This is a genomic window from Ornithinimicrobium ciconiae (genome assembly GCF_007197575.1).
Lineage (GTDB): Bacteria > Actinomycetota > Actinomycetes > Actinomycetales > Dermatophilaceae > Ornithinicoccus > Ornithinicoccus ciconiae.
The window spans coordinates 3767612-3825282 of sequence record NZ_CP041616.1 but is presented as its reverse complement, the minus strand read 5'-3'; the positions used below and the strand labels follow the sequence as shown (position 1 = coordinate 3825282).

Here is a 57671-nt window from a genome sequence, read left to right as displayed (position 1 = left end):
GGGCCACCCGTCCAAGTGAGCTGGGAACAGCAGTCCCTGGCCTGGCCATCACCGCGATGGACTGCCCGAGCACCTGGGCGGTGTCGATCGCCAGGTCTCAGACAGGGGCCGTCATCACCTGCTGGATTCATAGCTCGGGGAGGGCGAGTTCGAACGCCAGCTCGCTCACTGGCGCCCGGTTTCGAACCATGCCTCGCTTGTTGGGACGATGTCAGGTGTAGTCGACCTCGCGCGGGTCCATGAGGGTGGTCATGAACTCGAATGTTTCGACCTCTTCACGGACACCGGAAGTCCCTTCCCAGCGGTAGACCTCGATCTGGACTCGCCACCGCCACTCTGCCGGGTACACCTCATCAGGTGGGATTGGCTCAAGCTCACAGATTTCGCAGTCTGCCTCGTCGTGTTCGTTGCAGGTGTAGAGGATTGGCTCGATCGCGTGTCCTGGCGTCCATAGGTAGGCCGTCGGCGGCCATTCAATCTCGTGGCTTTGGCCGTCCTCGAGGTAGCGAGCCCACTTTCGGTTGTAGGCGTCGAGGATCAGGATGCGGTGTGCCTCGGTCCACTCCAAAGGTGGCGCTACCGCGCGGTCCTCGATCGGCCCGTCGCCGGTCCAACCCTCGGGGTCAACATGACGGACGTCGAGCCCATGCGGTTGTTCGCCCAACACTGGGGCAGGGAACCCCTCTGGCAGGCCGCGGCCCAACACATGACGCATTGGAAGCACCTCTCCAGATGGGACCTCGACTCCTTCAGCCATCGACGTCGTCCTACTCTTCGCGTACCAGGTGGTGGATCAGTTCGCCGAGCATCTCGACCAGGACCTTTTCGGGTTGGCCGCCTTGGTGGATGATCTGGCTCATCTTCTCGTGCGCGGCTTGGTTCTTGAAGACGGCGAGGAGGACCTTGGTGCGCAGGGTGGGGCTTGCCAGGAACTGGCCCTTGCTGTTGTGCTCAGCCTGTTCGCGGACCTGCTCGTCACTCATGAGAGACCGGATGAGTCCTTCCAGCCAGGTCTCCTGCTGGTCGGTGCTGAAGTCCTCGCCGCCGAAGATCTCGTTGAGCCGCTCGATGACCTCCGCCAACGGGCCCTTCTTGATCTCCCGGACGGTGCCCGAACCAGCCGCAGTAACGGGGCGGACTGGTTTGGTCTCCTCGATGACCAGGTCAGAGGTGCTCTTGTGCTTCTGGGTGATGGCGACCAGATCCACGCCAGACAGGTCGGTGATCTCGCTGTGGTTGCGGACGTGGATGAGCGGCTCGAGCAGTCGGTAGGCGATCGAGCGGCGGAACGGCTCGGTGTCGCCGAACTCGACGATCTGGGACAGGAAGTCGTACAGGTTGATGAAGCTGCGCAGGTCCTTGCGGAACAGGTCCAGCTCGTCCAGGCGGGCCTTGTCCTCGCGTTGCATGGCGGTCTGATAGTCGGACCGGAAGCGGTGCACGATCGGGCCCAGCGCACCGGTGATCGCGTTGTTGCCCTTCTGGCGCACCCAGGCGTCGACGACCGCGTCCACCTCCTCGGTCGTGTACATGCCAGAGGCGTCGAGTTTGCCCTGCAAGTCGTGGATCAGGTCTGGATCGGTGACCGCGGCCAGTTCGGCGCCGGCGTAGTAGGGCTTGAACGCCTCCAGGATCTCTTCCTCGCTGTTGACGAAGTCCAGCACGTAGGTGTCGGACTTGCCTGGAAAGGTCCGGTTGAGCCGGGACAGGGTTTGCACCGCGGTCACCCCAGAGAGCTGCCGGTCCACGTACATGGCGCACAACAGGGGCTGGTCGAACCCGGTCTGGTACTTGTTCGCGACGATCATCACCTGGAAGCCGTCGGTGGCGAACGCGGCGGCCAGGTTGCCTGTGACCCCAGGGTTCATGTTGGCTTCGGTGAACGGGTTCGGTCCGGTCTCCGGGTCGTCGACGTCACCCGAGAAGGCGACGAGCGTGGACAGGCCTTTGTAGCCCATCTTGGTGATGTAGGCGTCCATCGCGGTCTTGTAGCGGACGGCGGCCTTGCGGGAGTCGGTCACCACCATGGCCTTGGCCTTGCCATCGAGCAGGTGGGCGATGTTGGCCCTGTAGTGCTCGACGATGATCTGGACCTTCTGAGCGATGTTCGTCGGGTGCAGCTTCACCCACCGGATGAGGCCCTTTGTGGCGGCGTGCTGATCGACCAACACGGTGTCGTCGTCCGGGTCGTGACCGGTCAGGACCATGTCGCCTTGTTCGACCTTGATGGCCAGTTGAAACGCGGTGTCGTAGTTCGTGAAGTTCCGCAACACGTCGAGGATGAAGTCCTCTTCGATGGCCTGCTGCATCGGGTACAGGTGGAACGAGACGGGGATCGGGTTGCCTCGCTCGTCGACGTCCTCACCGGGCCGGCCGAACAGCTGCAGCGTCTTGCCTTTCGGGGTCGCGGTGAACGCCAGGAAACTGATGTGCTCCGGTCGTGCCCGTCCCTCCATCTCGGCGGCCAGCAGGGTTTCGGTGTCTACCTCGCCGCCGTCATCCAGGTCGGCTTGCTCGCTGGGTGTCAGAACCTTCTTCAGCTTCGTTGCCGCGGAACCTGTTTGGGAGGAGTGGGCTTCGTCGGCGATGACTGCGTACCGGCGCCCGGCCAACGTGCTGTCGTCGTTCAGGAGCTCTAGGACGGCCGGGAAAGTCTGCAGCGTGACGACGATGATCTTGCGGCCACCCAGCAGGCCATGCTGCAGCAACTGGGACTTGGACGTGGCACCGTGTGCGCCCAAGGCCTTGCGGTCGATCGCCAGGACCGTGCCGGTGGTCCGCTCGATCTGCTTAACCGCGGCCTGCAACTGGTCATCCAGCACGGTCCGGTCGGTCACCACGATCACCGAGTCAAAGATCTTCTGATCGGCTTCGTCGTGCAGAGACAGCAACCGGTGCGCGGTCCAGGCGATCGTGCGCGTCTTGCCGGACCCGGCCGAGTGCTCGATCAGGTACGACTGGCCGGCACCGTTGGTCCGGGCATCGGCCAGGACCTCGGTGACTGCCTCCCACTGGTGGAATCGCGGGAAGATCAACGTCGAGGACTTCACCGGTCGGGCGTTGGCGTCCAGGTGGGTCGACGTCTCAACGTGTGCGAATCGCAGGATGATGTCCAGCCAGGTGTCCTTGTCCCACACTCGCTCCCACAGGTAGGCCGTGTCTGAACCGCCCGGGTGGCGCGGGTTCCCGGCATGGCCGTCATCACCACGGTTGAACGGCAGGAACCGGGTGTCAGGGCCTGCGAGCTTGGTGGTCATCCACACCTCGGCGTTCGACACCGCGAAGTGCACCACCGCACGAGTACCCCATCCGAACAGAGGAGAGGACCGCGGGTCTCGTCGCCGGTACTGGGCCATCGCCTCGTCGACGCTCTGGGTGAAGTCAGTCTTCAGCTCCACCGTCGCCACCGGGAGCCCATTGATGAACAGCACCATGTCGACCGTGTGGTTCCCGGCCGTGGCGAAGTGAACCTGCCGCATCACCCGAACCCGGGTCCTGCCGTACAGCTCGGCAGCCTTCGGGTTCAACGATGTCGCCGGCCGGGGATACGACATGTCCAACCGCTTCGACGTGCCGACCTTGAACCCGCCCCGCAACAGGTTCAACGTCCCACCGTCTGAGGTCAACGGGGTGTCCAGCACCTTCACGACCCGGTCCAGGATCTTGTCCTGCGCGCCGCGGGCCTCCTTCTCCGACATCGACGGCTTCACAATGCCCGCGTACGTCACAGGCTGGGTGTCCTCCAACCAGCCCAACAGATCCTCCGGGAACAGCGCCCGCCCCCGGTCATACCCGTCATCGTTCGGCGAGTACAACCACCCACGCGCGGCCAGATAGGCGCACAGTTCGTCCTCGAACGGCTTCTCGTTGTGCTGTGCCATCACGCCGCCCCTCTGCCCGTCACGTCGACTTGCCCGGTCACTGCTGCTGTGATCAACGCCGACCGACGCTCCTTCGTCAGCTCGATGAAGCGCGCCGTCTTGGCGATCACCTCGTCGTTCGTGGCAGTCTCGTGGTCCAGGTGGTTCACGATGCGTTGTTGCTCCTCAAGAGGTGGCAGCGGCACGCGCATGGCCGAGAACCTGCTTGCGCTGAAGTTTTCGATGGTCGAGCGCGTCGCTCCCACCGCAATCTGGTCTAAGTGGTCATCGCTCTGCGACCACCATCCCAGGAACCTGGGCAAGCACCGACCGGTGTCTGGCCGCAGGCGCACGAGATAGCCCGCGTACGCCATCACTTCATCGGACTGGTGCAGGTAGGACGTGCCCAGCGACCCTGACCTTGTGAATAGGAGATCGTCGCGCCGCACCAGAGACGTCCCCGCCATTTCGTAAGTGATGCCCACAGCCTTATCGGCGCTTGTGAGTGATGCCAGGGTGGCGATGTCAGTAGTACGGACGTAGCGGATGTGACCTTCGGACAACATGGCGGCCGAGAAGTCCACTCCTGCGGTGACAGGCGAGGTCGCCAGCCTTGACAACCGAACACGACCCCATCCGGACGGGAGCGCGCTGAGCTGCTGGTCTAGGGCCACTGGCCGTTCTTGACTGCCGCCCACGGTCGACGACCCCCCGACAACCATTGACGAGATCATGGCCCTCCGCCGCTCCCGCAACCGGTCGATCAGCGCGGTCTGCTTCTCGATGAGCAGGTCGATCTCCGCGGTCTCGCGGTCCAGATAGTCGGCTATTGCCCGCTGGTCGACGAGAGGAGGGCGGGGGATGGGGAAGGCAGCCACCTTCTCGGCGGTGAAGTGGGGAATCGTAGCAGTGCTGGCGACGAGTGCGATGCGACCTTCCGCCAATGCTGACTGGAGGGCGTAGTCCACGAAGGGTCCGTGGCTGAGATCCGGGAACGGTCGAACTCGGACGATCGAGTTCTGGAAACCCCACCCGGAGTGTCCGTCGCGGATCAACCCGCTTCGTCCGTATCCGGCGCCACCCTCCACGATGACCACGTCGTTGGGCTGCAGGTCGAGGGCCCGTAGCTCGCCTGGGCGGAACCACATGACCTGGTCGTCGTCGAGATGCACGACCAGTCCGTCCGGCTGAACGTGTGCAGCACGCAAGTAGGGACGCTCGACGTCTAGCTCGGACCCCGGCTGCGGTTGGAGCATCTTCCCCAGCGTCACCCGTGCCATACGTCGCACTTGAACTGCGGGGAATGTCACGCCTCAACCTTCCGCAGGAGCTGGACGATCTCGGTGGCCAGTTCGTCGAGTTCGGCGTCGATCTGCTCGAGCGGGCGGGGCGGTACGTACTTGTAGAAGATCCGGGTGAAGGGGATCTCGTAGCCGACCTTGGTCTTGGCGTGGTCGATCCAGGCGAGGGGGACGTGCGGCTTGACCTCGGTGTCGAAGTAGTCGGTGATGTCGCGGTCGAAGGGGACGATTTCGGTGTCGCGCAGGTCGGTGTCCGGTTCGGGGTCGCCGTGCTTGTCGCGGCAGATGACGGCGTCGTCGTCGTGCACACCGATCTTGGACCAGAGCACCTTGACCAGCGGCGTCGGCAGGGTGAACCCGGCGTCCTTGCTGGCCTTGCGCAGCGCGGTGACGAAGCTCGATCGGTCCATCCAGGTCTGACCACGCAGGGTCTCCAGCCCGGCCAAGAGCGCGGCACGGTTCTCTTCGGACAGCTTGTCGACCTGTTTGGTGGCGGTCACCGCGGCCAGGGCGTCGTCGGTGACCTCGAACCGCAGCTGGAGAGGCTGCTCGACGGTGATCTCGTGGTACCCAAAGTCGGCCGGTTCGAGCACCTTCGAGTACCGCTGATCGTCCTCGGTCTGCTCGTCGAAGTTGCTGTAGATCCGCAAGATGCGGGCCCGGTCAGAGTCCCCGATCTCCTTGTTCTTGGAACCGAGGTTGCGGCGCAGCTTGGTGAAGAACTCACGGGCGTCGATCAGCTGGACCTTGCCCTTACGCTCGTCGGCCTTGGCGCTGTCCAGCACCCACATGTAGGTGGCGATGCCGGTGTTGTAGAACATGTCGGTCGGTAGGGCCACGATTGCGTCGACCAGGTCGGACTCGAGTAACCAGCGGCGGATGTTTGACGGTCCGGACTCGGCGCCGCCGGTGAACAGCGGGGAGCCGTTCAGGACAATCCCGGCACGCCCTCCACCCTCAGAGGCCGGGCGCAGTTTGGTGGCGACCAGCTGCAAGAACAACATCTGGCCGTCACTGATCGCCGGAGTGCCACCCGGGAAGCGAGAGTTGTCACCGAGCTTGTCGACCTCGGCGAGCACCTGCGCCTGGGAGGCTTTCCAGTCGCCGCCGTAGGGAGGATTGGACAGGACGTAGTCGAACCGCTGGTCGTAGTGCTGAGGGTTGGCCAGCGTGTCTCCAAGAGCGATGTTGTCCGCGTCCTGGCCTTTACCGATCAGCTCGGACTTGCAGATGGCATAGGACTGGGCGTTCAGCTCCTGGCCGTACATCACCACCTGGGCCCTGTCGTTCATCTCCGTGAGCCGCTCGTCCAGGACCGAGAGCATCCCACCAGTGCCGGCCGTCGGGTCATACACGGTGCGGACCACAGACCCGGTCAGCACGTCCCCGTCCGGTTCGACAAGAAGGTCGACCAGCAGTCGGACCGCGTCACGAGGCGTGAAGTGCTCACCAGCAGTCTCGTTCGACGCGGCAGCAAACCGGCGGATCAGGTCCTCAAACATGGTGCCCATCTGGGCGTTCGTCAGAGCATCCGGGCCAAGGTCCACACGGGAGAACTTGTCCAGAACCAGGTACAGCCGGTCGCTGTTGTCCAGAGTCTCGATCTCACGGTCGAACTTGTAGGCCGCGAAGAGGTCGGCAACGTTGCCTGAGAACCCGTCCAGGTAGGCGTTCAGGTTGCCGGCCAGGTTCTCGGGCTCTTCCAGGATCGTGGCCAGCGAATAGGGGGAGGTGTTGTAGAACGTCAAACCGGTCTGGTCACGAACCAGGAGCTCGAGGGTGTCCGGACGCCCGACCTTCGCCAACTGGGTGATGGTTGCGCGGTGCGGTTCCATCACGCACTCCATCCGCCGCAAGATCGTCATCGGCAGGATCACGTCGCCGTACGAATTCGGCTTGTACACCCCACGCAACTGGTCAGCGATGCCCCAGACAAAATTGGCCAACTGAGACACGTGTGAGTCCTCCGAGCATCCTCGAGTCAGCCCCGTGCTGACCCGTTGGTGGCTACTAGATCAGAACGTGACGGTTCCCGCGACGGTGGGGTTGCGTGTCCGCCCCCTCGTTACGCTGCTGTAATGAACGACGTCGAGTTCGCTGTGTGGTTCGCTGCCGCAGCAGAAGCTGGGTGGGAGCCGTCGAGGCGTTGACCGGACTCGCTACTCTCAGCTGCATGGATGGCATCACGGCCTCGGACCGCCACGAACGCCAACTGCTCGAGCGCGTCAGTGCTGCAGCGGCCGAGCTGGAGCGGACGGAAGCGGAGGCCAACGCGGCCCGGGAGCGGCGCGATCAGGCGGTCCGTGCAGCTGTCCGGGCGGGAGTTCCCGGTGGGCTGATCGCTCAGGGCGCGGGTGTCAGTCAAGGGTTGGTGAGTCGGCTGACGAACGCGCCCCGGGGGTAGTGCTCATGCCGGGTACGTCTGCCGCGGTCTGCTGCCGAGCACGGACCAATGCGGACTGCCTTCAGGCCAGTTGGTTTGGAGCGACAGATGGTGTGCCCGATCGCGGATTGTCTGCTCGTCGACCCCGGTCACGACGAAGTAGATGGCCTGGTACAGGCTTCCTCCGCCGCACGCCAAGATCCAGTCCCTGTCGTGCCCGTCCTTCTCAGCCTTCCTCCATGCGTCAGGTGCTGCCGTATTCAGCACGTCGTGCATGGCCATTGCATCACTGGGGCTGTCCAACTCGATCAGTAGTTCGTCCATGACCTGAGTCTGACACTCCGGCTTGTGATCAGTGGCTGTGGTCAACTGATGAGGCCATGCGTCGTCGCCGGCACCCTGGTCGGTGACCCGTTCGCTGTTGGCGCGGCGCTTCTGGGCGGTTCACGGATTCGCTCGGCGTCCTGGCCTCACGAGGTCATTCCGGTTCCCGTGGGCGTGGGCCAGGTCGGCATCGCAGGATCGTGCGGATGCGGTGGCTGAAGTGGCAGGGTGTCATTCATGGCGTATCCTGGGCGGCCCTATCCGAAGGTCTTGCCGGAGTTCGAGGGGACGGCTGGTGCTCGATCGCAGACCCCAGAGATGCGTGCGCGGCTCATCGAGCACTGCGCTCGGCGGTATAGCGAGGACAGGGCGAGTTTGAGAGTGATCGCGGCGGAGACCGGGAGGTCGCAGACCGCGGTCAGGCGGGCGCTGGCTCAGGCTAGGGTGCCGTTGCGAGGGCCCGGTGCCCCGCAGATCGAAGAGAGCGAGCCCGGGTAAGTGGCCGCGGGCGGCTGGCATGGGGCTGGCTGCCGTGGTGATGCCGTCTATGGGACGCTCGGGTGGCTTGGGAGCGCCTCAGATCGGCGCGCCCGACGGCGGTCGTGGCTCGCGACTGGCCGTGAGAACTCTTGCCAGGCTTTGGCAGCGAGGGCCGGGGATTGAGTCAGCCGTCGGTCCCGTCAGCGAATGCCTGAGCGGCGGCAAAGGCGGTGTTAAGGTCGCCAGCGCGGAGTCCTTCAAGCGGGCTCCGGTGATCAAGCCGTGGTTTCGTCCCGGTCAGCCACCGCCTCGCCACGTCCGGGTTGTGCTCGGCTGTCAGCACCTCCCAGACCTGGTACGCCATATCCAGCCGGAGCTGTGACAGCTCTGGAATTGGCTCGGTGCCAGACAACCACAGGGCAGGTGTGGCGCGGCGGTTAGCCCCGGCGAGGAAGGCGACGGCTGTCTCACCAAGGGCCTCGACGAGAACAGCGAGGCGGGTCATCAGGCCAGTGTCCCAGGGTGCCCGCCGCACTGTCACGGATGTGAGCCATGGGCTGTCCCGTGAGGCCCCCGCCGAGTTCCGGCGACCGCTGGCACCCCGCTCGCAGACATCCGAGATGAGGTCCGGCCTATCGGAGCACGGTCGCCGGCGCCACCTGAGGGAAGCGAGGTGCGTACCCATCCATGCGGAAGTCCAACTGACCGCCGGGTGCAGCGATGAAGTTGGGGATGGGTGGTGGCGATCTCACCCCTCCAGGTCCGCAAGGTCGAGGTCGAGGTCATCCAAGGTGCCCAGGTCCTTCACGGCGTCCTGACCGAACCCGGGCGGCGGACCGAACTGCGGGACCAGCGTCATCTGCTCCCGCTCAGGAACACCGTGAGACCGCAGCATCGCCGCCTGCTCTGCGTGGGTCCCGGGCCACGGGGTCTGGAAGCTCACCGGGTCCGCGTAATCGAGCTCCACGATGCCCCGGCCCTTGATCGGCACCGGGTCATCGTCTGGCTCGTCACCGTCGGACCCGAGAGCACCGAACGCCCGCTCGTAGGCCACCTGGCAGGCGTCAACCTCCAGGATCGAGGTGGACAAGGTGGTCAAGTTCATCCGGCCCATCGCGATCCGCAGACCGGCGTTGGCCCGCCAGCCCGACGCCGCCGAGCCCAGAGCTTCATTCGTCCAGCGCTGGGTGCTCAGGACCAGGTGGATACCGACATACCGGGCCTCCCGCAGCAGCCGGGAGTAGAGGGCGCGGGTAGTCATGACGGCCTCAGCGTCTGTCTGTGCCCGCATCAGCTCGGCGCCGCGCAACCCCGCTGTCTGGATCTCCTGGGCGGCCGATTCCAGTTCGTCGTGCACAACACAGATCGGGTGGATTCCCTCAGTCTCGCGAACCGCTTCGGGCAGCTCATCCCAGCGGGGCGCGCCGTGCTCAAGCATGACCGCCAGGCGCCGGTCAATCTCGGCTGCCAGCTCGGTCATCACCTCGGCGACCTCGACACGGGTGGTGGCCCAGCGGGAGCAGAACGGCCTCAGGTGACGGAAGTCCAAGCCTGACTTCACTGGTTCGCACACCCGCAGGTCCCAACCGCGCAGCAGCATCCCGCACAGCATCAGCTCCAGCATCACGCTCTTGCCGCTGCCAGTCCGCCCGGTCACCATGGCCTGCGGCGTCGCTGTGAGGTCGCCCCACACCGGACGCTGCTTCTCATCATGGCCCAGGAACAGCCGGTGCCACGGTGCGGCCCTGATCTCATCCCACGGGACTGGGATATTGGGCCACGTCGGCCGCGGCTCGGAGTGCATCTCGACCCGCTGACCAACGATCCGCCGGGTCCAGCCGGGGTGGCCCACCACCTGCCGGGCGACCTCCAGCCAGAGCTCCTGGGCTTTCGCGGCAGGCATACCAGCATCCGGCCAGCGCGTCACGACCACATCGGTGACCTCGCCAGTGCCGCGCGCGCCGATCGCCAGCTCAACCTCCCACGGCTGGCAGCGCAGGCGCGTAGCGATGCGTGACCGGATTGTCTGCTGCGCCGGGGTGAGCCGTGCGAGAGTGACCGACCGCGCTGGCACGTCGGCGCCCGACAGCACCAGGCCCTGGTCAGCAACACGCACCGCCAGGGTGTCCAGGTCCTGCACCCGACAGTTCTCAGACAGGGTGCCGTCGACTTTCCCCGGCAGGGTCGGTGACGCCCACGCCGTCCGTGACTCGGCGTCCACCCGGGTGGTCACGTAGCCGGGTGCGCGACAGGCGATGAGTCCTGCGACCCGGTCCCTGTGCTCACGCGGGTGGTAGGCCTCAGGCAGTGGAATTGTCAGCTCAGACATGACTGGTCTCCAGGTCTTCGGCGGTGATCGTGACGGTCGGGGTGGGGGTGTCGTGCTCGGCCAGTGAGGTCAGCAGCCCGCCTGTCTGAGCGAGCAGTGCCCGGGTCTGCGCGGTCTCCTCACGAACCTGCACCAGGACCACGCCGTCGTGCGGGTCGGCGTACTCCACCTCATGGCTGGGGAGGTGGAGCACGACCCGCTCGGCCAGACCCGGCAGGTTCTTCACCACGTCGGCTGGCAGCGGAGGATGGACATTAACGGTGCCAGCCTTGCTGACGCTCCACCGTGCCTTAGCCGGGTCCTCAAGAGTGCTCTGTGCGACACCGAGGACAGCAGCCAGCTCACCGGCTACGGCACGCTTCCGGCGCTGCACCACTCCCTGTCCGTGACCGCTCACCAGACCGGCAACCAGGACCGCACCGGCCAGGCTCGTCCCCACCCAGGCGTGGTCGTTCATCGGCACACCGACCAGCAGCGGCACGACCGCGACAGCCAGCCCACCGGCCAGGCCGGCCAGCACCCCGGCCCCGGTGAGCGACCGTAGGGCCACCCCCTGCCAGGACGCGACAGTCCGCGCCAGGGTCCAGCCCGCGACGGCCGACACGACAGCCGCTGCCACCCACCCGGCCAGCCCGAAACCAGCCAGCCCGACCCACGCCCAGACCAGCGATGCCAGACCGACGGCGACGACCGGGGACAGACCCGCCAGGACCCGTGCCGCCAGCTTCGTTGCCGTCACGGCGGCGTACTGGCCGACGGTCCCGACCCTCAGAATCTGGCTCATCGCGCGTGTCCCGGCGGCACTCCCATGGTGGTGTGCTTCGTGCGCCAGTGTCTCGAGCGTGCGGCGCCAGGAAACCACCGTCGCAGCCAGCCACAGACCGGTCAGGATGCCAGCCACCAGCCGGGCTCGCCCCAGCTCCGCGACCGGGTCCAGCGCCTGCGCCAGGACACCCCAACCAGCCCACGCCAGTCGAGCCACAACGACCGCTGCGATAGCCAGCCGGACCGCCATTCCACGGGTCCGTCGTCCCACTCCCCTGACCCTCATTACTGCTCCTTCGTCACTGCCTGAGCTGCTGAACGTGCTGCCTTCTCCGGCCAGCCGCACATGGCCAGCCGGCGGGCCAGGGTTGCCCTGACCTGCCCACGGTCCCAGCCGCCGCCGGACCCGAGCTGTGCCCTCGCCGCCCTCACCCACTGCATCCGCTCACCGGGTTCAATGAGCAGCTTCGGGTTGCCGGTCCGGTCCACCAGCCAGTCGACCGTGGCGAGGGCCTCGGTCCTATTGAGACGGGCCTGCTCGACCCCTTCCATACGGCCCTGCTGCCTGTTGGCCAGTTCCTCCCGAGCCGCCGCTTTCCGGTTGATGGCGTCGTTGATGACGGATGCCACCGGGGCGCCCACAGACTCGGTCGCCCGGCGCTTCGACCGCGGTCCGAGCGGCCATTCCTGCCCGGCTGCATCCGTCGCCAGGTATAGCCAGCTGGCGTGGCCCTGAACCGCCGAGTAGCCCCACCGGGGACTGTCCACCGACCGCAGGATCTTGGCGACCCGGTTGCTGTCGTCACCGTCAACCAGGGCCGTCACGACCTCGTCCAGAAGCAGTGCTGTCGCCCGGTCGCCTGCACTCCTGAGCAGTCCCAGTTTGTAGACGTGAGCGTGACCCTGTCGCTGCGCGTGCACCCGGACATAGCCCCGCTCGACCAGCCTCCGCAGCGAGTCCCGCACCGTCGGAACAGGCAGGCCCAGCTCGTAGGCCACGGTGTCCCGAGACGTCTGGATCGTCGCCCAGCCAGACGTCATCGAAGCCAGCGCCAGGTGCGCTAGGACAGCCCGGTCCGTCACGCCCAACCGACCCGGCCCGAGGACCACCCCGACCAGGGCACGCGCCGCTCTGACCCGGTCGCTCACCCCCGCTTGGGAGCGTGTGATGTGCAGGCGGGCCTTGTCGGTGAGGGCTTGCATGGTGGCCCGGTTCGACAGCAGGTTGTGCACGTCTCGGTTCCCGTGACGGACGAGTTGTTTACGGATCGTGAACGCGTCGAGACCCATGGACAGACCCCGGACCAGACCGGCCAGGACGTACGCGTCTGCCCGCATCCCGTGACGTGCACGGAGCGTGGTCGACATGTCAACGTTTCCGTCTCCCATCAACCCACTGACGAAGTCAGGTGGGGATGATGTGGGGGACGAAAATGTGCTGTCCTGGTCAGACCCCGTCATCGTGTCCGTCAGCGTTGAGCTGCTGGTCATGACTGGTCACCTCCTGGTCCCTGTCGAGTTCCGTGTGCTGGACCGTGGCGGCACCGTTCCGGGCAGCCATCCAGCAGGCCACTCCGGTGGTGACGGCGACCCCGACCACGTACGCGGCAGGCCAGGTGGTCGTGAACCCGACCAGCAGGGCGATGGCCGTACCGCTGACCAGTCCGACAGCGACGTGCTCACGCAACGGCCTCAGCAGAGAGACTTCAAACCCCTTGGCCGCTGCTGCTGACACCCCGGCCACGTAGGCCGCGAGCAGCCCGCCGGCCACCGCCACAGCCCAGCGCCAGCCTCCCGGCGTGACGCTCGCAGCGGCCGCCACCAGCACTGTTCCGACCGGCAGTCCCGGCACCAGCCCGAGCAGTTCGAGCGGGGTCAACCGGCTGGCCGCACCGAGCACCCGACCGGTCGTTGTCGGCCCGTTCAGCCGTGCCCGTGCCCGGCCGTGAGATTTCCACAGCAGGGCCACCCCAGGCACCAGCAGAACCAGGGTGATACCCCATGCCACGGCCCGGGCGAACTTGCCGACCGGTGAGTCACTCAGTCTGCCTTCGAGTCGGTCTGCCAACTCTTCGCCCTTGCCCGGTGCGGCCTCGGCGAACCGGTCGGAAGTTTCGGCCAGTTCGTCCACCTTCGGGTCCAACCAATCCTTGACCCGGTCCCGGATGCGCGGCTTGTCTGTGGCCGTCGCGCCCGGCTCGGCGTCGGTCTGCTCGGCGGTCTCAAAGCAGACGCCGTCCATGTTGCAGACTTCCCGGCCCGGCCCGGTCGCCACGCCCGGCTCGGTGACCGTTGGGACCGTCTCGTCCTCCGTGGTCAGCGCCTCGGTCCGCTCGGCCTCGTCGTCGACGGTCTGCTGTGCCGCGCTCTCCTCGAAAGCCCAGGCCGGTGCCCAGCAGAGGATGCCGGGACGGCTGGGGCACTCGACGATGAGAGTGAGGTCCTTCATGTGCTCCAGGCTGGGCGGCGGCGTGCCGAACCTCGGACTGGATGCCAGGGCCGCCCAACCCAGCCTGTTGACGGCCCAACGGTCAACGGATACGACGACCTCGGTGCCCGTCTCAATCTCCCCACCGGACAGCGTGCCGACACCGTTGTAGGGCGGGGTGACTGCGGCCGGGTCGATCCTGAGGTTGGGCACGGCGGTGGGCACGGGCCGCTGAGCTGTGAGGGTGACTGTCTCCAGCTCGCCCCACAGACTGTCCGGGTCCAGGTTGGCGGTGATGATGGCTCGGGAGTCGAGCCAGCCGACCAGTCCGCGGTTCGACGTCACGACCGGCACGTAGGACGACCCAGACCCCCACAGGCTGCTGTCTCCGATGCCCTGGACGGGGTGGCCGACTGCTGCAAGCTTCGCCCCGACCGGGAGCTTGGCCAGGACCTCGCCTCGGTCGCCCGGTGCGGAGTACAGGACGATTTCGGTTCCGCCGATACTGGTCGGGGCGGTGGTCGTGGTGCCGGTGATGCCGGTGACCTCAGCCAGCGCGCGAGTGTCTGATTCGGTGATGGACAGGACTGCCGAGACCCGGGTATACGGGGTCTCGTCCTTCCACAACATGGACGTTCGCTGCACGTCGTTGCAGAGCAGCCCGGGCAGCACCTCGCCCCGGCTGAACGGCACGCTGGGCGCCGTGTGATCTGCCCATGCCGGCTGAGCCACGATGCTGTAGGTGACCACCAACTCCTGCAGCTCGGTCGGTGCGGGGTCGTGCTCGCCGGGGCAGGTGACACGCCGCCCTTCGAGGACGGTCAGACCGGTGTGCTTGTCAACGGCCGAACCCTCGATGAGGACACCGGCCAGCTCGTCGGGGATGGCCTGACCGGTGGCGACCGGGGCAGGCTCGGTGGTGTCCGCGACGGCCCCGGTGAACAGGACGGCCGCGGCCAGGGTCAGTGCTGCAATGGTCATCGGTCCAGCTCCTCGCAGGCGATGTGGTAGTCCTCCGGGTCGGCCTCGAAGTCCGCGTCGAGTGACCACGCGGGGAAGGTGACGGTGTCGGCTTCCTTGCCGTCGACGACCAGCACGCCAGGCCACATCCACGGGGTGTGGTCCGTTGGGGTCATGGCCTCGTTGATGCGGATGACGTCACCGGCCGACAGCTCGACCTCGGTGCCCTCACGGCAGGCGGTGGTGTCGGTGGTGACAGTGACGTCCCGAGTGTCCGGCTCGTCCGGCACACAGCCGCCCAGGACGGCGACCGCGATGACTGCCAGGGCGGCCGCCCCCGGAATGAACGGTGTGATCCTCATGGCCCCTCTCCTTGCCTCTTGGACCCAAGACCGCATGATCTACTAGGTAGATTAAGTCTACCATGTAGATCACTAGATAGACTGCAGCCGTGCCAGCACATGAGATCGCCTCTGCCAAGGAGCTCCGCGCCGCCACACGACGCCTCGCCGCCCTGGAGGAGCAACGACTCGCGGCGCGGAGTAGGCACGATGCCGCGCTGGCCGAGTTCCTGCAGAACGGCGGGACCTGGGTGGAGGCCATGGAACTGGCCGGACTCTCCCGCCGGGGGATCCAACTGGCCCTCCAGCGTGTAAGAACCGGTGACGGAGAATCCTCGTCGTGAGTGTGCAGGTCAAGGCGCAACGCCTGTAGGGGCGTGCCGGCATCCGATCCGATCTATGGTGTGGCATGACCGATGCAGAGGCGTCCTTGACGTTCGAGCAGGCCCACGAGCAGATCACCCTCATCCTGGAGGACATGATCGGCGGTCCACCCACGGCCTGGGTGCTGACCTGGGCCGCTGAAGGTGAGGTGGGGATGGATACCGGCGTCCTCCACGAAGGCAACTTGCTCGCCAGGGCGGGCCTGCTCCAGCTGGCCTCGCACCACGTAGCGACCGAGCGAGACGCCGACGATGCTGGGGCGCTCGTCTGGCTGGCAGATGGCGCCGGGGGTGGCGGCTGAAGGCCGGCTCGCTTGGTTGTAGTGGTCGATGGGCTCGCGGACCGGGCTGCGGACCGGGTGTGGGTGGCCAGCTGCACGACCTGCGGGGCCACCTGGGACGAGCAGCGGTGGACCGACCTACGGGATTACATCACATGGTGCTCGGAGCACCTGACCGGCGCACGGCAGTGGCTGGTCGACCGTGACGCATACCCAATCGAGTGCACCGAGTGTCTGGGTGTGCGCCGTGATCTGGCCGAGCTGCGAGCGGAGAGGGCGCGAGCTGCTGGCGTCCTGAACCACCCCTGAGGCCCCGTCTGGCTGCATCACGCGGTCGGGCGGGGTCTCACTCTTCGCCGGGGCTGGCCGCTGCGACCCGGGACAGAGTGGCGTCCGCGAGCCGAAGCGCGTCCTCTACCTCGGTGGCTGTCACTGTGGTGCTCACGCCGTGACGGTGCTGGCTCAGAAGCGCGGTCACGGCTGGCAGATCCACCGGCACATCGCCCAGCTCAGCCAGCGCCGCCAGCAGGGTATCCCCACCGTCGGCGGCAGGGGCCACGGCTAGCCCCCGGGTCTGTAGGACCGCGAGCAGGCACCCACGGACAGCCGCTGTCGCTACGACCACCGACGCCCAGGGATCCTTTGCCTGCAATACCTCCGCGGAGCGTGTGTGGGTCCGGGCGGTGGCCAGTAGCTCGTCCACCAGCCTCCGGTCCGGCTCGACGCGGAGTAGCCTGCCGCCCTCGATCAGGTCCTCGACCGTCATGACGTGAGGCTACTCGGTGCCGGTGCCGGTGCCGGTGCCTGTGGCCGCTGACGGCGCGGGGGAGGGGGTAGAGGCTGTCCTCGAACGGTCTGAGAGCCCGAGTTGAGAAGATCCGCACCCATTTGAGAACAGGGTTGAGAACCCGATTGGAGACGAAAACCGCAGGTCAGAGGGCCATTTGAGAGTGTTGAGTCGTTTGAGAGCGATCTGGGAGACACCCCCCCTATACCCCAGGACATATACATACACAGACCTCGCATGTATATATACCCTCGGCTCCCTAGGGGGTACTACTACTACTACTCTCAACCTTCTCAAAAGTAGTAAGTAGTAGTAGTAGTAGGCCTCTGACCTGCGGTTTTGTCTCCGGACCATTTGAGAAGAGGTGTTCTCAACCCGTTCTCAACACTCTCAACCCTGCCTGGCCGGTTCTCAACCCTGCCCCCGCACGCCGAAGCCCGCCGCGCCGGAGAGTGAGTCACAGCGGGCGGGCTTCGGTGCGCTCTCCCCGGGTAGCTAGCCGGCTGGCCGGGGGTCATCACGCGGAGGCGAGGTGCCTGTGCACAGCCTACCGGACGGGCTGTCACTGGCTCACTCACCGGCTGGGCCTGGCGGGCCGTTTATAACGGTTAGGTAACGATGCGGCCAGATCGGCAGATTTGGCCAGATCCCGTGGGAAGAACTCGCGACCCCCGCACAGTGCAAGACGCTGAAGGCCCGTACTGGGCCTCCCCGGGCTAGCCGGCCTGGGACCCGAGAACCGGCCGAGCCGGGAGAGTGAGTAAACAGCATGACCACTGCACACACCGAGAGTACGACGCCCGCCCTGTCCGTGGTGGAAGCCACGCCGGGCTGGGAGTCGACCGAGTACGGACCGAGCATCACCGGTAGCGGGGCCGCCAAGTGCGCGTCCAGCGCCGTCGCCCCCATCGTCGCTGTCGCCGGGGGCCTGGTGACCGTCCGGAATGGTGACCGGAAGGAGATCGCCCAGACCGTCCCGGCACTGACCCTGGGTGACAGCAGGTCGAAGGGCACGAGCTTCCTGGCACGCAACGCCGCCACAGGTGACGCTCTGTACCTCCCGTGGCCGTCCCTGACCCGGGTGGCCGAGACTAGCCGCAAGACGCCCGGGTACCCGGTGCCAGCACAGATGCACCAGGCGCGGCCGTCAGAGCCCATCGTGATCGACGGCAAGACCAGGAAGTACGACAGCCTGGCCGGCGGGACCTCCCCCATCGCGGCGCACCCGTCCACCCCGACGTCCTGGCTGGATGGTGACTGCGACGTCATCATCGCCGAGGGGATGATGAAGGCGCTGTCCATCCTGACGGCCTGCCTGTATGGCTACCACGGGCGCGAGGCGCTGCTGCTGACCGACGCCGAGCGTGACGCCCTGGCCGCCCCGACCGCCGAGGGTCGCCGTGCCGCTGTCCGCACCGTCTCTGCCCGGCTGCACGGCCTGATGGAGTCCGTGCCGACCGGACAGCGTGTCCTGGTGCTGGGTGTCGTCGGGGTCGGGAACTGGCACCACAACTCCGAGTGGAACGGGCTCGACCTGCGGGACCGCGCCGTCTACATCTGCCTCGACGCCGACGTCACGACGAACGCCCAGGTGCACCGTCAGGCAGCGGGGCTCTGGTCCATGCTCGAGCACAAGAGGGCCCGGGTGGCTCTGTTGCGGCCCTGCGTGGACGGCGACCCGAAAGCCGGTGCCGACGACATGCTGGCAGCGACCGGGATGAGCCTGGACGCTCTGCTCAACACGTGCGTCGAGACCCTGCCTGCCCCGCCTGCCCCGCCTGCCCGTGACGGCGACCTGAGGGTCTGCCCGGAGCAGGGCATCACCGAGGTCTACAAGGCCGCCGAGGGTCACCCGGGCCGGTGGGAGGAGTACTCGACCTACGCCCTGCGGATCGCCGAGACGAGGGACCGGTACACGGCGACCGACGCTGAGGTGGCGTCGGCGACCATGCCGAAGCCGACGAGCCAGTACCAGTCGGGCATCCGGATGGGCGTCACGTGGCGGTCCTCCCGTGACGGGCAGGTACGGGAGGCGACGTTCGACGGGCCGATTTCCATGCTGTCCGAGCAGGGGCCACGGTTCGTGAACGCCGCCCGTGGTCTCCCGGCTGACCTGGAGGCTTCGTCGGTCGACCACTGGCCGCCGCCGCCGGAGGTCATCCGCGCCGCCAAGGCTCACCGACCTGAGGACCGGCTGGACCTTCCCACGTATATGCAGAGCGGGTATGTGCCGTGCCCGGACGGTTCCATGGCTTACGTCATGGGTAATAGCGTGGTCGGAGCTGGCGGATTCACGGACAAGGTCGGTGCGGGCGTCCCGGAGCTCGACTCCGCGGCCGCCGAGTTCGGTCTGCACCCGACGACCAGCCCGACCGGCGGCATCGACAAGGACCAGATCCGCGCCGACCTGACCGAGGTCCTTGAGGTCTACGACTCGGTGTGGACCGACCCCGCCAAGGCTGCGGTGACGGTGGCGTCACCCTTGCGCCCCGCGGTCCCGGTGGAGACCAACTCGGTGGTCAACCACGTCGGTGCGCGGCGGTCGGGCAAGTCCTACAGTGCCCGTGCCGCCAGCCAGTTCTTCCGGTCCGGCCTGGGTGTGTGGGCCGGTGAGCACCTGACGGGCGGCGCCTCCGACACCCCGCTGAGGCTCGAGCAGAACGTGAGCCTGCACCCGTTCTGGGTGGCTGACGACGCGGCGCCCACCACGGACAAGAAGGCCAGTGACGGCACGGAGGCCAAGCTGGGAGACGTGATCCGGGCGGTGCACAACAGGGCAGCCAGGCGCCGTGGTATCGGCACGGGCTACGCCGAGAACCCCCCGCGCGCCGTCCTCATGGTGACCATGGAGAACACCATGCGCGTCTCATCCGTCCTCGACCGCTGCGTGACCCTGACGTACGGCAAGGGCGAGCTGCGCAAACCCGGGGTGGAGCGGATGAACGCCATGATCGCGGACAGCCTGGCGCCGGCACGCGTTTTCACCGCAGCCGTCCAGATGGTCCTCGGCGAGGTCGGACCGGAGACGTGGGCCGAGGTCACTGAGGTCTGGCGGTGGCGGCGTGCCCAGGAGGTCGAGTGGGTCGAGAAGGGGATGATCCGGGCCGGCGCCAGCGAGAACGAGGTCCGGCGTGCCGCTGAGAAGGCGGGGGACCTACTGGTGGGTCTGGAGCTGCTGGCCGAGCTGTGTGCCCACGTCGGCCTGGACCCTGAGGTCTACGAGTCGCGGATCTACAAGTGGCGGCAGGCTCTTGCCACGCTGGTGCTCAAGCAGATGGAGGCGAGCCGTGACCTGGCGCCCGGACAGGCCCTACTGACTGCCCTGCGGGCTGACCTGGCGGCCGGACTGTGCCACATCGCGGTGCCCGGCTCGGGTGAGCGCCCGTCCATCACCGAGGGTGACGGCGCCCTGGGGCAGGCCCTGGGCTGGCACCTCCCGGCTATCGAGGCGGATATCTACCGGGACGACGAGACCGCCAAGAAGGACGAGAAGGACGAGGCCGCCAAGAAGGACGAGACCGGCAAGCCAACCTTCCTTCGTCCCGAGGCTGCCCTTCCGCGCGGCAGGACGGTCGGCTGCCTGGTGCGCGAGCCGGAGGGTGGCCGCAGGTGGTGCGTCCTGATCTATCACACGGCTGGGGCGTCCGTCCTGCTGCGCGACGGCGGGCACCTGCCCCACGGCACCCGGCTCCCGGACTCCCTCCGGGCTGCCCGGGACGAGGGGCTGTGCTCTGACGCCTGGACGCCGAACAAGGGTCAGCAGCGGGTCATGGCGGGTGGGGTCTCGGTGAGCGGCACGGCGATCCTGCTGGACGCCCTGCTGCAGCGGGACGTGGCCGACGAGACTGACACCACCGAGCCGGCCGCCCAGGAGACCGTTACCAAACTGTGACCTAAAAACTTCCTGATAGAGTTGCATAGAGAGCTTAGGGTACTTAGTATAGTAGTCAAGAGGTCAGGCAGTTAGCCGGACCTGTTGAACCGGGTAGCCGCCCGGAGAGAGCGAGAACGAAGATGAGCAAGAACAAGACCACCAAGACCACCAAGACCACCAAGACCATCAAGACCATCAAGACCGTCACCGTCGAGGGTGTCCGCATCACGCGGAAGCAGGCGGTCCAGATCGTGCAGGCCGTCGCGGAGGGTCGTCCCATCGAGGGCGACGAGTCCGACGCCTACGACCTGCTGGGCTACGTCGCAGCCCGCATCGCCCGCCGCTACGACCGTCGCGCGACGGCCATGGTGCGCGGGGACAGCTGGGCGATGGACGGGTCCTACACCAACTACCAGGTGACCATCGTCCTCAGTGCGCGCGGCGGCGGGTGGGACATCCTCGGCGAGGAGTGGATCTCGGTGGGTCAGTCCGACTGGGACGCCGTCGTGGGGCTGGCCCAACTGGCCCAGTCCGAGTCCACCGAGGACTGACCACCACCGCCCGTCCGGTATCCACGCCGGCGCCCCGGGAGCATCGCCTGGGGCGGGCACGCAGAGCAGGAGCATCCCCCCCTGCCGCACGACCCGAGGCTGAGGTGCCCGGGGAAGGAGAAGGGCTGATGGCACAAACTTTCGGAATCGCTGATCAGGCTGAGCGGACCGCCCTGGAGTTCTACCAGCAGGCTGAGACCGTGCTGGCCCGCGCCGAGTTCGCTTACCGCCGCGCCAACTGGGAGGAGGCCCACGGCCGGGTCCCCGCCGCCCGCGAGTGGAGGCGTCACGCGGAGTACCGGATGGATGAGCATGACCGCCTCCGTGACCGGGCCCGGCGTCTTGAGGGGTCGGCCTACATCGCCCGTCTGGCTGCGGCATGAGCATCGACCGTCGCGCCGGGCTGGCTGAGCTGCGGGAGGTTGCCGAGGGCCTGCGGGTCACAGAGGCCCGACGCAAGAAGCTCACCGCACGGCGTCTCGCCCTGCTGACCGAGCTGCGAGCTGCGGGCGTCCCCCCGGCTCAGCTCGCCAGGGCCACGGGCCTGACCAGCGCCCGCATCGCACAGCTACGACCGAAGGAGGAGGACTGATGGACCCGATGATCGCGGCGGCGCTGGAGGAAAGGGAGTTCCCAAGGGCCCAGGAGATCCGGTCGATCCTCCGTGCAGTACGCACTAAGGACCCGGTCCGTCTGCAGGTGGCGGTAGCTGGGGCACTGAAGCCGCAACCGGTAGACCCGCGGGGGCAGTACCCGGGGTATTGGCAGCCCGTGTCCCGCGAGGAGGTGTCCCGCGTGTCCGGACTGAGCCTCGAAGAGGTGGACGAGGCTGTCGAGAAGGACACCGCGATCCGTCTCATGTACCTGCGCCACGCGGAGTGAGCCCACCGACTCGAAACCCCTGGGACCAGCCACCCAGGGGTTTCGGTTCAGTGCTCAGAAGTGCTCGTCGGGGATCGGGTCGAGCCGCTCGGCCTCGATCCGGACGCTGACCATGTTCTCGTCCCAGGACATCCCACCGAGGATCCGCCCGGCCCGCCAGGACCACCGGTAGAGCGCCTCGGCCAGCCACGGGTCGTCCGGGCTGGTGCCGTAGGAGCGCCTGCGGTAGGACGCCCACCTCAGCGCCGGCACCCCGTAGGTGTAGACGGGGGCGTGAACCAGCGTGGCGGTGCCGGGCAGGTTGGCCAGGTCGTCGACGGCGCTGGTGATCTCGCCGCGTTCGGTGGTGGCGGCGACGGCGGCGCTGGCCTCCTCCCAGCCGACGGCCCCGAAGGCGAGGACTGCCTCGGCGACCGGGGTCAGGTTGGTGGCTATCGGGATGTAGGCCGGGTCGAGGGTGATGTCCTCCTCACTGGGCCGGCCGAGGGTGTCGACGAAGCTGGACCAGGTGCCCAGTCGTCCACCGGCCGGCAGCCTGGCGCCGTCCCGCACCGGTGGCCGGCTGCCGGTGGTCATCTTGCCGATCCGGGCGGAGCAGTTGCGCCACGGGTCGTCGTCCGGCAGGGACTGCATGATGTCGGCGATGGTGCCGCCGATGGTGATGGCCGCCCAGGCCGGGTGGGCCGCGCAGATCCTCCGCATCTTGTGTTCGAGCTGGGTTCTCTGCTCGAGGGGGAGGAGTGGTTCGACGAGTGTCTGGGTCCAACGGACCACCGTGTCCCGTGGGGTTTGCGACACCACTAGCCGACCTCCTGCAGCCCGTCAGCGACCGCCAGGGCCACGACGTCGTCCATCTCAATCTCCAGTACCGGCACCTTCCCCCGGAGACAACCGGGACACCGTTGTGCCCAGCGGCGTCCCTGTCCTGGAGGCAGCGCCAGGTAGCCGCTGCCGCCGCACTCGTCGCACTCGACGTGCTCCACGATGTGGACGACGACGTTCAACGTGTCGAGTACCTGACGCCAGAGGGCCGGCTCGTCAGTGGCGAGGCCCGCACTCAACTGGTCTACCGCTTCGCGAATCTGCCTCGGCCCCGGGCCCGCAGCCTCCTCCGCCAGACGGCGTCTCAGGGCACGCGCCTTGGCTTGCAGCCCCTCTTGCTGGTCCTTGAGCGGTCTGAGGACACGAGCCACCGACTCCCGACGCAGACCCGACTCGCGCAGGAGAGCCATCTCCTCCGCAATGCTGTCGTCGAGCGAGTCCAGCTCTTGTTGCAGCTGCACCAGCTGGGTACCGGCTGAGACGCCACGGCTGGCCCCGGAGACCGCAGCTCGCAGAACCGCAGGCTGGAGCAGGCGTGCTCGCACCTCGTGGATGACGGTGCTTTCCAGTGTCGGTGCGTGCAGATTTTTGCAGTCGAGGTGGCCCGGCACGCCTGCGGTCAGCCGGTCCCTGCAGCTGTACGTCGGCTCCTGCCCCGTGACGGTCCGCCCCATCGCACGCCGGCCACACGGCATCCGGACGAAGTCGCTCAGGAGGTACGTCTGGGGAGCGCGGGCGGGGAAGTTCGAGCGAGACTCGGAGGACCAGGCCCGCCACACAGCCGCCTCGGTGGGTGTGAGGATGGGGGGAATCGGAACGTCGACACCATCGAACGTCCACGTTCCGGCGGCGTTGCGGATGTGGCCCTCGTCCTTCGCCCAACGGCGCAATGTGGCCGCGTCCCATGTGTCCTTCAGCGCGGGGGGCAGCCGGGACTCGTTCAGCTCGGCGGCCACGTGCTTGGCCTGCACCCGCTCGACGACCAGGCGTCGGTAGATGAGTCGGATGGCCCGCGCCTGGGTTTCCTCGACTACCAGGTGCCGGTCACCGTGACCGCCCGTGACCCGGTAGCCGTACGGCGGCGTCGACCCGACGAACCGGCCTGCCTCCGCCGCAGCACGTCGACCTGACCGTGTTCGCTCGGAGATACGGTTCCGTTCGAACTGCGCGACCGCGGACAGGATTTGTGAGTGCATCGTTCCGGCCGCGGTCGATGTGTCGATGCCCTCGTCGATGAACGCTACCGCGCAGCCGTTCCCGGCGAGTTCCTCGAGCAGGTTCACGAGGTCGCGGACGCTCCTCGCCACTCGGTCCATCTTGGTGGCGAGTACTGCGTCGACCCCACCCCTGGCGACGAGTGACCGCAACTCCGTCAGTCCGGGGCGATTCATCGACCCTCCGCTCAGGCCACCGTCCTCGAAGTGCTGGACGTGCTGGTGGCCGTCCGCGACTGCCCGTGCCGCGAGACGTTTGCGCTGGTCCTCCAGCGAGGTGCCGTGCTCGACCTGCTCCTGCGTCGAGACCCGGGCGTACGTTACGACCCTCACGACGCCCGCCTCGTCCCGCGGGCGGTGGTGACGAGGGCGGCCACACGCTGGAGCTGTCCTGTGTCTGCCGTGCTGCGGGCCTGGACGGTGACATGCCTGTACCTCGGATGGCGATCGATTACAGGGCAGTTGTGGTCTTGTGTCTTCTTCTTCACGGGAGCCCTGTGCCACCACGGTTCGGTACAGGTCGCCTGTTCGTCTCTGGGCGTTCGAACAACGTCATCTGGGGTGTGCCAGCTGACGCCACATCGGGCTGTGGTGGGTGCCTCGCTGCTGAGTACGCAGTTCGCGTGGGACGATTGCAGCCTGCGCGTTTGCCGCCGTGATGCTGGCGATCGTGCAGTCCGGCGGGATCGAGTCGCTGGTGACCAAGGTCATCAAGGCAGCACTCTCGGTCTCGCTGTGAGCGGGTGCGGGCGCCGCCACGAGGACGGCATGGTGACCGCCGAGCTGGCCATCGTCATCCCAGCCCTGGTGGCGGTGCTCGCGCTGTGCCTGAGCGGTCTCGGTCTGGCTGTTGACCAGATGCGGTGCGTCGATGCGGCGCGGATCGCGGTGCGTGCCGCAGCACGTGGGGAGCCTTCAGGCATCGTCGAGCAGATCGCCCGCCAGGCCGCGCCCCCAGGTGCGGACGTCGAGGTGAGCGTCGACGAGGACAGGGCGGTCGTCGCCGTGACAGCACCGGGCCGGACCCGATACCTACCCGGGCTGCCGCGCGGCCACGCGCGCGTCGAGGCGGCCCTTGAGCCCGCTGCGCGTATGGGATCGCCATGACGTCCCGGGAGCGGGATCGGGATCGGGAGCGGGGCTCAGCGACCGTGTTGGGCCTCGGAGTCATCCTGGTCCTGGTGACCCTGCTGGCGGCGCTGCTCGTGCTGGGGGTCGCACTCCGCGCGAGCCTGCAGGCCCGCGCTGGTGCCGACTCCGCGGCCCTGGCCGGCGCCGCAGTGCTCCTCGAGGGCGGCACCGCTGAGTCAGCCTGTGCAGCGGCAGGGGAGCTCGCACGCGCCAACAACGCAACGCTCACGGGGTGCTCAGCCGGTGGTGAGAGCGAGACCGTCAGCGCCGTCCTCCGTGTGGAGGTCACGGTGCCAGCCCTCGGCGGTGCCGAGGCACGGGCCGTGGCGCGAGCGGGAGCAGTGCCCGCCCCCAGCACGTGACCGTCAGGACCGGCGCGGACCGTCAGGGGGCGGGGCGTCTGACGGATAGTCGCTGGGCAGGGCGATGTGGGCGTCGTCCGGGGAACGATCGGTGGGTGCGGGTTCGCCGATGTCGGCGCGGGGCCCGGCCCCCGGAGGCGAGGTGGACAGCCGCTCGTCGACCCTGGCGTCGTCGCGAGTGCGGCCCGTCCGGGAGTCGACCGGGGTCGCGATCTCGCGCTCATAGCCAGTCGTCTCGCGGAGGTCGCGGTCCTCGCCCGTCCCGCCGTCGTGCACGGCCTTGCGCAGCTCCTTGACCTCGCGGCGTCGACGGCGCGAGGCGCGCAGCCCGGCGACCAGTGTGAGCAGGCCAAGGGTCAGCACGACCAACGTCGCTGCGCCGAGGAGATAGAGATGCAGCGGAGTCAGCTGCACTGTGAAGATGCCCAGATCGATGTCCATCGGAGCAAGGTCACTGGTGCCGAAGAACATGTAGCCGAAGACCACAAGGGCCGCGGCGATCAGCAAGATGCCGAGGATGAGCATGGGACCACCTCACGCAGGTTGGGTCGACCGGACGTCGCACGACACTACCGACGAACGGTCAACGGCGCCCGCCCACGCGTCACCTGGCCTCCTGTGGATCAGTGCCCGGAGAGCAGATGAGCCAACGCCTGCACAGCCCCGGTCTTGCTCAGCGGATCGTTGCCGTTGCCGCACTTGGGGGACTGCACGCACGAGGGACAGCCGGCGGGGCACTCGCACGCTCGCACCGTCTGGAGGGTGGCGTCCAACCACTGCCGGGCGTGCCGGAAGCCGTGCTCGGCAAAGCCGGCCCCACCCGGGTGCCCGTCATAGACCAGGACGGTGGGCAGGCCGGTGTCCGGGTGCAGGGCTGTCGAGACTCCGCCGATGTCCCACCGGTCGCAGGTGGCGATCAGGGGTAGCAACCCGATCGAGGCGTGCTCAGCAGCATGCAGTGCCCCTGGGATGTCCGCCTCACCGATGCCAGCCAGGGCCAGCTCCTCCTCCGGCAGCGTCCACCAGACCGCCACCGTCGTCAGGCTGCGGCGCGGCAGGTCGAGCGGGTGCTCGCCGATCACCTCGCCGGTGGGCAGCCGCCTCAGGAAAGAGGTCACCTGGCTGGTCACCTCGACAGCGCCGAGACAGAGCCGGGCGGGCCCCCACTGCTGCTCCCGGGTCGTGGAGAGGATGCGGAACTCGCTCACCGAGCGGGCCTGGGTGCTCCACCCGGGGTCACCGACGACCACGTGGGCGGCGGCGTCAGCCAGGTCCAGCTCGGTGACCACGTGCTGCTGCCCCTGGTGCAGATAGACCGCCCCGGTGTGCACCGCGGAGTGAGCACGTGCCTCATCCACCGTGCCCAGCACCCGGCCGGTGCGGGTTTCCACGATCCGCACGGTCTGGCCGATGCCGCGCAGCTCCACGTGGTCGCTCGGGCGGTCAGCCCGCGCCCAGTACCAGCCGGCCGGGCGGGCACGCAGGACACCGCCCGCCACGAGAGCCTCCGCCAGGGCCGGGACGCTCGGTCCGAACCACTCGGTGTCCGCCGGGGTGAGCGGCAGCTCGGCCGCGGCGGCCGCCAGGTGCGCCGACAGCACGTGCGGGTTGGCCGGGTCGAAGACACTGGCCTCCACCGGCGCCTCAAAGACCGACTCCGGGTGGTGCACGAGATAGGTGTCGAGCGGGTCATCGGCGGCCACGAGCACGGCGAGGGACTCGGAGCCGGTCCGGCCGGCGCGCCCGGCCTGCTGCCAGAGCGAGGCGCGGGTTCCCGGCCAGCCGGCGATGAGGACGGCGTCCAGCCCGGCGATGTCGATGCCCAGCTCCAGGGCGTTGGTGGCCGCCAGGCCCAGCAGTTCCCGCCCTCGCAGGGCAGCTTCGAGGTCGCGACGTTCCTCGGGCAGGTAGCCGCCGCGGTAGGCCGCGACCCGTGGCGCCAGGGCCGGATCAACGTCCGCCAGGTCACGGCGAGCTGCTGCGGCCACCGCCTCGACGCCGACCCGGGAGCGGGCGAAGGCCACCGTCTGCACGTCGCGCAGGACCAGGTCGGCCAGCAGGCTCGCCGACTCCGAGACGGCACTGCGCCGGGTGCCCTCGCTGGCCAGTGGCGGCTCCCACAGCGCGAAGGTGGTGGCTTCGCGCGGGGAGCCGTCCCGGGTGACGGCGGTGACGTCCTGACCGATCAGCGCTGAGGCCAGCGCCGCCGGCTCGGCAACCGTGGCGGAGGCGAACAGCACGGTGGGCCGGGACTCGTAGCGGGCCGCGACCCGCAGCAGTCGGCGCAGCACCGCCGAGACGTGCGCCCCGAACACGCCGCGATAGACGTGGCACTCGTCCACCACGACATAGCGCAACGCCCGCAGGAAGGGTGCCCACTGGCGGTGACCGGGCAGCAGCGAGTGGTGCAACAGGTCAGGGTTGGACAGGACATAGTGCGCGTGGTCGCGGATCCAGCGCCGCTCCTCGGTCGGGGTGTCCCCGTCATAGACCGCAGCACGCACCCCCGGGACCGCCATCGCCGCCAGCCGAGCCAACTGGTCACCCGCCAGGGCCTTGGTCGGTGCCAGATAGAGCGCCGTCGCGCCCCGCCCGGTCGGGGCGTGCGAGCCCTCGGCCAACGCCGTCAGGACCGGGAGCAGGAACCCGAGCGACTTGCCCGAGGCGGTCCCCGTCGCGCAGACCGTATGCCGTCCCTGCCGGGCCAGCTCAGCCAGCTCGCCCTGGTGGGACCACAGGTGGGTGACCCCCGCGCCGGACCACGCGGCATACACCCCCGGGTCGGTCCACTCCGGCCAGGGGACGCGGACTGCCTCCCGGCGCGGCAGGTGGCGCACGTGGGCAAGGCGCTCGCCGCGGGCCCCCCGGGCCAGGTGGGCGAGGGTCTCGCGAGGGTCGAAAGGTGCACGGGTCATCGCTGGCAACGGTATGTCTCCCACCGTCCGGCGCGAACACCTCGGGTCGGTGTGGGGGAAATCACAGCCGTGACGTAGCGTGGCCCCCGTTACAGTGGCGCCACACGCGCACCACCTACACCGGCGCACCCGGTCGATGCCGACCGGCGTTTTCCAGGAGGATCTATGCCTAACCGCCCGCACCCCTCGGAGCTGCTGTCATGACCGTTGACTTCGGAGGTGGCGAGTACGCCATCGTGGCCGTCGTGGCTCTCATCGCGCTGGCCGCGCTGGTGATGGGCCTGAAGTTTCGCCAGGAGGTGCTGGCCAACCCGGCGGGAACGCCGAGCATGCAGGAGATCGGGCAGGCCGTCCAGGAGGGGGCCCAGGCCTACCTGCAACGCCAGTTCAGGACCCTCGGCATCTTCGTGGTGATCGCCTTCCTGCTGCTCTTCGCCCTCCCCGCGGACGACACCGCGGTGCGAATCGGACGATCAGTCTTCTTCGTCTTCGGTGCGGTCTTCTCGGCCGGCATCGGCTATCTCGGCATGAACCTGGCCACCGCAGCCAACATGCGCGTGGCCGAGGCAGCGCGCAACGGTGACCGTGACAAGGGCATGCAGATCGCCTTCCGCACCGGCGGCACCGTCGGCATGGCGACAGTCGGTCTGGGCCTGCTCGGCGCGGCCCTCGTGGTGCTCTTTTACCAGGAGAACGCCGCCAAGGTGCTGGAGGGCTTCGGCTTCGGTGCCGCTCTGCTCGCGATGTTCATGCGCGTGGGCGGTGGCATCTTCACCAAGGCCGCGGACGTGGGCGCCGACCTGGTCGGCAAGGTCGAGGCGGGCATCCCCGAGGACGACCCCCGCAACGCCGCCACCATCGCCGACAACGTCGGTGACAACGTCGGCGACTGCGCCGGCATGGCGGCCGACCTCTTCGAGTCGTATGCCGTCACCCTGGTCGCCGCCCTCATCCTCGGCTCCGCGGCCTTGGGGACTGACGGTCTGACCTTCCCGCTGATCATCCCCGCCATCGGTGCGCTGACCGCCATCGCTGGCGTCTACCTGACCAAGGGCCGCAGCGGCGAGAGTGCCCTGGTCACCATCAATCGCGGTTTCTACATCTCCGCGCTGATCGCGGCGGGTGTCTCGGCGGTCGCCGCCATCGTCTTCCTGCCGGACTCGCTGCCGAGCTCGCTGCTGACGGGCGTGCCGGAGAGCCTTGGCGCGCACACGCTCGACCCGAGCGTGCGGGTCGCCGCCGCGGTCATCGTCGGCATCATCCTGGCGGCCTTCATTCTGTGGCTGACCGGCTACTTTACCGGCACCGAGTCCGAGCCCACCAAGAACGTGGCCAAGACGTCTTTGACCGGACCGGCCACCGTGATCCTCTCCGGCATCGGCGTGGGCTTCGAGTCTGCGGTCTACACCGCGGCGACCATCGCCGGTGCGGTCTACATCCTGTTTACCCTGGGCGGCGGCTCCCTCATCTTCTCGCTGTTCCTGGTGGCCATGGCCGGCTGTGGCCTGCTCACCACCGTGGGCATGATCGTGGCGATGGACACCTTCGGTCCGGTCTCCGACAACGCGCAGGGCATCGCGGAGATGTCCGGTGACGTCGACGGCGAGGGTGCCCAGATCCTGACCGAGCTCGACGCCGTCGGCAACACCACCAAGGCCGTCACCAAGGGCATCGCAATCGCCACCGCCGTGCTCGCGGCCACCGCGCTGTTCGGGTCCTACTACGACGCCATCATGGAGGCCATGCTCAGCCTGGAGGGCGACGCCGAGGCGTTGGCCGAGGCCGGCTTCCTGATGGGCGGGTCGCTGCTCGTCTATGACCCGCGCGCCCTGGTCGGCATCATCATCGGTGGCTGCGTGGTCTTCATGTTCTCCGGTCTGGCGATTGACGCTGTGACCCGCGCCGCGGGTGCCATCGTCTTCGAGGTGCGTCGCCAGTTCCGCGAGAAGCCGGGCATCATGAACTACACCGAGAAGCCCGACTACGCCCGGGTCGTCGACATCTGCACGAAGGACTCGCTGCGCGAGCTGGCCACCCCCGGACTGCTGGCGATCCTGGCTCCGATCGCTGTCGGCTTCGGCCTCGGCGTGGGGGCACTGGCGGGCTATCTCGCGGGCGCCATCGGGACCGGTGTCCTCATGGCTGTCTTCCTCGCCAACTCCGGCGGGGCGTGGGACAACGCCAAGAAGCTCGTCGAGGACGGCCACCACGGCGGCAAGGGCTCTGAGGCCCACGCCGCCACGGTCATCGGCGACACCGTCGGTGACCCGTTCAAGGACACTGCCGGCCCGGCCATCAACCCGCTGATCAAGGTGATGAACCTGGTCGCCCTGCTGATCGCCCCGGCGATCGTGGCGCTGAGCTATGGCGACTCCGCCAACGACCTGATCCGCTGGGGCATCGCGCTGGTTGCGGTGGCACTCATCGTCGTGGCCGTGGTGATCACCAAGCGCCGCGGCACCGCCATCGGTGATGACTCACCAGCCGAGCAAGCCCAGCTCGGCTGAGCACGGCGCGGGGCCCACGACGGCCGGCGGAGCTCAGACCGCCGGATCCGTTCGTGAGGCCCCGACCCGTGCCACGGTCACCTCCGAGCTGCTGCGGCTCCTGCTGAGTCAGGACGGTCCCTACCGTCGCAGATGGCGCTCGGAGGTGCGCCGGGTCTCGCCCAGCGACCCGCACCAGAGTGCGGTCGCGCAGGTGCTGGCCCAACACTTGTGGGAGATCGGCGAGGTCGCCGAGTCCGACACCGACCTGCCACGGCGGCTCAAGGACCTCGTGGCCCGAGCCATGGCCGGACGCAACCTCTCCCACCAGACGCTGAACTGGTTTGTCGGTGCCTTCGCGATGACCGAGACCGACGTGCAGCGGCTGTGGGAGCTGCTTGAGGCTGATCTCCGCTCGGGAGATCCCCACCGGGTCACGAGCCGGACGACCGTCGCCACGGCACCGGCGGATCCACACCTGGATCACACGCGGACCAGCTATCGCACCCAGTCCCTGATCGAGACGTGCGAGGTCGGCCCCGACCGGTCCCGTGCACGGCACACCCTCATGCACATCGTGCGTGCAGAGACCCACCTGGAGCAGTTGTCCTATCTGTTCGACACCTCCGACGTGGAGATCGAGGTGGTCCGGGGAGGCACGGCCGGACGACCCGTGCCCGACCCGACCGGCCGGTTCCGAGTCAAGATCGCCCTGCCGTCTCCCCTGGCGCCCGGACAGACCGCAGCGTTGGAGACCATCGCCGCCTTTCCAGCTGGCGGGCCGAGACTGGACCACTTTCGGCGCAGCCTGCGGGCAACAGCGGGCGGAGTGTCACTGGAGGTGCGCTTCGACGCCGCTGCCGTGCCGCAGCGGGTGCGGTGGACCGAGCTCAGTGCCACCGTCCCACCGGATCTGCTCACCGAACCGGTCGTGCTGGCTCCCGATCGCGCGGTCCACCGGTTCCTCACCCCGGCACAGGACTGTTCGGTCGGCTTCGAGTGGGACTGGTGAGAGTGACAATGGAGCGGTGCGCGTGACAGAGATAGCCGGACGTCAGGTGCCGACGGCGGATGCAGCACAGATCGAGGCCCTGCGCTCAGACCTGTCCGCGGCGGACTACACCGCCGATCATCTGGCCGACGTGCTCGGGTCGGTGGCCTCCGGCGCCCTGCACCGCGAGCAGGCGCTGCCGGCGCGACGTGCCCTGGCGAGTTGTGCCGACCCGGTGGGGGTCCTCGTGCGGCTGTGGGTGCTGGGGGAGGACGTGCCTGTGGTCGAACTGGACAGGGCTCTGCCGCGCACCGGCTCGGCCGGCCTCCTGACGATGGGCCTGGCCGTCACGTCCGAGGAGTCCCCGGACGGATCTGTGCTGCGCGGCACCTGCGACCTGCGACCCTACGGCGACGAGCGGCACGACTGGTGGGTCGCCTCCGACCTCTCGGAGCTGGTGCTCGGAGGCGCGCTGCCCACCGACCACGTCCTGGGTGTGGGCGGGGCATCGACCACGTTGGCCTCCTGGGCCCCGCGACCGCACGTGGCCCGGGCCCTCGACCTCGGCACCGGCTGCGGCGTCCAGGCCCTGCACCTGTCGACGCACGCCGACCGGATCATCGCCACGGACCTGTCCGAGCGTGCCCTGGGCTATGCCCGCTTCACCGCCCTGCTCAACGGTGTCGACCTCGACCTGCGTGCCGGCTCGCTGCTCCAACCGCTCGCGGGGGAGCACTTCGATCTCGTCGTCTCCAACCCACCCTTTGTGATCACGCCCCGGCACCCCAACGTCCCGCTCTACGAGTACCGCGACGGTGGCGCTCCCGGAGACGCGATCGTGGCCGGACTGGTCGCTGACCTCGAGACGGTGCTGGCACCCGGTGGCATCGCCCAGCTGCTGGGCAACTGGGAGCTGCGGCGCGGTGAGGAGTGGACCGACCGGGTCGGCGGATGGCTCAGCGACAGCACGCTCGACGCGTGGGTGATCCAGCGCGAGGTCCAGGACGTCGCGGAGTATGCCGAGACCTGGGCGCGCGATGGCGGTCACCGACCCGGGACGGCGGACTTCGAGGCACTGTATGCCGCGTGGCTGGACGACTTTGCCGCCCGCGGCATCGAGCGCATCGGGTTCGGGGTGATCACGCTGCAGCGCCCGCTCACGGATCGCGACCCCTTCCGTGACCTGGACGACCTGCACGGTCCAGTGGCACAGCCAGCCGGGCCGGCGATCCTGGCGGGGCTGCGGGCTCGCACCTGGCTGGCTGAGCACACGGACACCGACCTGCTCGAGACCCGCTGGTCCACGGCCGCAGATGTCACAGAGGAGCGGATCGGGCGACCGGGTGGATCGGACCCGATGGTGATCCAGCTCCGACAGGGTGGTGGACTGCGCCGGACCGTGCGGCTGGACACGGTCAGCGCGGGACTGGTCGGCGCCAGTGACGGGGAGCTGACTGCGACGCAGATCGTGCGGGGCATCGCCGTGCTCACCGAGCACGAGGTGAGTGACCTCGAGGCCCAGGTGGTTCCGACCCTGCGGGCCCTGGTGGCCGACGGGTTGCTGCAGTAGGTCCCGGGCACGGACGACCCGGCCGCCCCAGGGATGGGACGACCCGGCCGCCCCAGGGATGGGACGACCGGGCCGCGGTGGGGGTTGGCTAACCGAAGTAGGCGGCCAGGTCCACCTGGATCTGCGCAGACACAGCCTGGGTGCCGCCCAGGATGATGATGCGCTGCGGGTCCAGCCGCTCGAGCTCGGCGATCGTCTCGGCGGGCAGGTTGTTGGGCTGGGTCAGCACGACCGGGCCGAGGATCGACGCGGTCAGGGGTGCGCCGGTCATCGAGTCGGCATAGATCTCACCGGTGGCCACGAACACGGCGTCCACGCCGGGAGCGTGGTCCCCGGAGATCGCGGCGGCGGTGCCGTAGCGGTTGTCGCCCGCGGCGCGGGTGACGGTGCCGTCGGTATAGGCGGCAAGGTCGGCCAGGATCTCGTCCTCGACGGCTCCGGTGCCGCCCAGGACGATGATTTGGTCGGGATCGAGGTGCTCCAGGGCCGTGCGGGTGGCAGCCGGCAGGTGGTCGGTCCTGGTGAGCAGGACCGGGCTGTCGAGCTGTCCGCCGCGGGCGGCCGCGGCCAGGGCGTCGGGGAAGTCGCTGCCCTTGGCGATATAGGCGACCTGCACGCCTGCCGGGTAGGTCAGGCCGGCCTCCGCCGCCGTCGCGTAGCGGTCAGGGCCGGCGATGCGGGTGACCTCGTCGGGGGTGTCGGCCAGGGCGTAGTCACCCAGAGTGGTGACCACGGACTCCGAGATGGCGGTGCTGCCACCCATGACCACGATCTTGTCGGGCTGCAAGCGTGTCAGCTCGGCCGTCGTGACGCTGGGCAGACTCCCCGGCTTGGTGAGCAGCACCGGGGCGTCGTGGGTGCCGCCCAGGGCTCCAGCGGGCATCGCGTCCGGGTAGTCCAGACCACTGGCGATGTAGACCACGTCGACACCAGGTGCCCAGTTGCCGGAGATTGCCGTTGCGGTCCCGTAACGGTCGGAGCCCGAGATGCGCTCGACGGCGGGTCCCTCGGAGTCGGTCCAGACGAAGCTGACGCTGTCCGTGGCGCTGCACGGCTCCCCGGTTTCGGGGCGAGAGCACCCGCTGATGGTGTCGCTGCCGGCCGAGGTGCCGGTGTAGGAGAAGGTGGCCTGCCCGCTGGCGTCCGTGGTCGCCGAGCCGGTGGTGCTGTGGGTGCCGCTGACCGCGAACTCGACCGAGGTGTCGGCCACCGGGTCGCCGGCGTCGTCGGTGAGGGTGGCCGTGACCGTGTGCTCCGTGCCGACCGGCGCGGTGCCGGTGTTGGGCTCCAGGTCAAGGTCGTGGGTGACGATCTCGGCGCCTGGGGCGCAGTCGACCTCGGGGTCAGGGGTGTAGCCGACGATCAGGTTGTCGAGGAAGACCGCGGAGTCAAAGATGTGGTCTGCCTGGTCGAAGATGGAGAAGTAGACCGAGTGGTTGCCCGGCGTGACCTGGGTGGAGGCGGACAGTCGCACGGTGGCGCCCCCGTTGCTGTCCCCGCTGCCGGCCGTCCCGTCGAAGGCGGTGCCGAGGCCATTGGTGCCGCTCATGCCGCCCACGCCGGTGGAGTTGATGCTGACCACCTCGCCGGCGGCATCGAACGCGAAGTTGTCCGGCGCACTGATGAGGCTGTCGTCAGTGGTCCAGGTCGAGGTGTCCAGTTCGGCGACGAAGGCGTCGTTGACGCTGCTCCCGACATAGACCGGGTACTCCTCGGACAGGAACCGGAAGTCGAAGGACAGACAGTTGGACCCCGTCGGCACGGCGAAGTCGACCTTGAGCACGGTCACGTCCAGGTCGGTATCTCCCCGGACGTTGCCACCGCCCAGGTCGGAGCTGGAGAAGGTGCCAGGGGCCTCGATGGTGGACACATAGCCGCTGGACAGCACGCCGAAGGTCGAGCCCTGCGTCGGGAAGCCCGCGACCGCAGAGTCCCCCACGCCCGCACTGTCCCCGCCGGGTGGTACGGCGACAAAGTTGGCCGCGGTGACGTTGAAGCTCGGGCTGGCCATCGCCTGGGCGACAGCGAGTGCCGACGTCGGGGTGATCGCCGTCAGGCCGACGTCAGCTGTGCTGCTCGCGGTCGCCTGGTGCTGCTCACGGTCAGTGGTCGCGTCGTCCGCGGATGCCATGCCCGCCGATGTGGCAACGGCCACCGCGAGCAGCGGCAGGACGCTGCTGGCGGCGAGCCCGGCACGAAGCCGGGAGGTCCTGGTGTGGTGCATCTGAACTCCTTCGATCGGGCCCCGGGGGGGCCGTGAATGAAGGGCGTTCGTGACTCAGGAAACCACGGCGGATCACGCCGTGCGGGGGTAAGTTCACGGGAGGTCACGGTCACCCGCGCGCAGCCTCCCGCTCTTGTGTCGCAGTTGTGTCGCACGCCGCACAGAAAATCCCCGGGGTGCACCCGTTTTAGTGGATGGCGTAACGCTGACTGGCCAGCTGAAAGCCGTGACCCGTGGTCAGGTCCGTGCAGGCGACGCCCTGGCGGTCACTGGTGCAGGAGATGTTCCCCAGCCGCAGTGTCGTGCCGTAGGGCAGCACGGCGACCGTGGCGCCGTCGAGGGTCGCGGTGGCCCCGAGGCCGGGCCCGGTCCAGGCGCCTCCGCCCGTGACGTCGGTGTCGGCGCGCAGGTCATAGGGCAGGCACGACCAGCGAGGGTCCACCCCACCACCGACCGTCATCGCGTCTGCCGCTGCGGGGGTGCATCCCGCGAAGGCGGCCGGGTCGATGTCAGCCGAGCGAGCGTCATACTCCTTGCCGTCGATCTGGCAGACGACATTGTCGGTCCGCACCAGACAGGCGACGTTCTGGGAGGGCATCAGGAAGGAGGCCTGGCCGCCATCGACCAGGATCGACCCGTCCGACTGGAGCTGGGCGCTGACCTCCCCGGGCATCTCGGGCCGCGCCCCGTCCCCGTCCGTGCTGTCCGGCGTGCCCGCATCGGGGCCCGTGCTCGCCCCAGCGTCGGTGGGATCGGTCGTCGGCGCGGCCTCCCCGGCATCGGTTGTCGACGCGTCCTGGCCGGGACCCGTGGTCTCAGCGCCGGTGGTCGCGTGGACGCCGCCGTCCACCGTCGGCTCACCCTCTGGTGACCCGGTGCAGGCTGTCAGCAGGCCAGCGACCAGCACCAGCAGGACAACGGGGGAGCGGACGGACAGGGTCACGAGCGGGCCTCCTGGCGGGGACAGGACAACCGGGGCAGCGTAGCCACCGAGCCTGGGAGAAAAATCAGATTGTGAGTGAGCGCTCACTCCGCTTACGCTTCGGGGCATGCCACCACGCGCCCGGGCGCTGCCTCCGGACCAACGCCGCGCCGCGATCCTCAGTGCGGCGGTCACGGTGCTCCAGGACGAGGGTCAGAGCGCCACCACCCGCACGATCGCCGAAGCGGCAGGGGTGGCCGAGGGGACCCTGTTCCGGGCCTTCGCCACCAAGGAGGAGCTTGTCTGCGCCGCTCTGGACCAGGCCTTCGACCCCGCACCGGTGCTGGGGCTGCTGGATGACGTTGACCTGTCCCTGCCGCTGCGCGAGCGGATGGTCGCTGCCGTGACCATCCTGCAGGGCCGTTATCAGGAAGTCATCGGACTGATGCACGCCATGGGGATCGTGCACCCTCCGGAACCTCCCCGGGCCGGGCAGGCCCGTGCCGGAACCACGGCAGACCACGAGCCCTCGACGACGGCCGAGCCGGACTCGCGCCATCGGCCACGCCCCTGGCGCCAGCCGATCGGTGAGGCGTTGACCTTGCTGCTGGAGCCGGACGCCGACCTGCTGCGGGTGCCGGTCGCCGAGCTCGTCGATTTGGTCGGCCTGCTGACCTTCGCCAGCAGCCACCCCACCCTGAACCAGGGGCGCTCCCTCGCTCCCGCCACCATCGTCTCCGTGCTGCTGGACGGCACCCGGAAGGTCGACTGAATGCTGATCCGTCTCCTGCGCGCCCACCTGGGCCCGTATCGCTGGCTCGTGGTGATCCTGCTGGTCCTGCAACTGGCGAGCACCATCGCCTCGCTCTATCTGCCCAGCCTCAACGGCCGGATCATCGACGAGGGTGTCGCCGTCGGCCAGACCGGGCCGATCCTGCGACTGGGTGCGATCATGCTCGCCGTCTCCCTGGTGCAGATCACCGTCACGATCGGGGCGACCTATCTCGCCTCCCGCACCTCCGCGTCCGTGGGGCGGGATGTGCGCGGGTCCGTCTTCGACAGGGTCGCCGTCTTCAGCGCCCAGGAGGTCGGACGCTTCGGTGCTCCGACGCTGATCTCCCGCTCGACCAACGACGTGACGCAGGTGCAGACCGTCACCTTCATGGGTCTGACGTTGATGGTCGGCGTGCCGATCATGATGGTCGGCGGCATCATCATGGCGCTACGCGAGGACGTCGGTCTCTCCTGGCTCATGGCGGTCGCCGTGCCGCTGCTGGCGCTGGTCGTCGGGCTGATCATCCGCCGGATGGTCCCGCAGTTCTCCCTGATGCAGAAGTCGGTTGACTGGGTCAACCGGGTGCTGCGTGAGCAGATCACCGGCATCCGCGTGGTGCGGGCCTTTGTCCGCGAGGACGATGAGCGAGCCCGCTTCGCCGCGGCCAACACGCAGTACACCGGGACGGCCCTGGCGGTCGGCAAGCTGATGGCCCTGGTGTTCCCGCTGGTCATGCTGATCTTCAATGCCTCGACGATCGCGGTGATGTGGTTCGGCGCGCACCGGATCGACAGCGGCAACATGGAGATCGGCGCGCTCACCGCCTTCCTGGCCTATCTGATCTTTGTGTTGATGTCGGTCATGATGGCGACCTTCATGGCCACCATGATCCCGCGGGCGGAGGTCTCCGCCGGTCGCATCGTCGAGGTGCTCGACACCGACTCCACGGTGGTGGAGGCGACCAACCCGGTGCAGATCCCGCACGGCCCGGTCGAGATCGAGTTCCGCGACGTGGAGTTCGCCTATCCCGGTGCCGAGGTGCCGGTCCTGCAGGGCGTGAGCTTCACCGCCCGACCGGGGCAGACCACCGCGATCATCGGATCCACCGGAGCGGGCAAGACCACGCTGGTCAACCTGATCCCCAGGCTGTATGACGTGAGCTCGGGGGCGGTGCTGATGGGCGGGGTCGATGTCAGGGACGCCGAGCTGTCCGACGTGTGGCGCCGGGTCGGACTGGTCCCGCAGAAGCCCTACCTGTTCACCGGTTCGGTCGCCGACAACCTGCGCTATGGCGACCCTGAGGCCAGCGAGGAGGACCTGTGGGAGGCCCTGCGGATCGCCCAGGGCACGGACTTCGTGCAGGCCATGCCGGAGAGGCTGGACTCGGCCATCGCCCAGGGTGGTGGCAACGTCTCGGGCGGCCAGCGCCAGCGGCTCGCGATCGCCCGGGCCCTGGTGCGCCGCCCCGACGTCTATCTGTTTGACGACTCCTTCTCGGCCCTGGACCTGATGACCGACCGCCGGCTGCGAGCGGCCCTGGAGCCCGAGACCGGCGAGGCGACCGTCATCGTGGTGGCCCAGCGGGTGTCCACGATCATCGGCGCCGACCAGATCGTCGTCCTCGAGGACGGACGGGTGGTCGGGGTCGGCACGCACGACGACCTCCTGGCTGACTGCACGACATACCAAGAGATCGTGCAGTCCCAGGCCGTGGCGGAGGTGGCCTGATGAGCGAGGGCATCAAGTCCGAGGAGGAGAAGGCGGCGGAGTCCCGCCGCGGACCGCGCGCCGGCCACGGGTCACCCGGTGGTGGGCTGGGAGTCCCGGCCGAGAAGGCCGCCAACTTCGGCGACAGCGCCAAGCGGCTGATCGGGCTGCTGCGCCCCGACCGGGCAGCAGTCTCCCTGGTGGTCGTGCTGACGGCGGTCGCCGTGGTCCTCAACGCGATCGGCCCCTACATCCTGGCGCGGGCCACCGACATTATCTTTGCTGGCTTCTTCGGCCGGGTCCTCGCCGAGCAGGGCGTCCCGCCAGGGACACCGCAGGAGCAGGTGGCAGAGGGGTTGCGCGCCTCTGGTGAGGACACCTTCGCCGACATGATCGCCGTCATGGACCACCTGGAGGTGGGGCGCGGCGTCGACTTCGGCGCGCTCGGTGAGGTCCTGGTGCTGGTGATGGGCATCTATCTGGTCGCCTCCCTCCTGTCCTGGGTCCAGGCGAGGCTGCTGGTGGTCGTGGTCAACCGCACCATCTACAACCTGCGCCGCGACGTGGAGGACAAGCTCAACCGGCTGCCGCTGCCCTACTTCGACCGGCAGCCGCGCGGTGAGGTCCTGAGCCGGGTCACCAATGACATCGACAATGTCTCGCAGAGCCTGCAGCAGACGCTCAGTCAGCTGCTCAACTCACTGCTGACCGTGGTCGCGATGGTCGTGATGATGTTTGTGATCTCCCCGACCCTGGCGCTGGTCGCGCTGATCACCATCCCCGTCTCGGTCGTCATCACCGGAGTGATCGGCAGCCGGGCACAGAAGCAGTTCAAGCGGCAGTGGAAGCACACCGGCGAGGTCAACGCCATCGTCGAGGAGACCTTCACCGGGCACGAGCTCATCAAGGTCTTCGGACGTCAGGCCGAGAGCCGGCGGACCTTCGACAAGGCCAACAACGACCTGTATGAAGCGGGCTTCGGCGCACAGTTCATCTCCGGCATCATCATGCCGACGATGATGTTCGTCGGAAACCTCAACTATGTCGTCATCGCCGTCCTGGGCGGGCTGCGCGTCGCCTCGGGCACGATGAGCCTGGGTGAGGTCCAGGCCTTCATCCAGTACTCGCGCCAGTTCACCCAGCCGCTGACCCAGGTCGCCTCGATGGCCAACCTGATGCAGTCCGGGGTGGCCTCCGCCGAGCGGGTCTTTGAGGTCCTCGACGCGGACGAGCAGGACCCGGAGTCCGCCAGCCCGGCCACCCTCGACGACCCGCACGGACGGGTCACCTTTGAGGGCGTCGCCTTCTCCTACGACCCCGAGCGTCCGCTCATCCACGACCTGGACCTGACGGTCGAGCCCGGGCAGACCGTGGCGATCGTCGGGCCGACCGGCGCGGGTAAGACGACGCTGGTCAACCTGCTGATGCGCTTCTATGAGCTGGACGGCGGCCGGATCACCCTGGACGGTGAGGACATCACCGACCTGACCCGCAAGGGCCTGCGCTCGCGCATCGGGATGGTGCTGCAGGACACCTGGCTGTTCGAGGGCACCATCAGGGAGAACATCGCCTACGGACGCCCGGAGGCCACCGAGGCCGAGATCATCGAGGCGGCCGAGGCCACCTATGTCGACCGCTTCGTGCGCACCCTCCCGGAGGGCTATGACACCGTGCTCAACTCCGAGGGCAGCAATGTCAGCGCGGGGGAGAAGCAGCTGATCACGATCGCGCGTGCCTTCCTGTCGGACCCGGCCCTGCTGATCCTGGACGAGGCGACCTCCTCGGTGGACACCCGCACCGAGCTGTTGCTCCAGCACGCGATGAACGCGCTGCGCAGTGACCGCACCAGCTTTGTCATCGCGCACCGGCTCTCCACGATCCGGGACGCGGACCTGATCCTGGTGATGGAGGCCGGCGCGATCGTCGAGAAGGGCACGCACGAGGACCTGTTGGCCAGCGACGGCGCCTACGCCCGTCTCTACCAGTCGCAGTTCGCCGGCTCGGCGGTCGACATCGACGAGGAACTGCAGACCACGACCTGACCCTCAGCAGCAGCGAGCCCAGGTCGCCCCAGACGCCCAGCAGCACGGACAGGGCACCGACGATCATCAGCACGCCGGAGACGATGACGCTGAGGCGAGCGGCCCGCACCTTCGTGTACTCGGCGTATCCGGCCATGGCGTCGGTGGCCTTCAGGTGGCCGATGCCCGAGGCGAGGAAGATCGCGACGAACAGGATGCCGGATGGGTAGCCTGAGGCGATGAGTTCCGGTCCACCGGCCGAGGTCGCCATCGATCTCGAGCTGGTCCGCACGCTGCTCGCCGACCAGCATCCCGACCTGGCAGACCGTCCGCTGAGTCCGCTCGGTGAGGGGTGGGACAACGCGATCTTCCGGCTGGGCCAGCACTATCTGGTCCGGCTGCCGCGACGGCAGGCGGCCGCTGGGCTGGTGGCCCACGAGCACCGGTGGCTCCCCGAGGTCGCGCGCCTGGTCGACCTGCCCGTCCCGGCGCCGGTGCGGCACGGCCACCCCACGGCATACTTCCCCTGGTCCTGGTCGATCACCCGGTGGATCGAGGGCCGGCCTGCGGCCGAGAGCCCGGTCGCTGCCAGGGCGCACTGGGCCGGGGTGCTCGCCCGGTTCGCTGCCCAGCTGCACCAACCCGCGCCCAGCGACGCGCCCCAGAGCCTGGTCCGCGGTGTGCCGCTGGCCCTGCGCGACGCGACCCTCCGGGAGCGGCTCAGCAGCGTCGGTCATCCCCGAGGCGATGACCTGCTGGCCCAGTGGGAGCGGGCCCTGGCCGCGCCGGTCTATGACGGCCCGCCACGGTGGGTGCATGGCGACCCGCACCCGCTCAACATGGTGGTGCGCCGGGGCAGCCTCGCCGCCGTCATCGACTTCGGAGACCTGACCCAGGGCGACCCTGCCTCCGACCTGGCCACGGCCTGGCAGACCTTCTCCTGGGAGGGGCGCGCGGCCTTCGTGGTGCGCTACTCCCAGCTGGCGGGTCGGGACGAGGCGCTCTGGCAGCGGGCGCGGGGCTGGGCCGTGCTGTATGCCGTCAACTCCCTCGCGCTGTCGGCCGACAGCCCGCAGTTCACGGCCATCGCCGAGCACACCGTCGCGCAGCTGCTCGAGGCGCCCGATGCCCTCCTCTCGCGCTAGCCGTGCAGCGAGGTGGTGAGTGACAGCGGTGGGATGCTGTCCGGGAACCTGTGTGCTGACGCTCTGGGGGATGGGCTAGCGTGAGCGCCGTTCCTCCTAGGCGTCGAGGTCGCGACGAATCCGCGACACGCTCGGGGGGAGAAATGGAAGGTCCCGTGAGCGGTCGCAAGCTAGTTATCGTCGAGTCACCAGGCAAGGTCAAGAGCATCGGGGAGTACCTCGGTCCTGACTATGTGGTCGACGCCAGCATTGGGCACATCCGGGATCTGCCCAATCCCAGCGAGCTCCCGGTCGAGATGAAAAAGGGGCCGTTCGGCAAGTTTGCGATCAACGTCGAGGACGACTTCGACCCCTACTACGTGGTCGACGCCGACAAGAAGAAGAAGGTCAACGAACTCAAGCGGCACCTCAAGAATGCCGACGAGCTCTATCTCGCCACGGATGAGGACCGCGAGGGCGAGGCGATCGCCTGGCACCTGCTGGAGGTCCTGCAGCCCAAGGTGCCGGTCAAGCGCATGGTCTTTCACGAGATCACCCGCGAGGCGATCCAGCGCGCCGTCAACGAGACCCGGGACCTCAACATGGACCGGGTCGACGCCCAGGAGACCCGTCGGGTCCTAGACCGGCTCTACGGCTACGAGGTCAGCCCCGTCCTGTGGCGCAAGGTGCGGCAGGGACTCTCCGCCGGTCGGGTGCAGTCGGTGGCCACGCGCATGGTGGTCGAGCGGGAGCGCGAGCGCATGGCGTTCCGCTCCGCGTCCTACTGGGACGTCGAGGGCGAGTTCGCCCCCGAGGGGAGCGGTGGGCAGGCGTTCCTGGCCCGGTTGACCGGGGTCGACGGCAAGCGGGTCGCCACCGGCCGCGACTTCGATGACCGCGGGGCGCTGAAGAGCTCCGGACTGGTCCACCTCGAGGCCGCGCTCGCCACTAGCATCGCCGAGGGCACCCGCGAGGCGCAGGTCGTCGTCCGCCAGGTCTCGGAGAAGCCCTACACCCGCCGTCCCTCCGCACCCTTCACCACCTCCACCCTGCAGCAGGAGGCGAGCCGCAAGCTCCGGTTGAACGCGCAGTCGACGATGCGGACCGCGCAGCGGCTCTACGAGAACGGCTACATCACCTACATGCGCACCGACTCGACCACGATCTCCGAGTCGGCGGTCAGTGCGGCCCGGGCGCAGGCCCGTGACCTGTATGGCGCGGAGTTCGTGCCCGACGCGCCCCGCCGTTACGGCAAGAAGAGCAAGAACGCCCAGGAGGCGCACGAGGCGATCCGTCCCGCGGGAGACTCCTTCCGCACCCCCGCGCAGGTGGCCGGAGCGCTCCGCGGCCAGGAGTATGCACTCTATGAGCTGATCTGGAAGCGCACCGTCGCCTCGCAGATGGCCGACGCCAAGGGCTCGACCGCCAGCGTCAAGCTGGCCGCGACGCTGCCCTCCGGCCACGACGCCCGGGAGGTCGAGTTCAGCGCCTCCGGCACGGTCATCACCTTCCGTGGGTTCCTGGCCGCCTATGAGGAGGGACGGGACGAGGACCGTCACGCGCGTCCCACCGAGGAGCAGGAGCGGCGGTTGCCGCGGCTGTCCGAGGGGGTGGCGCTGGACGTCCTCGACACTGAGGCGCAGGGTCACCGGACCTCCCCGCCGGCCCGCTACACCGAGGCCACCCTGGTGAAGGCGCTGGAGGAGAAGGGGATCGGACGTCCCTCGACCTATGCCTCCACCGTCGGCACCATCCAGGACCGGGGCTACGTGCGCACCAGAGGATCTGCACTCATCCCCACCTGGCTGGCGTTCGCGGTCACCCGCCTGCTGGAGGAGCACTTCGAGCGCCTGGTGGACTATGACTTCACGGCATCGATGGAGGAGGGCCTGGACCGCATCGAGGCCGGTGACGAGCAGCGCGTCTCCTGGTTGAAGAGGTTCTACTTCGGAGACCAGGCCACCGATGCGGAGGGTCTGCAGGACCTCGTTGCCGACCTGGGCGACATCGACGCCCGGGGAGTGTCCACCATCGACATCGGCGACGGCATAGTCGTGCGGGTCGGTCGCTACGGCCCCTATGTCGAGGACACGAACTCCACCGACGACCCGCCCCGGCGCGCCACGATCTCCGACGAGATCGCCCCCGACGAGATGACCCCGGAGAAGGGCCGCGAGCTGCTCGAGGCTGCCGCCGACGACGGACGCGTCCTGGGGCAGGACCCCGCCACGGGCCGCGACATCGTCGCCAGGGCCGGCCGCTACGGGCCATATGTCACCGAGGTGCTGCCGGAGGACCCCGAGCCCGGGGCCGCGGCGACCGCCACTCCGGAGGGCGGGCCAGGCTCCCCGGCCACGCCGGCCAAGAAGGCTCCTGCAAAGAAGGCGACAAAGAAGGCGGCGAAGGTCAAGCCGCGCACGGCAAGCCTCTTCGAGGACATGGATCTGGCCACCATCGAGCTCGACACAGCGCTGCGGTTGCTGAGCCTGCCGCGGGTGGTCGGTGCCGACCCGGAGAGCGGTGAGGACATCACCGCCCAGAACGGTCGCTACGGCCCCTACCTGAAGAAGGGCACCGACTCCCGGTCGCTGACGACCGAGAGCCAGCTGTTCGACATCACGCTCGAGGAGGCGCTGGCGATCTATGCCCAGCCCAAGCAGCGTGGCCGGGCCGCCGCACCGCCCCTGAAGGAGCTCGGCAACGACCCGGTCAGCGGCAAGCCCGTCGTGGTCAAGGAGGGTCGCTTCGGTCCCTACGTCACCGACGGTGAGACCAATGCGACCCTTCGCAAGGACGACGACCCCGCGACGGTGACCCCCGAGCGTGGCTTTGAACTGCTCGCCGACAAGCGGGCCAAGGGACCGACCACCCGCAAGCGGACGGCCAAGAAGACCACGAAGAAGGCGGCTGCCAAGAAGACGACCGCCAAGAAGGCGGCTACGAAGAAATCAGCTGCCGGAGGTGCGGCTCAGAAGTCGAGCTAACCGCCGTCGCGAGCGCCTGCTCGAGATCGGCGATCAGGTCCTCGGCAGCCTCGAGGCCCACGGACAGCCGCAGGATGCCAGCGCCGGGTCGGGCCTCCGGAGTGACCACCCGGTGCGTCAGGGCGGCCGGGTGCTGGATCAGCGAGTCGACCCCACCGAGCGAGACGGCGTGGCCGATCAGGGACACCCGCTCAGCAACCTGCCGAGCCCGTTCGAAGGACCCCAGGTCCATGGCGAGGATTGCACCGGGCCCGGACATCTGGTCCCCGACCAGCCCCGCCGGGTCTGAGCCGCCCAGCCCCGGGTAGTGCACGTGCTGGACATCGGTGTGGTTGACCAGCCAGTGCGCCACCACCTGGGCGGTGTCCTGCTGGGCCCGCACCCGCACCGGCAGGGTCTGGAGTCCCCGATGGGCCAGGTAGGCCGCCAGCGGGTGCATGGTCGCGCCGGTGAGTGCCCGGACCGGGCGGATGCGGGAGGCGAGCTCCTCGGAGGTCGCCACGATCCCGCCGAGGACGTCGCCGTGGCCGGCGAGAAACTTGGTGACCGAGTGCAGGACGATGCTGGCGCCCTGCTCCAACGGGCGCTGCAGCACCGGTGTCGCGAAGGTGTTGTCCACGAGGACGGGGACCGTCCCGGCCTGGGCGACGAGCGCCCGCAGGTCCACCAGCTCCAGGGTGGGGTTGGCGGGGGTCTCGACGATCACCAGCCCGGTGTCGGCCTGGATCGCAGCTGCGACCTCATGGGGGTCGGCCCAGGTGACGCGGGTGCCGAGCAGTCCGGTCTCGAGCAGGTGGTCGCTGCCGCCATACAGGGGCCGGACGGCGACCACGTGGGGTGTCCCGGCGGCGACGCAGCTCAGCAGGGTGGCGGTCAGCGCAGCCATCCCGGAGGCGAAGCCGATCCCGGCCTCTGCGCCCTCCAGTCGCGCGAGCGCCTCCTCGAAGCGAGCCACCCCAGGGCTCCAGAGCCGCTGATAGACCGGCGTCTGGCCCTCCTCCCGGCTGTGCCCCTCCGCCATGCGGTCATAGGCCTGACCGCCGGCCTCGATGCTCGGCAGCGGATAGGTCGAGGACAGGTCGATGGGCGGCACGTGCACACCCAGAGCGGTCAGATCCTCGCGTGCGGCGTGCACGGCCACGGTGTCGAACGACATTGTTGTTCACTCCTCTGCTCCACCGGCGGCACCGTCGCCGACCGGCTCTGATCGTGGGTGATCACCCTCGGTCCACCCAGGACACTATTCTGGCTGATCTGCGGGAAAAATGCCAGGATGCCTCACTGTCTGCGGTGTCAGGTGAGTCCGAGCGTGGTTTCTGTGACGCATCGGCGCTATGATCGCGACATGGCGAAGATGGTGCAGTCCGACGGCGGTGTGGTCCTCGACCGGATCGATCAGCATCTGGTGGCCCTGCTGGAGAAGGACGGTCGGACCTCGAACGCCACCCTGGCGCGCGAGGTCGGCGTCGCCGAGTCGACCTGCCTGGTGCGGGTGCGTGCGCTGCGCGAGGCAGGAGTGATCCGGGGGATCCATGCGGACATCGACCCCGCGCTGGTCGGCCGTCCCGTGCAGGCGATGATCGCGGTCCGCTTCGGGGGGCACCGGCGCAGCCACTTCGAGCAGTTCCGGCAGGAGGTGCCCAAGCTCCCGGGAGTCCTGTCGGCCTATCACGTCAGCGGGGCCACCGACTACTTCGTGCACGTGGCGTGTGAGTCGGCCGACGCCCTGCGCGACTTCGTGCTCGATCACCTCACCAACCGGCCCGGTGTCCTGCACGCCGAGACCGCGCTGATCTTCGACATGCTCAAGGGAGAGGCGACGCTCAGCGGCCTCGAGGCGTGAGGGTTCCTCGCGCAAGTGGCAGAGAGTGAGGCCTCTTCACGCAAGAGCCCTGGTGAAAGCGTGCCTGTGGGTGCTCTCACCCTCCTGTCAGCGATGTCGCCTAGGCTCAGCCTGTGCCGCAGGAACCCACCTCGCCGACGCCGGAGCCCTCCGGCCTCTTTGTCGCGTTCGAGGGCGGTGACGGCGCGGGCAAGTCGACCCAGTCGCGACTGCTCGGCGCGGCGCTCGAGGCGATCGGTCGCGAGGTGGTGCTGACGCGAGAGCCAGGCGGCACCGAGCTCGGCGCGCAGATCCGACAGGTGCTGTTGCACGGTGACCATGTCGCACCTCGAGCCGAGGCGCTGCTGTTTGCCGCAGACCGGGCCCACCACGTCGCGACCGTGGTGCGCCCGGCGCTGGAGCGCCGAGCCGTTGTGCTCACCGACCGTTATATGGACTCCTCCATCGCCTATCAGGGCGTCGCACGGGCACTCAGCCACGACGACGTGCGTGACATCTCTCGCTGGGCCGTGGAGGACTTGCTGCCCGAGCTCACGGTGCTCCTCGACGTCACGGCGGCGGAGGGGCGAGCGCGTCGCGGGGGAGTGCACGACCGGCTCGAGCGTGAGGACGACGCCTTCCACGAGGCCGTGCGACAGGGATATCGCCAGCTCGCCGAGCGGGATCCGGCTCGCTACCTGGTCCTCGACGCCGGGCGTGACCCGATGGACCTGCACCGGGCGGTGTGCCGAGCTCTGGCCGGCCGCAGCCCGGACCTCAGGATGCTGGTCCCGGTGAGTCACCAGGACGTGGTGCGGTGAGCGTCTTCGACGAGCTGGTCGGCCAGGCCCCGCTCATCGAGCAGCTGCGGACGGCCGTCAGCACGCCGGGTGCGATGACTCACGCCTGGCTCTTCACCGGGCCCCCGGGCTCGGGCCGTTCCAAGGCGGCCCGGGCCTTCGCGGCCGCCCTGCAGTGCGAGGGTCCCGGTGCGCCCGGGTGCGGGCAGTGTCAGGCCTGCCGGACCGTCCTGGCCGGTAGTCATGCCGACCTCATCGTCGAAGCGACCTCCGAGACCTTCATCCGGGTGGGACGGGCCAGGGAACTGGCCCTGGCGGCCGGGTCCCGGCCTGGAGTCGGACGATGGCGGGTGCTGATCATCGAGGACGCCGACCGCCTCAACGACCAGGCGGCCGACGCCCTGCTGAAGTCTCTGGAGGAGCCGCCGCCGCGCACGGTGTGGATGCTGTGCGCCCCCTCCCTGGAAGACATCCTGGTGACGGTCCGCTCGCGCTGCCGGCACCTGCGGCTGCGCACCCCACCCGTGGATGACGTCGCCGAGCTGCTGCAGCACCGGGACGGCATCGACCCGGCCATGGCCCACTACGCCGCGCGGGCGGCGCAGTCCCACATCGGGATCGCCCGCCGGTTGGCACGCAACGAGGACGCCCGCACCAGACGGCACCAGGTGACGGCCATCCCGCTGACTCTGACCACCCTGGGTGCCGCGCTCGACGCCGCGGAGAACCTGCACGCCACAGCGGTCGAGGGCTCCGCCGGGACAGCCGGTGCCGAGGCCGACGAGGCGCGCGCCGACCTGCTGCGTCAGCTCGGGGCGGATCCGTCGGCGCGGACCCAGCCCCCCGCCATACGGACTCACCTCAAAGAGTTTGACGAGCGGCAGAAGCGGCTGGCCAGACGCCAGCAGCACGACACGATCGATGCCGCGCTCACGGACCTCACCACGGTCTATCGCGATGCCCTGGTGCTCAAGACCGGTGTGGCCCCGATCAACTCCACGGAGGTCGCGGCGCTGCAGGAGGTGGCGCGTGCCTTCACCCCGGTGCAGCTGCTCCAGGCGCTCGACACGATCGGACTGGCCCGACAGCGACTCATCGCCAACGGTTCGCCATTGCTGGTGCTGGAGGCGATGATGATTGCGTTGATCCTGCCGAGGGCGGGCCAGCACGGATGACGATCAACCGGGTGGGGACACCACAGTCGAGGAGAGGACCGAGTGTGAGGACCAATGGGAGCGTGCGGGGGCGGCTCAGCAGTCTCGCTGTGGGCGGGGCCCTGCTGGGCCTCGTCGCGGCGGGGTGCACGGGTGCACCCTCGACCGAGCGTGTCGAGCCGGGCCAGCAGAGCAGCACGGGCTCCGACAAGGGGCAGGGCACGGGAGACACTGGTGAGGCCACTGGTGACGCCGGGCAGGGCACGGGCGGAGGCACCGGACCCGCCACGGGGGGTGCAGGCGCCGTGCCGGAGGGTCTGGAGGAGTTCTACGGACAGGACATCGCCTGGGAGAGCTGTGACGGCGGTGAGTGCGCGACCCTGACCGTCCCGATCGACTACGACGAGCCGGACGGGTCCACCATCGAGCTGGCCCTGCTCCGGGTGCCCGCCGGGGACAGCAGTCAGGGCTCGCTGGTGCTCAATCCCGGTGGCCCCGGTGGTTCCGGCGTTGACTATGCCCGGAGCGCGGGCATGGTCTATTCGGACACCGTGCGAGAGCACTACGACATCGTCGGGTTCGACCCTCGCGGTGTGGGCCAGTCGGCGCCGATCACCTGCTTCGACGACGCCCGGATGGATGAGTGGATCGGCTTTGACCCGACGCCGGACGACGCGGCGGAGGAGGAGGCGGCACTGCAGCAGGGCCGGGACTTCGCGGCCGCGTGCGAGGAGAACAGCGGTGAACTGCTCGGTCACGTCTCGACCGTTGAGGTCGTGCGTGACATGGACGTCCTGCGCTCGGCCCTGGGACAGGAGCAGCTGGACTACTTCGGCGCCTCCTACGGCACGGTGCTCGGAGCGACCTATGCCGAGCTCTTCCCGGCCAATGTCGGTCGCTTCGTGCTCGACGGTGCGGTGGATCCCACGATGGTGGGCATCGACTCGGCCGTGGCCCAGACCGAGGGTTTCGAGCGGGCGACCAGGGCCTATGTCGAGGACTGCGTGGCACAGGGGGACTGCCCCCTGGGCGGCGACGTGGACTCGGCGATGCAGGCGATCCCGGACCTGCTCGCACAACTGGATGCCGAGCCGATCCCCCTCGACAGCGACCCCGCGGGGGAGCTCACGGAGGGGTGGGCGATGTATGGGATCGTCGTCGCGATGTATGACCAGGCGGGCTGGCCCATCCTCACGCAGGCGATCCGGTCCGCGCAGGACGGCGATGGGACGATGCTGATGTTCCTGGCCAACCTCTACTTCGACCGCGGCACGGACGGCACGCACAACAGCAACTCGTCCCAGGCCTTCTATGCCGTCCAGTGCCTCGACAGCTCTAACAATGACGCACCGGAGGTGGATGACGAGGAGGCTCTGCGCCGCTACGTCGAGGCCTCGCCGACGTGGGGTCGTCATTTCGCGACGATGGACAAGTCGACCTGTGAGGACTGGCCGGTGGCCATCGACGGGCCGCCGCTGACCGAGTACACCGCTGAGGGCGCCGCGCCCATCGTGGTCATCGGGACCACCCGGGACCCGGCCACTCCCTACGAGCAGGCGGTCGCGCTGGCCGACATGCTCGACTCGGGTGTGCTGGTCTCCTTTGACGGGGACGGGCACACGGCCTACGGACGGTCCAACGACTGCGTCGACGACGCCATCGACGCCTTCCTGACCGAGGGCACCGTGCCCGAGGACGGACTGTCCTGCTGACAGGGATCGGGATGGACGGCGCGCTGCCCTGCTGGCAGCGTTCGTGACCGGGCGGGCGATTCGCTCTGGCGTCTCACGATCGGTTATCCTCCCTTGGCGCCCTCTGCGGGGCGTGTGCCGCCTTAGCTCAGTCGGCTAGAGCGATTCACTCGTAATGAATAGGTCATCGGTTCGATTCCGATAGGCGGCTCAGAACCAGTGCAGGCCAGACCGTGTTCCGGAAGGTTCACGGCCTGGCCTGCACTTGCGTTTGCGGGCACATTGCGACCACTGGCCGGTCGCAGAGCCGGACCCTGGTGGCGCGCCGACGCTGCCACCGGGGTGGATCGTCTGGGATGTACCTCAACGGGCGTACCGGTAATCCCCGGCCAGCCGACACTCACTCGGCTTCGACGAGGCCCCTTCGACCATGTCGGCCTTGCTGCGGTCTATGCGGCACGCAACCCTGAGGTGGGCTGCAAGAGGCCCACCCGGTCAGACCGGGTGGGCCTCTTGCGTTGCGCGACTCAGGGACCGGGGTGGATCACTCCCGTCCCCAGTGCGTCACTCGTCGGCCACGAAGCGGAGGGTGAACTCGCCGTTGCCCTCGTTGTCCGCGGCAGCGCTGAAGCCCACGGCTGCCAGCTGCTCCAGAGCGTTCTTCGCCTCAGCGTCCTCGACCTCGTTGAGGTAGAGGTGCTCCAGGCTGTTGATGTTGACGTAGAACACGGAGTCAGCGTCGCCAGCGTTGGGCACTGCGCTCTTGAAGAGGTCGGTGTCACCCAGGGTTCCGCCCTCGGCGACGGCGTCGACGTAGGACTGGGAGACGCCGAGGGTCAGGGCGCCATCGTCGGTGCGCTGGATCAGGAAATCGTCTGCCTCTGGGGTCCCGGCGGCGCCGAAGGCGCGGGTCAGCAGATCCTGTGCGGCGTCGGTGTCAGTCTCGCTGCGGTAGGCGACCTCCCACAGCTGCATGTCGTCCAGGTCCTCGAGCTCCAGGAGGCCCGGGCCCGCCGACAGCACGAGGCTGCTGCCGACCAGGGTCTGGATGTCGTCGGGCAGGGTGAAGCCAGCCTCTGCCGCGGACTGCTCGGCCTCGGTGACCTCCTGCGGGAACTGCTCCTGGAAGGCGGCGTAGGCGTTGGCGACCAGCTGGTCACCGTGCTCCAGCCCGAAGGCCCCGACGGTGTCCTCCGGCAGGTCCAGGATCAGCTGAGCGCTGTCCCCGCCCTCGATGCCGGTGGCCTCGAGGCCACGGGTCACGCCGTGGACCTCGATGTTGTTCTCGGAGAAGCGCACGGCGGCGGCGTAGCGGCCGGTCGCAGCCTCGCTGGCCAGCTGGCTCGTGCCGGCCATGCTGCCTAGGGCGCCGGTGGCGTCCAGTGCGCTGGCGTCATCCAGGGTCTCCTGCGCCAGCGGGCTGTCGACGAGTGCTGCCAACGGCTCCACATCGACCCAGCCGGAGACGACACCCTCATCGCCCAGGGCAGCCATGTCCTGCGTGAAGGTGTCCTTGTCAGCGAGGGTGCCTTCCTCCACGAGGTCCTGCAGCGAGCCGACCGCGTCGGTGGTGGTCAGGACGGCGTAGTCGCCGTGGAAGTACCAGTCCAGGCCGTCGTCGCTGGTGCTGTTGGTCGCCTCCTGCAGCTTGGTCAGTCCCTCGTTGGCAGCGTCCTCGTCCTTGACCTGCAGCGCGATGCCGAAGAAGGGCTCGTCGCTGCCGTTGGGCACGATCCCCAGGCCCATCCGATCGCCCAGCCAGGGCTCGATGTCCTCGGCGTAGTCGATGGAGGCGAAGGCCTCCTCCTCCTCAGCCATCCAGTCGAAGAACTCCTTGCGGATGTCCTCGCTGCGCAGTGTCTCGAGGGCATCGTCGTCGAGCGCGTCGAAGAAGCGCACCGCAGCGATCTTCTGGCCGACCTTCGGGTCGATGTCCAGTCGCAGGTAGGCCGCGGTGTCAGCCGGGAGGGCGCTCGCCGGCTGGTCGCCGCCGCCACCGAGGGCGCGCGTCACGGCGAAGGCACCTCCGCCGATGACCAGGGCTGCCACCACTGCCAGGGCGACCAGCAGAGCCGGTCGGCTCTTGCTGCCCTGCTGGGGCGGCTCGTAGGTATAGGAGGCGCTCTGGGATGGATCGAAAGCGCCGGCAGGTGGTGCAGTCATGGTTCCCCCTTGGGATCGTGTCGAGGTCTCACCGATCGGCTCACGGCAGCCGTGGGACGGTTCGAATGCTTCCCAGGATACCGTGCATACATTTTTCGTTATCGAATCGTGACCGGGTGATCGAAGACGATGGCGATTTCGGCGGGCGCATAAGTGACCTGCTGAAAGACATGAGTGTGATTTCGAACAGATCGGCAGCCGGAGTGCAGTGTGACGGCTGTGACGGTTGTGACCTGCAGAAATGCGTGTGGCTGGAGTTTCGCGTGGGGTGATTTGGGCATACCGTCATGGGCGGTCGCGTCTCCTTTTGCCCTCGGCGGCCACCTGTCACACGGAAGTGAGTTGCTGTGATCCGCCCCGGACGCCGTACGCGCTATGGCGCGCTCCTTGCCAGCAGCCTCCTGCTCCTCCCGGCCGTCCCGGCAGCCGGCGCAGAGGACCAGGTGCCCAGCGAGCAGGAGGTGGCCCAGGCCCGGCAGGTCGTGGTCGACACGGAGGGCCGGGTCGGTGAACTCGACGCCCTGATGCGGGGTTACACCGCCCAGGTGCGCGCGGCCGAGCAGCAGGCACTGGTTGCTGGTGAGGACTCGGCCCTGGCTGCCTACGAGGCCGAGACTGCCGCTGCGGAGGCCGAGCGTCTTGCAGAGCTCTCGGCTGCCGCCAGCGCGGAGGCAGAGGTGGCCACTGCGGTGCTGGGACGTCACGCCAAGGAGGCCTACAAGTCCGGCGGGCTGTCCACCTTGGAGGTGCTCCTGTCGGCCGGGCCAGGTGATCTGCTCGACCGGGCGGGCTCCCTGGAGGTCGTGGGGCGGATCCGCGCGCGGGACGTCAGCGATGCCTCGCTCGCGTCCGGCACGGCAGAAGCGCTTGAGCGCGAGGCAGCCCTGGCCGCCGCGCAGGCCGAGGCCGCAGCGATCCGGGCCGAAGACGCACAGGTCGCTGCCGAGGCGGCTCTTGAGGAGGCCGAGGAGCAGAGCCGGCGCCTTGCCGCCGAGCGAGAGGCCACGATCCTGGAACTGTCCCGACTACGCCAGGTCTCGCTGGACACCGAGCGCACTCGCCAGCAGCACCTGCAGGACGAGTCCGACCGCCGTGCAGCGGAGGCCGAGCAGCGCAGGGTCGAGGAAGAGCTCGCGGCGCAGGCTGCAGCCGAGGAGGCCGCCCGGGATGCACAGGTGACGGACTCTCCAGCCCCCGTGGCTCCGGCTCCCGGCGCGACACAGGCGCCGGCACCCACCGCCGCGCCGACGCCCACTGCTGCTCCGGCCCCGCGGCCGGCCCCTGAGGATCCGCGACCGAGCTCACGGCCGACGCCGCCGACTCCCACGCCGAGCCCGACTCCCACGCCGCCGACTCCCACGCCGCCGACTCCCACGCCGAGCCCGACTCCCACGCCGAGCCCGACTCCCACGCCGCCTCCGGCCCCGGAGCCCCCGGCCCCAACGCCCACTCCCACGCCGACCCCGACGCCGACTCCGCCACCTGCCCCGGAGCCGCCTCCCGCCCCGGAGCCCCCGGCGCCAACTCCCACGCCGAGCCCCACGCCGAGCCCGACGCCGACTCCGCCACCTGCCCCGGAGCCGCCTCCCGCCCCGGAGCCGCCGCCTGCTCCGCCGGCGCCGGCACCAGGAGCCGAGACGGCCATCAGCTACGCCCACCAGCAGATCGGCAAGCCCTACATCTGGGGTGGCGAGGGACCGACCGGCTATGACTGCTCCGGTCTCACCAAGATGTCCTGGGCGCAGGCGGGGGTCAACCTCACGCACTCCAGCCGGGTCCAGTACGCGGAGACGGCCCATGTGCCGGTGACTCAGGCGCAACGCGGCGACCTGCTCTTCTACAGCTCGAACGGCAGCCAGTCAGGCATCTATCACGTCGGGATCTACCTCGGGGACGGCCAGGTGATCCACTCCCTGCGTGACTCGGGCTGGAGCGGGACGAAGATCACCAGCATGTACTACGTCTCTGGCCTCATGTCCTCCGCGGGGCGCCCCTGACCTAGCGCTGGTGGCGCCGAGGTCAGGGACGAGAGGTCAGTGACCCTGGTTGCCCGGTCCTGCCCAACGAGCAGTGCTCAGCCCCGCGTCCTTGGCGCGCTGGACAGCCTCGTGGTAGGTCTGCTCCGCCTCGGCCCGGCCGGCCCAGTGCGCGCCCTCGACGGACTTGCCCGGCTCCAGGTCCTTGTAGACCTCGAAGAAGTGCTGGATCTCCAGGCGGGTGTGGTCTCCGATGTGCTCCAGCTCGCGGATGTTGGACTTGCGGGGGTCATCGGCCGGCACGCAGATGATCTTGTCGTCACCACCGGCCTCGTCGCGCATGTGGAACATGCCGATGGGGCGCGCCGCGACCAGGCATCCCGGCCAGGTCGGCTCATCAAGCAGCACGAGCGCGTCCAGCGGGTCGCTGTCCTCGCCGAGCGTGTCCTCGATGTAGCCGTAGTCGGCGGGGTACCGCGTCGCAGTGAAGAGCATCCGGTCCAGCCGGATGCGACCGGTGGCGTGGTCCACCTCGTACTTGTTGCGGCTTCCCTGTGGGATCTCGATGGTCACGTCGAAATGCATGAGGTCAACCCTTCCTGGTCGGGGCGGTTCAAAGGTTCGGCGTTTACTCTGCTGGAAAGAGTTTCACCCACGAACGTCGTTTCGGGAAAGCAGGACCCATGGATCGCGCACGCCGAGCCGCAGCCGCGCTGCTGTCGGTCAGCCTGGTCCTGCCCTCTGCAGCTGCAGCCTATGCCGGTTCCACCGGCGACGGTGCGGCAGGGGGTTCGACGCAGGAGGGCAGCGTCGTGGCCGCGCAGGCTGCCGTCCGTCCGACAGTGGCCCCCTCCCCGGAGCCGGTCCTGCGCTCGGTCGGCGCGGGTCTGACCGTCGATCCGGCAGTGGTCTCCACGGAGATCGAGGGCGAACTGAGCAACGCCTGGCTGGGGGACAGTGTCGGGCTCACCATCCGGGACGTCGCCACCGGGGAGCATGTCCTCGACCGCAACAGCGACAGCGCGCTCACTCCTGCCTCGACGACAAAGCTGCTGGCGGCGGCCGCGATCGTCTCGACCCTGCCCATGGACCAACCCTTCCGGACCCGGGTGGTCACCGGTCCCGAGCCAGATCAGATCGTGCTCACAGCAGGTGGCGACATGATGCTGGCCGGCGGTCGCGGCGACCCCGATCTCGTGGAGGGGCATGCCGGACTCGGCGATCTGGCCGAGCAGACCGCCGCCTCGCTCGGCGCCGAGGGGCTGGGCACCGCGGACCACCCCGTCCGGCTGCGACTGGACACCTCCTATGGCGAGGGGCCGAACGCACCGGCCGGGTGGACGGACTTCTGGCTCTCCGAGGGGTATGCCGGCCCCATCACCATGCTCGGGATGCAGCAGCACCGGGCGATTCCCTACGACCCCTCGCCGCGGGACCCGGCCCAGGCGGCGGCGATACGCTTCCGCGCCGAGCTGACCGACCGTGGCGTTGTTGTCGGTGGCGGACCCGCCACGGAGGTGCCGCGACTGGTCGCGCCCCCCGACGCCACGGTGCTGGCGGAGGTGGAGTCGGCTCCGGCGCGTGACGTGCTCGCCGAGGCGATGGCCAGCAGCGACAACGGGATGGTGGAGCAGTTGGCCCGGCAGGCCGCGATCGCCGACGGCGCCCAGGCGGACCCGGCGGCCGTGCGGGACTGGGTGCTCCAGCAGGTGGCCGACTACGGGATCGACACCACCGGGGTGAAACTCGCCGACGTGTCCGGTCTGTCCGACGGGTCGAGCATCCCCGTGCGCGTGCTCGCGGACCTGCTCATCCTGGGCGCCGACGGGAGCCATCCGGAACTGCAGGAGGTGCTGGGCGCCCTGCCCATCGCCGGCTACAGCGGCACTCTGTGGGACCGCTTCGCGCTGGACAGCCAGGCGCCGGCCGTCGGGGTCGCTCGCGCCAAGACCGGGTCGCTGCCCGGGGTCACCTCCCTGGCGGGACTGGTCGTCACCCGGGACGATCGACTCCTCGCCTACGCCGCCATCGCCGACGGGGTGGGGCGCGACGGGACCTCGGGTCTGGAGGCACGCTCGGTCCTGGACTCGGTCGTCGCCGAACTTGCGTCCTGCGGCTGCTGAGACCCAGGCCGGCGCCGAGCACCGTCATCGGTGAGCCGCTGCCGCACGGCGTCGTCCGCAGGGTGGCACCGTCGTCACCGGCAGTTAGGTTGGGCTGTATGACGGACGCGAACCATCACCAGATCTCTCCCGACTCCCCGACGACAGACGGGCCGATCGGGGACCGGGGTGAGGGCAGGTCCGCGCGGGGTGCGGACTATGTCGACTGGGACTTCGCGGCGTCCACCGGGCGCCGGCTCGCTCCGGCCGGGCCCAGCGTCTCCCGGCAGGAGGCCGCAACGCTCGTGGCCGAACTGCGTGGTGCTGCTGCCGCGGCCGTCGAGCCCGTCGCGCAGACCAGTGGCCTGCGGGCGCCGGAGGGTGCCCCCGCTCCGCTGGTCGTCGACCGGGCAGGGTGGATCGCGGCCAACGCCGTCTCGATGAAGGGGATGCTGGCCCCGGTGCTCGACCACGTCGTCGCCAGCAGGTCCAAGGAGGGACGCGCCCCCTCGCCGACGGCGCAACGCCTCGGTGGGCGGGTCACCGGTGCCGAGGTGGGCGGGATGCTGGCCTGGATGAGCACCAAGGTGCTGGGGCAGTACGACCTCGCGCCCGAGAGCACCCCCCGGCTCCTGCTGGTCGCCCCCAATGTCCTGACCGTCGAGCGTGACCTCGACGTGGATCCCAGCGACTTCCGCCTCTGGGTGTGCCTGCACGAGGAGACCCACCGGGTGCAGTTCACCGCGGTGCCCTGGCTGCGCGGTCACATCCTGGACACCGCGCGCG

Annotated in this window: 48 protein-coding genes and 1 tRNA gene (1 of these 49 cut by a window edge); 28 read left to right on the top strand and 21 right to left on the bottom strand. The window is 68.8% G+C overall.

The genetic code is table 11. The features are described 5' to 3' along the window. Window positions 1-211: 211 nt before the first annotated feature. From FNH13_RS17695 to FNH13_RS17680, 4 genes are all read right to left on the bottom strand, one after another. On the bottom strand, window positions 212-757 hold the full coding sequence (locus tag FNH13_RS17695) for a hypothetical protein (protein WP_143784654.1): 546 nt from the start codon (window positions 755-757) through the stop codon (window positions 212-214). A gap of 10 nt (window positions 758-767) precedes the next feature. Further along, window positions 768-3881 carry a type I restriction endonuclease subunit R gene (locus FNH13_RS17690; protein ID WP_143784653.1) on the bottom strand — a complete coding sequence of 1038 codons (3114 nt, stop codon included), beginning with the start codon at window positions 3879-3881 and terminating at the stop codon, window positions 768-770. Further along, window positions 3881-5032: a restriction endonuclease subunit S gene (locus tag FNH13_RS17685; protein WP_165700167.1), complete on the bottom strand. Its 1152-nt coding sequence runs from the start codon at window positions 5030-5032 to the stop codon at window positions 3881-3883. Before FNH13_RS17685 ends, FNH13_RS17690 begins: the two co-directional genes overlap by 1 nt. Before the next feature lie 134 nt (window positions 5033-5166). After that, entirely contained in the window at window positions 5167-7116 is a 1950-nt protein-coding gene (locus tag FNH13_RS17680) for a type I restriction-modification system subunit M (protein ID WP_143784651.1), read from the bottom strand. Between the two features lie 218 nt (window positions 7117-7334). Between FNH13_RS17680 and FNH13_RS17675 the strand changes: the two genes are divergently transcribed. Beyond that, window positions 7335-7565, top strand: a complete 231-nt coding sequence (locus tag FNH13_RS17675) for a hypothetical protein (RefSeq protein WP_143784650.1) — start codon at window positions 7335-7337, stop codon at window positions 7563-7565. Window positions 7566-7568: 3 nt separating this feature from the next. Here FNH13_RS17675 and FNH13_RS17670 read toward each other — a convergent pair whose 3' ends face one another. Further along, window positions 7569-7868, bottom strand: a complete 300-nt coding sequence (locus FNH13_RS17670; protein WP_143784649.1) for a hypothetical protein — start codon at window positions 7866-7868, stop codon at window positions 7569-7571. Window positions 7869-8105: 237 nt separating this feature from the next. Here FNH13_RS17670 and FNH13_RS20015 point away from each other — a divergent pair, with 237 nt between their 5' ends. Then, window positions 8106-8366 carry a helix-turn-helix domain-containing protein gene (locus FNH13_RS20015; RefSeq protein ID WP_407669918.1) on the top strand — a complete coding sequence of 87 codons (261 nt, stop codon included), beginning with the start codon at window positions 8106-8108 and terminating at the stop codon, window positions 8364-8366. A gap of 166 nt (window positions 8367-8532) precedes the next feature. On the opposite strand, the gene FNH13_RS17660 is transcribed toward FNH13_RS20015, so the two are convergent. The 6 genes from FNH13_RS17660 to FNH13_RS17635 form a co-directional block, all read right to left on the bottom strand. Continuing rightward, complete coding sequence (locus FNH13_RS17660) at window positions 8533-8853, bottom strand: hypothetical protein (protein WP_143784648.1); 321 nt, start codon at window positions 8851-8853, stop codon at window positions 8533-8535. A gap of 243 nt (window positions 8854-9096) precedes the next feature. Further along, entirely contained in the window at window positions 9097-10677 is a 1581-nt protein-coding gene (locus tag FNH13_RS17655) for an FtsK/SpoIIIE domain-containing protein (RefSeq protein WP_143784647.1), read from the bottom strand. Continuing rightward, on the bottom strand, window positions 10670-11728 hold the full coding sequence (locus FNH13_RS17650; RefSeq protein ID WP_143784646.1) for a hypothetical protein: 1059 nt from the start codon (window positions 11726-11728) through the stop codon (window positions 10670-10672). Before FNH13_RS17650 ends, FNH13_RS17655 begins: the two co-directional genes overlap by 8 nt. Further along, complete coding sequence (locus tag FNH13_RS17645) at window positions 11728-12780, bottom strand: TrmB family transcriptional regulator (protein ID WP_143784645.1); 1053 nt, start codon at window positions 12778-12780, stop codon at window positions 11728-11730. Before FNH13_RS17645 ends, FNH13_RS17650 begins: the two co-directional genes overlap by 1 nt. Window positions 12781-12889: 109 nt before the next feature. After that, window positions 12890-14851 (bottom strand): hypothetical protein, encoded by a 1962-nt coding sequence (locus FNH13_RS17640; RefSeq protein WP_143784644.1) that lies wholly within the window; start codon window positions 14849-14851, stop codon window positions 12890-12892. Continuing rightward, window positions 14848-15192, bottom strand: coding sequence for a hypothetical protein (locus tag FNH13_RS17635; protein ID WP_143784643.1), 345 nt, complete (start codon window positions 15190-15192; stop codon window positions 14848-14850). Before FNH13_RS17635 ends, FNH13_RS17640 begins: the two co-directional genes overlap by 4 nt. 89 nt (window positions 15193-15281) lie before the next feature. On the opposite strand from FNH13_RS17635, the gene FNH13_RS17630 reads away from it, so the two are divergent. Together FNH13_RS17630 and FNH13_RS17625 are read left to right on the top strand one after the other, a co-directional pair. Further along, a complete protein-coding gene (locus tag FNH13_RS17630) occupies window positions 15282-15515 on the top strand; it encodes a hypothetical protein (RefSeq protein ID WP_143784642.1) in 234 nt (77 codons plus the stop codon). 65 nt (window positions 15516-15580) lie between these two features. After that, the gene (locus tag FNH13_RS17625) at window positions 15581-15856 is read left to right on the top strand and encodes a hypothetical protein (RefSeq protein ID WP_143784641.1); all 276 of its coding nucleotides are present in this window, start codon (window positions 15581-15583) and stop codon (window positions 15854-15856) included. Window positions 15857-16181: 325 nt separating this feature from the next. Here the strand turns inward: FNH13_RS17625 and FNH13_RS17620 are convergent, their stop codons facing one another. Then, window positions 16182-16601, bottom strand: coding sequence for a hypothetical protein (locus FNH13_RS17620; RefSeq protein WP_143784640.1), 420 nt, complete (start codon window positions 16599-16601; stop codon window positions 16182-16184). Between the two features lie 790 nt (window positions 16602-17391). Between FNH13_RS17620 and FNH13_RS17615 the strand changes: the two genes are divergently transcribed. The 5 genes from FNH13_RS17615 (at window position 17392) to FNH13_RS17595 (ending at window position 21929) form a co-directional block, all read left to right on the top strand. Then, entirely contained in the window at window positions 17392-20514 is a 3123-nt protein-coding gene (locus tag FNH13_RS17615) for a hypothetical protein (protein ID WP_143784639.1), read from the top strand. A gap of 122 nt (window positions 20515-20636) precedes the next feature. Further along, on the top strand, window positions 20637-21047 hold the full coding sequence (locus FNH13_RS17610) for a hypothetical protein (protein ID WP_143784638.1): 411 nt from the start codon (window positions 20637-20639) through the stop codon (window positions 21045-21047). Window positions 21048-21175: 128 nt separating this feature from the next. Further along, window positions 21176-21430, top strand: a complete 255-nt coding sequence (locus FNH13_RS17605) for a hypothetical protein (RefSeq protein ID WP_143784637.1) — start codon at window positions 21176-21178, stop codon at window positions 21428-21430. Continuing rightward, window positions 21427-21639, top strand: a complete 213-nt coding sequence (locus tag FNH13_RS17600; protein WP_143784636.1) for a hypothetical protein — start codon at window positions 21427-21429, stop codon at window positions 21637-21639. The genes FNH13_RS17605 and FNH13_RS17600 overlap by 4 nt, the downstream gene beginning before the upstream one ends. After that, a complete protein-coding gene (locus tag FNH13_RS17595) occupies window positions 21639-21929 on the top strand; it encodes a hypothetical protein (protein WP_143784635.1) in 291 nt (96 codons plus the stop codon). The genes FNH13_RS17600 and FNH13_RS17595 overlap by 1 nt, the downstream gene beginning before the upstream one ends. A gap of 54 nt (window positions 21930-21983) precedes the next feature. On the opposite strand, the gene FNH13_RS17590 is transcribed toward FNH13_RS17595, so the two are convergent. Together FNH13_RS17590 and FNH13_RS17585 are read right to left on the bottom strand one after the other, a co-directional pair. After that, complete coding sequence (locus tag FNH13_RS17590; RefSeq protein ID WP_143784634.1) at window positions 21984-22631, bottom strand: hypothetical protein; 648 nt, start codon at window positions 22629-22631, stop codon at window positions 21984-21986. 98 nt (window positions 22632-22729) lie between these two features. Then, on the bottom strand, window positions 22730-24298 hold the full coding sequence (locus tag FNH13_RS17585; RefSeq protein ID WP_165700166.1) for a recombinase family protein: 1569 nt from the start codon (window positions 24296-24298) through the stop codon (window positions 22730-22732). A 298-nt stretch (window positions 24299-24596) separates the two neighbouring features. Here FNH13_RS17585 and FNH13_RS19650 point away from each other — a divergent pair, with 298 nt between their 5' ends. The 3 genes from FNH13_RS19650 to FNH13_RS17570 are packed head-to-tail and all read left to right on the top strand — an operon-like array spanning window position 24597 to window position 25458. Further along, the gene (locus FNH13_RS19650; RefSeq protein ID WP_228266738.1) at window positions 24597-24704 is read left to right on the top strand and encodes a DUF4244 domain-containing protein; all 108 of its coding nucleotides are present in this window, start codon (window positions 24597-24599) and stop codon (window positions 24702-24704) included. Window positions 24705-24733: 29 nt separating this feature from the next. Further along, on the top strand, window positions 24734-25072 hold the full coding sequence (locus FNH13_RS17575; protein ID WP_143784632.1) for a TadE family type IV pilus minor pilin: 339 nt from the start codon (window positions 24734-24736) through the stop codon (window positions 25070-25072). Further along, complete coding sequence (locus FNH13_RS17570; protein WP_143784631.1) at window positions 25069-25458, top strand: Rv3654c family TadE-like protein; 390 nt, start codon at window positions 25069-25071, stop codon at window positions 25456-25458. Before FNH13_RS17575 ends, FNH13_RS17570 begins: the two co-directional genes overlap by 4 nt. A 3-nt stretch (window positions 25459-25461) precedes the next feature. On the opposite strand, the gene FNH13_RS17565 is transcribed toward FNH13_RS17570, so the two are convergent. Then, complete coding sequence (locus FNH13_RS17565) at window positions 25462-25983, bottom strand: hypothetical protein (protein WP_143784630.1); 522 nt, start codon at window positions 25981-25983, stop codon at window positions 25462-25464. Between the two features lie 98 nt (window positions 25984-26081). Then, window positions 26082-28373, bottom strand: a complete 2292-nt coding sequence (locus tag FNH13_RS17560; protein WP_143784629.1) for a DEAD/DEAH box helicase — start codon at window positions 28371-28373, stop codon at window positions 26082-26084. Between the two features lie 200 nt (window positions 28374-28573). On the opposite strand from FNH13_RS17560, the gene FNH13_RS17555 reads away from it, so the two are divergent. Genes FNH13_RS17555 through FNH13_RS17545 form a run of 3 tightly spaced genes read left to right on the top strand, consistent with a single transcriptional unit; the run spans window position 28574 to window position 33420 of the window. Next, a complete protein-coding gene (locus tag FNH13_RS17555) occupies window positions 28574-30880 on the top strand; it encodes a sodium-translocating pyrophosphatase (RefSeq protein WP_143784628.1) in 2307 nt (768 codons plus the stop codon). Then, window positions 30846-31871, top strand: a complete 1026-nt coding sequence (locus tag FNH13_RS17550) for a hypothetical protein (protein ID WP_143784627.1) — start codon at window positions 30846-30848, stop codon at window positions 31869-31871. The genes FNH13_RS17555 and FNH13_RS17550 overlap by 35 nt, the downstream gene beginning before the upstream one ends. A 22-nt stretch (window positions 31872-31893) precedes the next feature. Then, window positions 31894-33420 (top strand): DUF7059 domain-containing protein, encoded by a 1527-nt coding sequence (locus FNH13_RS17545; RefSeq protein ID WP_228266477.1) that lies wholly within the window; start codon window positions 31894-31896, stop codon window positions 33418-33420. Window positions 33421-33508: 88 nt separating this feature from the next. Here the strand turns inward: FNH13_RS17545 and FNH13_RS17540 are convergent, their stop codons facing one another. Both FNH13_RS17540 and FNH13_RS17535 read right to left on the bottom strand, forming a co-directional pair. Continuing rightward, window positions 33509-35644: a cell wall-binding repeat-containing protein gene (locus FNH13_RS17540; RefSeq protein WP_143784626.1), complete on the bottom strand. Its 2136-nt coding sequence runs from the start codon at window positions 35642-35644 to the stop codon at window positions 33509-33511. Between the two features lie 187 nt (window positions 35645-35831). Continuing rightward, window positions 35832-36587: a hypothetical protein gene (locus FNH13_RS17535; protein WP_143784625.1), complete on the bottom strand. Its 756-nt coding sequence runs from the start codon at window positions 36585-36587 to the stop codon at window positions 35832-35834. A 106-nt stretch (window positions 36588-36693) separates the two neighbouring features. On the opposite strand from FNH13_RS17535, the gene FNH13_RS17530 reads away from it, so the two are divergent. The 5 genes from FNH13_RS17530 (at window position 36694) to topA (ending at window position 45177) form a co-directional block, all read left to right on the top strand. Beyond that, window positions 36694-37338: a TetR/AcrR family transcriptional regulator gene (locus FNH13_RS17530; protein ID WP_143784624.1), complete on the top strand. Its 645-nt coding sequence runs from the start codon at window positions 36694-36696 to the stop codon at window positions 37336-37338. Then, window positions 37339-39069, top strand: a complete 1731-nt coding sequence (locus FNH13_RS17525) for an ABC transporter ATP-binding protein (RefSeq protein WP_143784623.1) — start codon at window positions 37339-37341, stop codon at window positions 39067-39069. Continuing rightward, window positions 39069-41090, top strand: a complete 2022-nt coding sequence (locus tag FNH13_RS17520) for an ABC transporter ATP-binding protein (protein ID WP_143784622.1) — start codon at window positions 39069-39071, stop codon at window positions 41088-41090. Before FNH13_RS17525 ends, FNH13_RS17520 begins: the two co-directional genes overlap by 1 nt. Before the next feature lie 218 nt (window positions 41091-41308). Next, window positions 41309-42214 (top strand): aminoglycoside phosphotransferase family protein, encoded by a 906-nt coding sequence (locus tag FNH13_RS17510; protein WP_143784621.1) that lies wholly within the window; start codon window positions 41309-41311, stop codon window positions 42212-42214. A 155-nt stretch (window positions 42215-42369) separates the two neighbouring features. Beyond that, window positions 42370-45177, top strand: coding sequence for a type I DNA topoisomerase (gene topA, locus FNH13_RS17505; RefSeq protein WP_228266476.1), 2808 nt, complete (start codon window positions 42370-42372; stop codon window positions 45175-45177). Here the strand turns inward: topA and FNH13_RS17500 are convergent. After that, window positions 45131-46333 (bottom strand): trans-sulfuration enzyme family protein, encoded by a 1203-nt coding sequence (locus tag FNH13_RS17500; protein WP_143784619.1) that lies wholly within the window; start codon window positions 46331-46333, stop codon window positions 45131-45133. The two genes, topA and FNH13_RS17500, sit on opposite strands and share 47 nt — an antisense overlap. A gap of 189 nt (window positions 46334-46522) precedes the next feature. On the opposite strand from FNH13_RS17500, the gene FNH13_RS17495 reads away from it, so the two are divergent. The 5 genes from FNH13_RS17495 to FNH13_RS17475 all read left to right on the top strand — a co-directional run bounded on the left by FNH13_RS17495 (window position 46523) and on the right by FNH13_RS17475 (window position 50855). Further along, a complete protein-coding gene (locus FNH13_RS17495; protein WP_228266475.1) occupies window positions 46523-47020 on the top strand; it encodes an Lrp/AsnC family transcriptional regulator in 498 nt (165 codons plus the stop codon). Window positions 47021-47133: 113 nt separating this feature from the next. Further along, window positions 47134-47820, top strand: coding sequence for a dTMP kinase (gene tmk / locus FNH13_RS17490; RefSeq protein WP_143784618.1), 687 nt, complete (start codon window positions 47134-47136; stop codon window positions 47818-47820). After that, window positions 47817-48974 carry a DNA polymerase III subunit delta' gene (locus tag FNH13_RS17485; protein WP_143784617.1) on the top strand — a complete coding sequence of 386 codons (1158 nt, stop codon included), beginning with the start codon at window positions 47817-47819 and terminating at the stop codon, window positions 48972-48974. The genes tmk and FNH13_RS17485 overlap by 4 nt, the downstream gene beginning before the upstream one ends. A gap of 44 nt (window positions 48975-49018) precedes the next feature. Further along, window positions 49019-50665, top strand: a complete 1647-nt coding sequence (locus tag FNH13_RS17480) for an alpha/beta hydrolase (RefSeq protein WP_228266474.1) — start codon at window positions 49019-49021, stop codon at window positions 50663-50665. A 116-nt stretch (window positions 50666-50781) separates the two neighbouring features. Next, window positions 50782-50855, top strand: a tRNA-Thr gene (locus tag FNH13_RS17475). Window positions 50856-51208: 353 nt separating this feature from the next. On the opposite strand, the gene FNH13_RS17470 is transcribed toward FNH13_RS17475, so the two are convergent. Beyond that, window positions 51209-52807: a DUF3352 domain-containing protein gene (locus FNH13_RS17470; protein ID WP_143784615.1), complete on the bottom strand. Its 1599-nt coding sequence runs from the start codon at window positions 52805-52807 to the stop codon at window positions 51209-51211. A gap of 347 nt (window positions 52808-53154) precedes the next feature. Between FNH13_RS17470 and FNH13_RS17465 the strand changes: the two genes are divergently transcribed. Next, window positions 53155-54804, top strand: a complete 1650-nt coding sequence (locus tag FNH13_RS17465; protein ID WP_143784614.1) for a C40 family peptidase — start codon at window positions 53155-53157, stop codon at window positions 54802-54804. A gap of 36 nt (window positions 54805-54840) precedes the next feature. On the opposite strand, the gene FNH13_RS17460 is transcribed toward FNH13_RS17465, so the two are convergent. Beyond that, a complete protein-coding gene (locus FNH13_RS17460) occupies window positions 54841-55368 on the bottom strand; it encodes an inorganic diphosphatase (protein WP_143784613.1) in 528 nt (175 codons plus the stop codon). Between the two features lie 98 nt (window positions 55369-55466). Here FNH13_RS17460 and FNH13_RS17455 point away from each other — a divergent pair, with 98 nt between their 5' ends. Further along, complete coding sequence (locus FNH13_RS17455) at window positions 55467-56906, top strand: D-alanyl-D-alanine carboxypeptidase/D-alanyl-D-alanine-endopeptidase (RefSeq protein ID WP_143784612.1); 1440 nt, start codon at window positions 55467-55469, stop codon at window positions 56904-56906. Window positions 56907-57004: 98 nt separating this feature from the next. Then, window positions 57005-57671 carry the 5' portion of a zinc-dependent metalloprotease gene (locus FNH13_RS17450; RefSeq protein ID WP_143784611.1) on the top strand. The gene runs 473 nt beyond the window's last position, so only the first 667 of its 1140 coding nucleotides appear in the window; the start codon lies at window positions 57005-57007; the stop codon falls past the right edge of the window.

Excerpts from the sequence above, each read along its gene's own strand:
- FNH13_RS17560 (WP_143784629.1), bottom strand. The coding sequence starts at position 28,373 with ATGACCCGTGCACCTTTCGACCCTCGCGAGACCCTCGCCCACCTGGCC.
- FNH13_RS17550 (WP_143784627.1), top strand. The coding sequence starts at position 30,846 with ATGACTCACCAGCCGAGCAAGCCCAGCTCGGCTGAGCACGGCGCGGGG.
- FNH13_RS17555 (WP_143784628.1), top strand. The coding sequence starts at position 28,574 with ATGACCGTTGACTTCGGAGGTGGCGAGTACGCCATCGTGGCCGTCGTG.
- FNH13_RS17520 (WP_143784622.1), top strand. The coding sequence starts at position 39,069 with ATGAGCGAGGGCATCAAGTCCGAGGAGGAGAAGGCGGCGGAGTCCCGC.
- FNH13_RS17620 (WP_143784640.1), bottom strand. The coding sequence starts at position 16,601 with ATGACGGTCGAGGACCTGATCGAGGGCGGCAGGCTACTCCGCGTCGAG.
- FNH13_RS17530 (WP_143784624.1), top strand. The coding sequence starts at position 36,694 with ATGCCACCACGCGCCCGGGCGCTGCCTCCGGACCAACGCCGCGCCGCG.
- FNH13_RS17640 (WP_143784644.1), bottom strand. The coding sequence starts at position 14,851 with ATGACCATTGCAGCACTGACCCTGGCCGCGGCCGTCCTGTTCACCGGG.
- FNH13_RS17595 (WP_143784635.1), top strand. The coding sequence starts at position 21,639 with ATGGACCCGATGATCGCGGCGGCGCTGGAGGAAAGGGAGTTCCCAAGG.
- FNH13_RS17500 (WP_143784619.1), bottom strand. The coding sequence starts at position 46,333 with ATGTCGTTCGACACCGTGGCCGTGCACGCCGCACGCGAGGATCTGACC.
- FNH13_RS17670 (WP_143784649.1), bottom strand. The coding sequence starts at position 7,868 with ATGGACGAACTACTGATCGAGTTGGACAGCCCCAGTGATGCAATGGCC.
- FNH13_RS17455 (WP_143784612.1), top strand. The coding sequence starts at position 55,467 with ATGGATCGCGCACGCCGAGCCGCAGCCGCGCTGCTGTCGGTCAGCCTG.
- FNH13_RS17610 (WP_143784638.1), top strand. The coding sequence starts at position 20,637 with ATGAGCAAGAACAAGACCACCAAGACCACCAAGACCACCAAGACCATC.
- FNH13_RS17675 (WP_143784650.1), top strand. The coding sequence starts at position 7,335 with ATGGATGGCATCACGGCCTCGGACCGCCACGAACGCCAACTGCTCGAG.
- FNH13_RS17625 (WP_143784641.1), top strand. The coding sequence starts at position 15,581 with ATGACCGATGCAGAGGCGTCCTTGACGTTCGAGCAGGCCCACGAGCAG.
- FNH13_RS17695 (WP_143784654.1), bottom strand. The coding sequence starts at position 757 with ATGGCTGAAGGAGTCGAGGTCCCATCTGGAGAGGTGCTTCCAATGCGT.
- FNH13_RS17460 (WP_143784613.1), bottom strand. The coding sequence starts at position 55,368 with ATGCATTTCGACGTGACCATCGAGATCCCACAGGGAAGCCGCAACAAG.
- FNH13_RS17570 (WP_143784631.1), top strand. The coding sequence starts at position 25,069 with ATGACGTCCCGGGAGCGGGATCGGGATCGGGAGCGGGGCTCAGCGACC.
- FNH13_RS17635 (WP_143784643.1), bottom strand. The coding sequence starts at position 15,192 with ATGAGGATCACACCGTTCATTCCGGGGGCGGCCGCCCTGGCAGTCATC.
- FNH13_RS17525 (WP_143784623.1), top strand. The coding sequence starts at position 37,339 with ATGCTGATCCGTCTCCTGCGCGCCCACCTGGGCCCGTATCGCTGGCTC.
- FNH13_RS17650 (WP_143784646.1), bottom strand. The coding sequence starts at position 11,728 with ATGAGGGTCAGGGGAGTGGGACGACGGACCCGTGGAATGGCGGTCCGG.
- FNH13_RS17615 (WP_143784639.1), top strand. The coding sequence starts at position 17,392 with ATGACCACTGCACACACCGAGAGTACGACGCCCGCCCTGTCCGTGGTG.
- FNH13_RS17565 (WP_143784630.1), bottom strand. The coding sequence starts at position 25,983 with ATGCTCATCCTCGGCATCTTGCTGATCGCCGCGGCCCTTGTGGTCTTC.
- FNH13_RS17510 (WP_143784621.1), top strand. The coding sequence starts at position 41,309 with ATGAGTTCCGGTCCACCGGCCGAGGTCGCCATCGATCTCGAGCTGGTC.
- FNH13_RS17605 (WP_143784637.1), top strand. The coding sequence starts at position 21,176 with ATGGCACAAACTTTCGGAATCGCTGATCAGGCTGAGCGGACCGCCCTG.
- FNH13_RS20015 (WP_407669918.1), top strand. The coding sequence starts at position 8,106 with ATGGCGTATCCTGGGCGGCCCTATCCGAAGGTCTTGCCGGAGTTCGAG.
- FNH13_RS17600 (WP_143784636.1), top strand. The coding sequence starts at position 21,427 with ATGAGCATCGACCGTCGCGCCGGGCTGGCTGAGCTGCGGGAGGTTGCC.
- FNH13_RS17655 (WP_143784647.1), bottom strand. The coding sequence starts at position 10,677 with ATGTCTGAGCTGACAATTCCACTGCCTGAGGCCTACCACCCGCGTGAG.
- FNH13_RS17660 (WP_143784648.1), bottom strand. The coding sequence starts at position 8,853 with ATGACCCGCCTCGCTGTTCTCGTCGAGGCCCTTGGTGAGACAGCCGTC.
- FNH13_RS17540 (WP_143784626.1), bottom strand. The coding sequence starts at position 35,644 with ATGCACCACACCAGGACCTCCCGGCTTCGTGCCGGGCTCGCCGCCAGC.
- FNH13_RS17690 (WP_143784653.1), bottom strand. The coding sequence starts at position 3,881 with ATGGCACAGCACAACGAGAAGCCGTTCGAGGACGAACTGTGCGCCTAT.
- FNH13_RS17575 (WP_143784632.1), top strand. The coding sequence starts at position 24,734 with ATGGTGACCGCCGAGCTGGCCATCGTCATCCCAGCCCTGGTGGCGGTG.
- FNH13_RS17495 (WP_228266475.1), top strand. The coding sequence starts at position 46,523 with ATGGCGAAGATGGTGCAGTCCGACGGCGGTGTGGTCCTCGACCGGATC.
- FNH13_RS17590 (WP_143784634.1), bottom strand. The coding sequence starts at position 22,631 with ATGCGGAGGATCTGCGCGGCCCACCCGGCCTGGGCGGCCATCACCATC.
- FNH13_RS17470 (WP_143784615.1), bottom strand. The coding sequence starts at position 52,807 with ATGACTGCACCACCTGCCGGCGCTTTCGATCCATCCCAGAGCGCCTCC.
- FNH13_RS17645 (WP_143784645.1), bottom strand. The coding sequence starts at position 12,780 with ATGCGGGCAGACGCGTACGTCCTGGCCGGTCTGGTCCGGGGTCTGTCC.